This window comes from Microbacterium sp. CCNWLW134 (assembly GCF_037083565.1).
Classification (GTDB): domain Bacteria; phylum Actinomycetota; class Actinomycetes; order Actinomycetales; family Microbacteriaceae; genus Microbacterium.
Genome location: NZ_JBAOJU010000001.1, coordinates 2,069,394 through 2,126,307, shown reverse-complemented (window position 1 = coordinate 2,126,307; position 56,914 = coordinate 2,069,394). Strand labels below are relative to the sequence as shown.

At 70.0% G+C, this 56,914-nt stretch carries 52 protein-coding genes and 3 tRNA genes (2 of these 55 only partly in view); 33 read left to right on the top strand and 22 right to left on the bottom strand.

Annotated features, from left to right (window positions below; all coding sequences use genetic code 11):
- From V6S02_RS10125 to V6S02_RS10105, 5 genes are all read left to right on the top strand, one after another.
- A protein-coding gene (locus V6S02_RS10125; RefSeq protein ID WP_336400716.1) for a malate:quinone oxidoreductase crosses the window boundary here: on the top strand, positions 1-1,398 show its 3' portion. The gene continues 114 nt to the left of window position 1, outside the view; the window shows 1,398 of its 1,512 coding nt (coding positions 115-1,512); the start codon falls outside the window, past its left edge; it ends in the stop codon at positions 1,396-1,398.
- Between the two features lie 25 nt (positions 1,399-1,423).
- On the top strand, positions 1,424-3,412 hold the full coding sequence (locus V6S02_RS10120; RefSeq protein ID WP_336400715.1) for a DUF2207 domain-containing protein: 1,989 nt from the start codon (positions 1,424-1,426) through the stop codon (positions 3,410-3,412).
- 29 nt (positions 3,413-3,441) lie between these two features.
- On the top strand, positions 3,442-4,095 hold the full coding sequence (locus V6S02_RS10115; protein ID WP_336400714.1) for a thymidine kinase: 654 nt from the start codon (positions 3,442-3,444) through the stop codon (positions 4,093-4,095).
- A 63-nt stretch (positions 4,096-4,158) separates the two neighbouring features.
- A complete protein-coding gene (locus V6S02_RS10110) occupies positions 4,159-4,914 on the top strand; it encodes a FadR/GntR family transcriptional regulator (protein WP_336400713.1) in 756 nt (251 codons plus the stop codon).
- Entirely contained in the window at positions 4,911-6,182 is a 1,272-nt protein-coding gene (locus V6S02_RS10105) for an alpha-hydroxy acid oxidase (RefSeq protein ID WP_336400712.1), read from the top strand. The genes V6S02_RS10110 and V6S02_RS10105 overlap by 4 nt, the downstream gene beginning before the upstream one ends.
- 7 nt (positions 6,183-6,189) lie before the next feature.
- Here V6S02_RS10105 and V6S02_RS10100 read toward each other — a convergent pair whose 3' ends face one another.
- From V6S02_RS10100 to V6S02_RS10080, 5 genes are all read right to left on the bottom strand, one after another.
- Positions 6,190-6,975 (bottom strand): HAD-IIB family hydrolase, encoded by a 786-nt coding sequence (locus V6S02_RS10100; protein ID WP_124293851.1) that lies wholly within the window; start codon positions 6,973-6,975, stop codon positions 6,190-6,192.
- Between the two features lie 60 nt (positions 6,976-7,035).
- A tRNA-Pro gene (locus V6S02_RS10095) sits at positions 7,036-7,109 on the bottom strand.
- A 16-nt stretch (positions 7,110-7,125) separates the two neighbouring features.
- A complete protein-coding gene (locus V6S02_RS10090; protein WP_336400711.1) occupies positions 7,126-8,955 on the bottom strand; it encodes a hypothetical protein in 1,830 nt (609 codons plus the stop codon).
- A 131-nt stretch (positions 8,956-9,086) separates the two neighbouring features.
- Positions 9,087-10,019, bottom strand: a complete 933-nt coding sequence (locus V6S02_RS10085; RefSeq protein ID WP_336400710.1) for a metallophosphoesterase — start codon at positions 10,017-10,019, stop codon at positions 9,087-9,089.
- On the bottom strand, positions 10,019-12,763 hold the full coding sequence (locus V6S02_RS10080) for a transglycosylase domain-containing protein (RefSeq protein ID WP_336400709.1): 2,745 nt from the start codon (positions 12,761-12,763) through the stop codon (positions 10,019-10,021). The genes V6S02_RS10085 and V6S02_RS10080 overlap by 1 nt, the downstream gene beginning before the upstream one ends.
- 107 nt (positions 12,764-12,870) lie before the next feature.
- Between V6S02_RS10080 and V6S02_RS10075 the strand changes: the two genes are divergently transcribed.
- Positions 12,871-13,089 (top strand): hypothetical protein, encoded by a 219-nt coding sequence (locus V6S02_RS10075; protein ID WP_124293847.1) that lies wholly within the window; start codon positions 12,871-12,873, stop codon positions 13,087-13,089.
- Positions 13,086-13,553 carry a RidA family protein gene (locus V6S02_RS10070; RefSeq protein WP_336400708.1) on the top strand — a complete coding sequence of 156 codons (468 nt, stop codon included), beginning with the start codon at positions 13,086-13,088 and terminating at the stop codon, positions 13,551-13,553. The genes V6S02_RS10075 and V6S02_RS10070 overlap by 4 nt, the downstream gene beginning before the upstream one ends.
- 132 nt (positions 13,554-13,685) lie before the next feature.
- Here the strand turns inward: V6S02_RS10070 and acs are convergent, their stop codons facing one another.
- Positions 13,686-15,659 carry an acetate--CoA ligase gene (acs, locus tag V6S02_RS10065; RefSeq protein WP_336400819.1) on the bottom strand — a complete coding sequence of 658 codons (1,974 nt, stop codon included), beginning with the start codon at positions 15,657-15,659 and terminating at the stop codon, positions 13,686-13,688.
- 519 nt (positions 15,660-16,178) lie between these two features.
- Here acs and V6S02_RS10060 point away from each other — a divergent pair.
- The 12 genes from V6S02_RS10060 (at position 16,179) to V6S02_RS10005 (ending at position 26,579) form a co-directional block, all read left to right on the top strand.
- Positions 16,179-17,204: a TadA family conjugal transfer-associated ATPase gene (locus V6S02_RS10060; protein WP_336400707.1), complete on the top strand. Its 1,026-nt coding sequence runs from the start codon at positions 16,179-16,181 to the stop codon at positions 17,202-17,204.
- A complete protein-coding gene (locus tag V6S02_RS10055; protein ID WP_336400706.1) occupies positions 17,201-18,115 on the top strand; it encodes a type II secretion system F family protein in 915 nt (304 codons plus the stop codon). Before V6S02_RS10060 ends, V6S02_RS10055 begins: the two co-directional genes overlap by 4 nt.
- Positions 18,116-18,168: 53 nt before the next feature.
- Entirely contained in the window at positions 18,169-18,387 is a 219-nt protein-coding gene (locus V6S02_RS10050; RefSeq protein WP_336400705.1) for a DUF4244 domain-containing protein, read from the top strand.
- Entirely contained in the window at positions 18,384-18,725 is a 342-nt protein-coding gene (locus V6S02_RS10045; RefSeq protein WP_124293834.1) for a TadE family type IV pilus minor pilin, read from the top strand. The genes V6S02_RS10050 and V6S02_RS10045 overlap by 4 nt, the downstream gene beginning before the upstream one ends.
- Positions 18,726-18,729: 4 nt before the next feature.
- Complete coding sequence (locus V6S02_RS10040; RefSeq protein WP_124293833.1) at positions 18,730-19,053, top strand: Rv3654c family TadE-like protein; 324 nt, start codon at positions 18,730-18,732, stop codon at positions 19,051-19,053.
- 82 nt (positions 19,054-19,135) lie between these two features.
- A complete protein-coding gene (gene topA / locus V6S02_RS10035) occupies positions 19,136-21,880 on the top strand; it encodes a type I DNA topoisomerase (RefSeq protein WP_336400704.1) in 2,745 nt (914 codons plus the stop codon).
- The gene (tmk, locus tag V6S02_RS10030) at positions 21,877-22,551 is read left to right on the top strand and encodes a dTMP kinase (protein ID WP_240638617.1); all 675 of its coding nucleotides are present in this window, start codon (positions 21,877-21,879) and stop codon (positions 22,549-22,551) included. The genes topA and tmk overlap by 4 nt, the downstream gene beginning before the upstream one ends.
- Before the next feature lie 47 nt (positions 22,552-22,598).
- Positions 22,599-23,765: a DNA polymerase III subunit delta' gene (locus V6S02_RS10025; protein WP_336400703.1), complete on the top strand. Its 1,167-nt coding sequence runs from the start codon at positions 22,599-22,601 to the stop codon at positions 23,763-23,765.
- A 59-nt stretch (positions 23,766-23,824) separates the two neighbouring features.
- Positions 23,825-25,321 (top strand): alpha/beta hydrolase, encoded by a 1,497-nt coding sequence (locus V6S02_RS10020; RefSeq protein WP_124294524.1) that lies wholly within the window; start codon positions 23,825-23,827, stop codon positions 25,319-25,321.
- 83 nt (positions 25,322-25,404) lie between these two features.
- Positions 25,405-25,480 (top strand) — tRNA-Thr (locus V6S02_RS10015).
- Positions 25,481-25,537: 57 nt separating this feature from the next.
- Positions 25,538-25,948: a hypothetical protein gene (locus V6S02_RS10010; RefSeq protein ID WP_336400702.1), complete on the top strand. Its 411-nt coding sequence runs from the start codon at positions 25,538-25,540 to the stop codon at positions 25,946-25,948.
- 52 nt (positions 25,949-26,000) lie between these two features.
- Positions 26,001-26,579, top strand: a complete 579-nt coding sequence (locus tag V6S02_RS10005; RefSeq protein WP_124293829.1) for an isochorismatase family protein — start codon at positions 26,001-26,003, stop codon at positions 26,577-26,579.
- A 1-nt stretch (position 26,580) separates the two neighbouring features.
- Here the strand turns inward: V6S02_RS10005 and V6S02_RS10000 are convergent, their stop codons facing one another.
- From V6S02_RS10000 to V6S02_RS09990, 3 genes are all read right to left on the bottom strand, one after another.
- Positions 26,581-28,176, bottom strand: a complete 1,596-nt coding sequence (locus V6S02_RS10000) for a serine/threonine-protein kinase (protein WP_336400701.1) — start codon at positions 28,174-28,176, stop codon at positions 26,581-26,583.
- An 81-nt stretch (positions 28,177-28,257) separates the two neighbouring features.
- Positions 28,258-28,330: transfer RNA gene (locus tag V6S02_RS09995), tRNA-Lys, on the bottom strand.
- Between the two features lie 141 nt (positions 28,331-28,471).
- Complete coding sequence (locus V6S02_RS09990; protein WP_124293827.1) at positions 28,472-29,143, bottom strand: fasciclin domain-containing protein; 672 nt, start codon at positions 29,141-29,143, stop codon at positions 28,472-28,474.
- Between the two features lie 206 nt (positions 29,144-29,349).
- Between V6S02_RS09990 and sigK the strand changes: the two genes are divergently transcribed.
- The 4 genes from sigK (at position 29,350) to V6S02_RS09970 (ending at position 32,518) form a co-directional block, all read left to right on the top strand.
- Complete coding sequence (gene sigK, locus V6S02_RS09985) at positions 29,350-29,949, top strand: ECF RNA polymerase sigma factor SigK (RefSeq protein ID WP_124293826.1); 600 nt, start codon at positions 29,350-29,352, stop codon at positions 29,947-29,949.
- Positions 29,946-30,791: an anti-sigma factor gene (locus V6S02_RS09980; protein ID WP_336400700.1), complete on the top strand. Its 846-nt coding sequence runs from the start codon at positions 29,946-29,948 to the stop codon at positions 30,789-30,791. Before sigK ends, V6S02_RS09980 begins: the two co-directional genes overlap by 4 nt.
- Positions 30,792-30,831: 40 nt before the next feature.
- A complete protein-coding gene (locus V6S02_RS09975) occupies positions 30,832-31,470 on the top strand; it encodes a DNA-directed RNA polymerase subunit beta (RefSeq protein WP_124293824.1) in 639 nt (212 codons plus the stop codon).
- 163 nt (positions 31,471-31,633) lie between these two features.
- Positions 31,634-32,518 carry an aminotransferase class IV gene (locus V6S02_RS09970; RefSeq protein ID WP_336400699.1) on the top strand — a complete coding sequence of 295 codons (885 nt, stop codon included), beginning with the start codon at positions 31,634-31,636 and terminating at the stop codon, positions 32,516-32,518.
- A 137-nt stretch (positions 32,519-32,655) separates the two neighbouring features.
- Here the strand turns inward: V6S02_RS09970 and pstB are convergent, their stop codons facing one another.
- From pstB to pstS, 4 genes are all read right to left on the bottom strand, one after another.
- Positions 32,656-33,435, bottom strand: a complete 780-nt coding sequence (pstB, locus tag V6S02_RS09965; protein WP_124293822.1) for a phosphate ABC transporter ATP-binding protein PstB — start codon at positions 33,433-33,435, stop codon at positions 32,656-32,658.
- Between the two features lie 29 nt (positions 33,436-33,464).
- A complete protein-coding gene (gene pstA / locus V6S02_RS09960; RefSeq protein WP_124293821.1) occupies positions 33,465-34,574 on the bottom strand; it encodes a phosphate ABC transporter permease PstA in 1,110 nt (369 codons plus the stop codon).
- A gap of 1 nt (position 34,575) precedes the next feature.
- Entirely contained in the window at positions 34,576-35,529 is a 954-nt protein-coding gene (pstC, locus tag V6S02_RS09955) for a phosphate ABC transporter permease subunit PstC (protein ID WP_124293820.1), read from the bottom strand.
- Between the two features lie 88 nt (positions 35,530-35,617).
- The gene (gene pstS, locus V6S02_RS09950) at positions 35,618-36,727 is read right to left on the bottom strand and encodes a phosphate ABC transporter substrate-binding protein PstS (RefSeq protein ID WP_336400698.1); all 1,110 of its coding nucleotides are present in this window, start codon (positions 36,725-36,727) and stop codon (positions 35,618-35,620) included.
- Positions 36,728-36,890: 163 nt separating this feature from the next.
- Here pstS and V6S02_RS09945 point away from each other — a divergent pair, with 163 nt between their 5' ends.
- Both V6S02_RS09945 and V6S02_RS09940 read left to right on the top strand, forming a co-directional pair.
- Positions 36,891-40,868 (top strand): Pls/PosA family non-ribosomal peptide synthetase, encoded by a 3,978-nt coding sequence (locus V6S02_RS09945; protein ID WP_336400697.1) that lies wholly within the window; start codon positions 36,891-36,893, stop codon positions 40,866-40,868.
- 13 nt (positions 40,869-40,881) lie between these two features.
- On the top strand, positions 40,882-42,168 hold the full coding sequence (locus V6S02_RS09940) for a M1 family metallopeptidase (RefSeq protein WP_336400696.1): 1,287 nt from the start codon (positions 40,882-40,884) through the stop codon (positions 42,166-42,168).
- Here the strand turns inward: V6S02_RS09940 and V6S02_RS09935 are convergent.
- The 4 genes from V6S02_RS09935 to V6S02_RS09920 form a co-directional block, all read right to left on the bottom strand.
- A complete protein-coding gene (locus tag V6S02_RS09935) occupies positions 42,162-42,713 on the bottom strand; it encodes a chemotaxis protein CheY (protein ID WP_336400695.1) in 552 nt (183 codons plus the stop codon). The two genes, V6S02_RS09940 and V6S02_RS09935, sit on opposite strands and share 7 nt — an antisense overlap.
- Before the next feature lie 16 nt (positions 42,714-42,729).
- Complete coding sequence (locus V6S02_RS09930) at positions 42,730-43,665, bottom strand: NUDIX hydrolase (RefSeq protein ID WP_336400694.1); 936 nt, start codon at positions 43,663-43,665, stop codon at positions 42,730-42,732.
- A complete protein-coding gene (locus V6S02_RS09925; protein WP_124293814.1) occupies positions 43,662-45,827 on the bottom strand; it encodes an RNA degradosome polyphosphate kinase in 2,166 nt (721 codons plus the stop codon). The genes V6S02_RS09930 and V6S02_RS09925 overlap by 4 nt, the downstream gene beginning before the upstream one ends.
- An 82-nt stretch (positions 45,828-45,909) precedes the next feature.
- Positions 45,910-46,626, bottom strand: coding sequence for a winged helix-turn-helix domain-containing protein (locus V6S02_RS09920; protein WP_124293813.1), 717 nt, complete (start codon positions 46,624-46,626; stop codon positions 45,910-45,912).
- Between the two features lie 146 nt (positions 46,627-46,772).
- Between V6S02_RS09920 and V6S02_RS09915 the strand changes: the two genes are divergently transcribed.
- The 3 genes from V6S02_RS09915 to ygfZ all read left to right on the top strand — a co-directional run bounded on the left by V6S02_RS09915 (position 46,773) and on the right by ygfZ (position 48,933).
- The gene (locus V6S02_RS09915; RefSeq protein ID WP_336400693.1) at positions 46,773-47,063 is read left to right on the top strand and encodes a hypothetical protein; all 291 of its coding nucleotides are present in this window, start codon (positions 46,773-46,775) and stop codon (positions 47,061-47,063) included.
- A 153-nt stretch (positions 47,064-47,216) separates the two neighbouring features.
- The gene (locus V6S02_RS09910; protein WP_336400692.1) at positions 47,217-47,825 is read left to right on the top strand and encodes an FABP family protein; all 609 of its coding nucleotides are present in this window, start codon (positions 47,217-47,219) and stop codon (positions 47,823-47,825) included.
- A gap of 1 nt (position 47,826) precedes the next feature.
- Entirely contained in the window at positions 47,827-48,933 is a 1,107-nt protein-coding gene (gene ygfZ / locus V6S02_RS09905) for a CAF17-like 4Fe-4S cluster assembly/insertion protein YgfZ (RefSeq protein WP_336400691.1), read from the top strand.
- A gap of 28 nt (positions 48,934-48,961) precedes the next feature.
- Here ygfZ and V6S02_RS09900 read toward each other — a convergent pair whose 3' ends face one another.
- Entirely contained in the window at positions 48,962-49,786 is an 825-nt protein-coding gene (locus V6S02_RS09900; protein ID WP_336400690.1) for a class I SAM-dependent methyltransferase, read from the bottom strand.
- A 56-nt stretch (positions 49,787-49,842) separates the two neighbouring features.
- On the opposite strand from V6S02_RS09900, the gene V6S02_RS09895 reads away from it, so the two are divergent.
- Positions 49,843-50,595, top strand: coding sequence for a phosphoglyceromutase (locus V6S02_RS09895; RefSeq protein WP_124293808.1), 753 nt, complete (start codon positions 49,843-49,845; stop codon positions 50,593-50,595).
- 67 nt (positions 50,596-50,662) lie between these two features.
- Here the strand turns inward: V6S02_RS09895 and phoU are convergent, their stop codons facing one another.
- Positions 50,663-51,346: a phosphate signaling complex protein PhoU gene (gene phoU, locus V6S02_RS09890; RefSeq protein ID WP_124293807.1), complete on the bottom strand. Its 684-nt coding sequence runs from the start codon at positions 51,344-51,346 to the stop codon at positions 50,663-50,665.
- A 174-nt stretch (positions 51,347-51,520) separates the two neighbouring features.
- Between phoU and V6S02_RS09885 the strand changes: the two genes are divergently transcribed.
- Positions 51,521-52,756 (top strand): sensor histidine kinase, encoded by a 1,236-nt coding sequence (locus tag V6S02_RS09885; RefSeq protein ID WP_336400689.1) that lies wholly within the window; start codon positions 51,521-51,523, stop codon positions 52,754-52,756.
- Complete coding sequence (locus tag V6S02_RS09880; protein WP_124293805.1) at positions 52,753-53,436, top strand: response regulator transcription factor; 684 nt, start codon at positions 52,753-52,755, stop codon at positions 53,434-53,436. Before V6S02_RS09885 ends, V6S02_RS09880 begins: the two co-directional genes overlap by 4 nt.
- A gap of 42 nt (positions 53,437-53,478) precedes the next feature.
- Here V6S02_RS09880 and V6S02_RS09875 read toward each other — a convergent pair whose 3' ends face one another.
- The gene (locus tag V6S02_RS09875) at positions 53,479-53,949 is read right to left on the bottom strand and encodes a DNA modification methylase (protein ID WP_124293804.1); all 471 of its coding nucleotides are present in this window, start codon (positions 53,947-53,949) and stop codon (positions 53,479-53,481) included.
- A 218-nt stretch (positions 53,950-54,167) separates the two neighbouring features.
- On the opposite strand from V6S02_RS09875, the gene V6S02_RS09870 reads away from it, so the two are divergent.
- Together V6S02_RS09870 and ispD are read left to right on the top strand one after the other, a co-directional pair.
- Complete coding sequence (locus tag V6S02_RS09870) at positions 54,168-54,650, top strand: CarD family transcriptional regulator (protein WP_124293803.1); 483 nt, start codon at positions 54,168-54,170, stop codon at positions 54,648-54,650.
- A 16-nt stretch (positions 54,651-54,666) separates the two neighbouring features.
- Positions 54,667-55,869 carry a 2-C-methyl-D-erythritol 4-phosphate cytidylyltransferase gene (gene ispD / locus V6S02_RS09865; RefSeq protein WP_336400688.1) on the top strand — a complete coding sequence of 401 codons (1,203 nt, stop codon included), beginning with the start codon at positions 54,667-54,669 and terminating at the stop codon, positions 55,867-55,869.
- A gap of 21 nt (positions 55,870-55,890) precedes the next feature.
- Here the strand turns inward: ispD and V6S02_RS09860 are convergent, their stop codons facing one another.
- Entirely contained in the window at positions 55,891-56,355 is a 465-nt protein-coding gene (locus V6S02_RS09860; RefSeq protein WP_336400687.1) for a GNAT family N-acetyltransferase, read from the bottom strand.
- Positions 56,355-56,914, bottom strand: partial view of a DMT family transporter gene (locus V6S02_RS09855; protein ID WP_336400686.1) — the 3' portion only. It continues 373 nt past the right edge of the window; the window shows 560 of its 933 coding nt (coding positions 374-933); its start codon lies beyond the right edge, outside the window — the gene reads right to left on this strand; the stop codon is at positions 56,355-56,357. The genes V6S02_RS09860 and V6S02_RS09855 overlap by 1 nt, the downstream gene beginning before the upstream one ends.

Genomic DNA, 56,914 nt, shown 5'->3' with positions numbered 1-56,914 from the left:
ATCCAGCCCGACTGGAAGATCGTCGTCTACGAACGACTGAGCGACGTGGCCCTGGAGAGCTCCAACGCGTGGAACAACGCCGGGACCGGTCACGCAGCGTTGTGCGAGCTGAACTACATGCCCGAGGGCCCGGACGGATCGCTCGACCCCGCCAAGGCGATCGCGATCAACGAGCAGTTCCAGCAGAGCCGCCAGCTGTGGTCATCCCTGGTCGACCGGGGTGTGCTCGACGAGCCGTCCACTTTCATCAACGCCACCCCGCACATGACCTTCGTCACGGGTGAGAAGGACGTCGCCTACCTCCGGAAACGCTACGAGGTCCTCAGGCAGCAGCCGCTCTTCGCCGGCATCGAGTACAGCGAGGACTCGCGGGTCATCAACCAGTGGGCCCCGCTGCTGATGAAGAAGCGCAGGAAGGGCGAACCGTTCGCCGCGACGCGGGTCCCCAGTGGGACCGATGTCGACTTCGGTGCGCTCACCCGTCAGCTGTTCGACGACCTCGTCGAGAAGGGCGCGGAGGTCGTCACCAATCGCGAGGTGAAGAAGATCCGGCGAGCCAAGGACGGCACGTGGCGGGTGCAGTGGCGCAACACCATCGGCCACACCCCCGGGGAGACCCGCGCGCGGTTCGTGTTCGTCGGCGCGGGCGGATGGGCCCTGAAGCTCCTGCAATCCAGCCGCATCCCCGAGATCAGCGGATACGGAGTCTTCCCGATCGGGGGGCAGTGGCTGAAGACCAGCAATCCCGCCCTCGTTGCGCAGCACCGCGCCAAGGTCTACTCCCAGGCCTCGGTCGGGGCGCCGCCGATGTCGGTGCCGCACCTCGACACCCGCGTCGTCGACGGCGAGGCCTCGCTGCTGTTCGGCCCGTTCGCCACCTTCAGCCCGAAGTTCTTGAAGCACGGCAAGATCACCGACATCGTCGCGCAGGTCAGACCGGGGAACATCCTGCCGATGCTGAAGGTCGCCGTCGACAACCCCGGGCTCATCAGGTACCTCGTCGGCGAGCTGCTGAAGAACCACGCGCGCAAGGTCGACAGTCTCCGTGACTTCATGCCGACCGCGCGTGACGAGGATTGGGAGCTGCTGCAGGCCGGTCAACGTGCGCAGGTCATGAAGAAGGATCCGAAGAAGGGCGGCGTGCTGCAGTTCGGCACCGAGGTGGTCACCTCGGCGGACGGCACGATCGCCGGGCTTCTCGGAGCCTCGCCCGGGGCGTCGACGGCGGTGTCGATCATGCTCGGGCTGCTGAAGACGTGCTTCCCCGACCGGATCGCTGAGTGGGAGCCGCGGTTGCAGCAGCTGATCCCGAGCTACGGCCACACGCTGAACCCGCGGCCCGAGGTCGCCGAAGAGGTGCTGTCCGAGACGGCAGAGGCGCTCGCGCTCACCGCGTGATCTCGGCGATCGCTACGCTGGCGCGGTGGGGATCGCGAAGAGCGTGGTGGTCGCGGGGCTGCTGCTGGCATCCGCCGGCGGCATCTCGGCGGCGGGATCGAGTGCGGCGGGATCGAATGCAGCGGAGGCCGTTGCGGCTGACGTCGACGATTTCTCCTACGACTCCTTCACGGGGGAGTACTGGCTCGGGCGGGAGCCGAGCGGACGCAGTGCGCTGTTCACGACCGAGACGATCGTCGCTCGGTTCCCCGAGTTCGACCAGAACCGCGGCATCGTCCGTGCCATCCCGAAGGCCGACTCGGGCGTGGATCATGACACGTCCGTCGTCAGCGTCACGGGTGAGGGCGGGGAGCCGATCCCGTGGTGGACGGAGGAGGATGACGAGTTCGTCTACGTTCTGACCGGAGACGACTCCTACGTGCGCGGCGCGCAGACCTACGTCATCTCCTACACGATGACCGACGTGGTCGTGCGTTACGACGACACCGACGCCGACGAGTTCACGTGGGACACCGTCGGCACCGATCACGCGCAGCCCTTCGATGCCGTCGAAGCCGTCGTCTATGTGCTCGGTGACCCGGCCGACGACCTGCTGCCGGGGCGTGCGTACTGCTACACCGGACCCGCGGGCTCGACGGATGTCTGCGACATCCGGGAGGCGGCCCCGCCGGCGGCGCTGGACGGGGCGGTCGCGGTCTGGGCTGCCGGTCTCGGTGCCGGCGCCGCGCCGTCGGTCGACGCCTCGTTCATCGCGGATGACACCGGGCTCGGTCCCGACGAGAACCTCACCGTCTCGCTCGGCTTCGCCACCGGTACGTTCGCCGCCGTCTCTCCGCCGCCCCCGCCGCCCTACCCGTGGTGGGAGTGGATACTGCCCGGGTTGGGGCTTCTGTGCGGTATCGGTGGCCTTCTCTTCCTGGTGGTGCTGCGAGGGGTGCTGCGGCGAAATCCCGACCGGTCGCCGGTGGTCGTTCACTACACCCCCGCCGAGGACGAGTCTCCCACGCTGTCGGCGGGGGTGTGGGGTGTTCCCGAACGCGCTCTGGCCGCGCACATCGTCGATCTGGCTGTCCGCGACAAGGTCGAGATCATCGGCTCGGGTGACAGGGCCGAAGCGGACGACTTCTCCGTCGTCCTGCGGGATGAGACCGGGCTCGCCCATGACGATCGCCGCGTCGTGACGGCGTTGTACGGCAAGGATGCCGCTCCCGGCGACCGGGTCGATCTCGGGGCCTTCACGCGCAACCCGCCCAGTCGCGCCGTGGCTTATGTGCGCCAGATCGATCGGGCCACCATCGATCGCGGGTACCGGACCGCCACGCCCGGCTGGATCGGACGCGTCCGGAGCCTCCTTCAGTTCGCCGGCCTGACCACCGGCATCCTCCTGGCCTTCTTCCTCGACGAAGTTCCGTCGGTGATCCAGGACGTGGGCGAGATCGGCGGGTGGATCTACGGGCTTGCGATCGCCAGCGCGTTCGCGGCGTTCATCGTCCTGCCCTTCTTCTCCGTGCCGGGTTCGACCCTGACCCTCGCCGGGGGACGCCACCGTACCTACCTCGAGGGCATCCGCCGCTACCTCTCGCTCGTGGAGGAGGATCGCCTCCGGGCGGCCCAGGCGCCGGCGACGGCGGATCTGGTCTCCTCCGGCCGTCGCCCGTTCGCCGAAGCGCCGGGAGCGCCCGGAGCCGACGTGGTCAACCTCTATGAGCGACTGCTGCCCTACGCGGTACTGTTCGGGATGCAGCAGGACTGGATCGACGTGATCCGCACCGCCGGGCACGTGCCCACGGACGCGGCGGGTGCACGTGCGGCCCTCTTCGACGCGGTCACCACCGACTCCCTGTCGCGGGCGTCCTCCTCGATCGGTCGCCTCGCGGCCACGCCGGTCTCGCGGAGCGGATCGTTCTCGTCGTCCCGTTCGTCGTCTTCGAGCAGCTGGTCGTCATCGGGCAGCTCCGGCGGCGGGGGGTTCTCGGGAGGCGGGGGAGGCGGCGGCGGATTCGGCGGCCGGTGATCGGATCCGCCGGGGCCTAGACTCTCGGGGTGGCAAAGCTGTATTTCCGCTACGGCGCGATGAACTCCGGAAAGTCGACCGCTCTGCTGCAGGCCGCCTACAACTACGAAGAGCGCGGACAGCATGTGCTGCTCGCCAAGCCCGCGATCGACACCAAGGACGCCGCCAAGGTCTCCAGCCGCCTGGGGGTCACCCGCGACGTCGACTTCCTCGTCGGGCCCGACGACGACATCCGCCTGCTGTTCGGCGAGCACCGTGAGCGCGTCCGGCGAACGGCAGAGGATGCGCTCGTTCCCGAGGCGGGGGAGACGAGCCCCGACGTGGCCTGTCTCCTCATCGACGAGGCCCAGTTCCTCACGCGCGAGCAGGTCGATGATCTGCTCCGCATCGTCGTTCTCGACCGTGTGCCGGTTCTCGCCTACGGCATCCGTACCGATTTCCGCACCGATGCGTTCCCCGGGTCCGCACGGCTGATGGAGCTCGCCCACAGTCTCGAGGAGCTGAAGACGATCTGCCGGTGCGGGAGCAAGGCGCTCTTCAACGCCCGGCTGGTCAGCGGCCGGTTCGTCTTCGACGGCGACCAGGTCGCGATCGACGAGCTCTCGGCCGACCGCGTGACCTACGAGTCGATGTGCGCGGAGTGCTACCTGCGTGAGTCGGGCGGTCGTCTCGACGGGCGGTAGTTCTGTGCGGTTGCATGTGGTCTGACCACAGAGTAGGGTGGCCACCTGCCCATCGGAGACCGCATGCCCTCACCCGACGATCCCCCGCCGCCCGCCCCGCGAGCGTGGCAGGTCGTCCTCGAGCACATCGAGCGCGACCTCCTCGACGACACCCTCGCCCCCGGTGATCACCTGCCGCCCGAGCGCGACCTCGCGGCACGCCTCGGGGTCGGACGCTCGAGCGTGCGTGAAGCCCTTCGTGTTCTCGAGGTGATGGGGCTCATCCGTACCGGGACGGGTTCGGGGCCGAGCTCGGGGGCGGTGATCATCGCCACCCCGCGCGGTGGAATGTCGGCGCTTCTCCGGCTGCAGGTGGCGGCACACGGGTTCCCCCTCGACGACGTCGTGCGTACCCGGGTGGCGCTGGAGAGCGCCGTCGTCGAAGATCTCGCCTCGCAGGGGGCGCCCGACACGGCCCCGGTCCGCCGCATCCTCGATGCCATGGACGCCGCAGAGCGTACCCGTGACGAATTCCTGACGCTCGACGCGCAGTTCCACCTCGGCCTCGCCGAAGCATCCGGAAATCTCGTCATCACCGCGACGATGGCGGGCCTGCGTAGTGCGATCGAGTCGTATGTGCGGATCGGTGCCGCACGAGTGCCGGACTGGGCGGCGATGTCGACGCGGCTCCAGCATGAGCACCGCGCCATCGTGGCGGCCGTCGAGGCGGGTGATCCCGGACGCGCCCGTGACCTCGTGCGCTCCCACATCATCGGGTACTACTCCGACGCCCATCTGGCTCGCGAGACAGCCACGCCCTCCGAGGGGACGAAGACATGACCGAGCCCACCATCCGGCGACAGCTGCCCGTGCCGGGAGACCTCCGCGAGCTCATGCGGTTCAAGCGTCCCGAGCTGAACGGCACCCGGCGACGCCTCACCTCGGCCCTCACCATCGCCGACCTCCGGGCGATCGCCCAGCGCCGCACGCCGAAGGCGGCGTTCGACTACACCGACGGGGCGGCTGAGGGCGAGCTGTCGCTGGCGCGGGCTCGGCGCGCCTTCGAGGACGTGGAGTTCCACCCGTCGATCCTCCGACCCGCCGAGCACGTCGACACCTCCCTCACCGTCCTCGGTGGCGCGAGCGCCTTGCCGTTCGGCATCGCCCCCACGGGATTCACCCGGCTGATGCACACCGCGGGCGAGCGGGCCGGCGCCTCGGCGGCGGGCGCCGCGGGAATCCCCTTCGCGCTCTCGACCCTCGGGACGACCTCCATCGAGGACGTGAGAGCTGCGAACCCGCACGGTCGCAACTGGTTCCAGCTGTACGTCATGCGCGACCGGGAGATCTCCTACGAGCTTGTTCGACGGGCTGCGGCGGCGGGTTTCGACACGCTGCTGTTCACCGTCGACACCCCGGTTGCGGGGGCGCGCCTCCGGGACAAGCGGAACGGCTTCTCGATTCCGCCGCAGCTGACGATACGGACGATCCTCGACGCCCTCCCGCGGCCGTGGTGGTGGTTCGATTTCCTGACGACGCCGAAGCTGGAGTTCGCCTCACTGAATTCGACCGGCGGCACGGTCGGAGAGCTGCTGGATGCCGCGATGGACCCGACCATCAGCTACGACGACCTCGGTGTCATCCGCGATCTCTGGCCGGGGAAGATCGTCGTCAAGGGGGTGCAGACGGTCGAGGACGCCGTGCGACTGATCGAGGCGGGCGTGGACGGCATCGTGCTCTCCAACCACGGCGGGCGTCAGCTCGATCGCGCACCGGTGCCCTTCCACCTGCTTCCGCGTGTGGTGCGGGAGGTCGGCCAGGATGCCACGGTGATGGTCGACACCGGGATCATGCACGGTGCCGACATCGTCGCGTCGATCGCGCTCGGCGCGTCCTTCACCCTCGTCGGGCGGGCGTACCTCTACGGCCTGATGGCGGGCGGGCGTGCCGGCGTCGATCGCGCGATCGCGATCCTCCGGGAGGAGATTGAGCGCACGATGCGCCTGCTGGGAGTGTCCAGCCTCGCGGAGCTCGAACCCGCGCACGTGACGCAGCTCACCCGCCTGGTGCCGGTGGGTGACGCCGCGCGCGCTGAGCGTGCGCGCTGAGCGAGATTCAGGCGCGAGGGGAGAGGGTCGGCAGCAGCGCATCGAGGAAGGTCGCGGTGTCCTCCCATCCCTCGACGGCCTGGCAGCGCACGCCCATCGCCAGGACGGGGTAGTCGTTGCCGTGCGGGTCGAGGCGGTCTCCGACGAAGAGCATGTCATCGAGCGCGATGCCCGTCTGATCGGAGAGCTGACGCATGCCGTAGGCCTTGTCGATTCCGCGGTGCGTGATGTCGACCGACGTCGAGCCGCCTGATCGGACCTCGAGGTCGGGGATGCGAACGGCGACGGCGTCGCGGAGGGCGTTCTTCTTTTCGCCGGTCGGGTCCCACGCCGTCTTGGCGTCCAGCGGCGCCTGCTGGCCCAGAGCCGAGAAGGTGATCTGCGACCCTCGGTCTTCGAGGATCTCACCCCACGGCTCGCTCTCCCACAGGCCCAACCGTCGGGCCTCCTCCTCGACGGCGGCGATGGCGCGAGACTTCTGGTCGTCGGTGAGGCTGTGCGCGTACACGGTGCGTATGCCGTCGGCGTCGATCCGGTAGTACTGGGTGCCGCACGTGGGCAGCAGGTGGACGTGATCGAGGATGTCGGGCGCGGCCGCCGGCAGAAGATCGACGACCTGCGTGCGGAACTGCGACAGCTGACCGCCCGAGATGATGGCGACCTCGACGCGCTCGGCCAGCGCGATCAGCTGATCGCCGATGCGGGGATCGATGGCGCTCTTGGAGGGCGCGAGGGTGTCGTCCAGATCGAAGGCGACGAGCTTCGGGGCGGGCTGGGGCGAGGTGTCGTTCACGGCGCTCCTGTTCGGTGTCGTGCGAGAGGCCTCACCGATATCGGTGAGGCCTCTCTGCGGTCGGGGTGACAGGATTTGAACCTGCGGCCTCTTCGTCCCGAACGAAGCGCGCTACCAAGCTGCGCCACACCCCGTGGCAACCCCCCAAGCCTACCCGATGCCCGCGCCGTGTTCGAACCGACGGCGGCGCGACGTCCCGAGCGCGATGCCGGTGGCCACCACCGTCAGCCCGACGACGAGAGGGGCAGCCACCGTGGCGATGCTCGCCCCGGTCGCCGCGAGGGACGGGGTCGGGGCGGGAGGCGCTTCCGCGACGATCGTCGTCTCGGCGGCGACGCCGCACGCTCCGTGATGCACCTCCTCGCCGGCGGCATCCACCGCACGCTCCCGCCAGTAGTACGTTCCCGGTTCCGTCATCGCAGGGGACGTCACGATGTACTCGCCCGCCTCGGTCACCGCGATCGGCTCGCTCTCCCAGACGAGGGCCTCCGGGGTGCAGGCGTCGGCGGCCGGCACGCCGTCGGCGGAGCGGTAGACGGCGGAGGACACGGACAGACCACCGGTGGGGATCACGCCGCCGACGATGATCGTGTCCGACACCGGATCGCCGACGGCGACGTGCTCCTCCGCCTTCGACGAGACGTCGGGGACGACGCTGATCTGGCTTCGCACGCCGAACGACTCCGTCCACGAGAACTCCGCCGGCAGATGCGCGGCGACGTCGGGGTGCTGGGTGTCGCGGGTGATCGTCCACACTGCGGTGTAGAAGCCGGGGCCGGGCAGCTCCCAGTCGGAGGTGACGCGATAGGGGACGTCTCCGCCCTGGTCACCGGTCACGAGCGCCAGCGAGCCCACCGGTTCGGCGTCGGCGGGGACCGATGCCTGCGGTTCGGTGGGTTCCCACGACGTGCGGTAGACCTCAGCGCCGGCGGTGATCGGCAGGGGTGATCCGTCAGTCGACCGAGGCCAGTCGCCGTCGGAGAGAGTGATGTTCACGTCATCGACGAACGCCCCACCGGGGACGTAGCGCGCAGCGACCTGCGTCGTGATCGCGGGGGAGAAGAGGGGGACGCGCGGCGCGGTGTCGGCGCCGGACACCTCGAAGGTCGCGGGGCCCCCAGGGCCTGCGGTGTCCTGGTCGCCCGCGGTGGTGACGTGGCGGACCGCCGGGGCGACTCCGCCCGCGAAGCGGCCGGTCCCGCTCACCGTGTACGCGCGGCCGGGCGCCGGTGGTGCTGTCGTGATCGCATACTCGGTTCCCGGCGTCACCCCCTCGAGGGTCGGCGCACCGGACTCGCTGAACACCGCGTCGACGAGCGTCACCGTTCCGACCGCGTCGGCAGCGCTCGTCTCGACTCTGACCGTGCCGCGGCGATGATCGACCGGGTCGACGGTGAAGACCAGCGTCCCCGTGGGGGCGTCGGTTCCACGCCGCATCGCCTCGTCGTAGAACGCCACCGCACGCTGCTGGACCGCCGCGTTGTGCTCGGGCGCAAGACGGGAGAAGACCCGGTCGATGACGCCGGCGAGCGAGTCGCCCTCATAGCCGAACTGGCGGAGCGTGTCATTCCAGTTCGCGATCGCCTTGACGGCCCAGCCGACCGCGGCCGCCTGCACCGGGTCATCCGTCTGTCCGTGAGTGGACACGAGGTGATTGATGCGGGTCAGCTGCTCGCCGGAGAGCCCCGCTGCGCCGCCGCTGATGCCGTGGTCGATGCTCGGGCCGGTCGGCAACGGCAGGCCTGGGACGATGCAGTACGTGTGGACGCCGTTCACGAGCATGGAGCCGTGCCATCCGTGCGCCGATATCGGCGCCCAGGTGCCGAAACCCGTCCCGCGCTCGGCGGCCGAGGCCGGAGCAGCGGCGAAGACCGATCCCGCGATCACGACGACGCTCAGCGCGACGCTCGCGGCCAGGAGTCGAAGGAGTCCTCGGATCGAGGAGGGGAACGCGGCGGGGCGAAGGGTGGTGAAGGGCATCGTGCGGACTCCCGGCTAGACGATCGGACGGATCGATCGTCGCCGCCGGGCCCATCGCGCAGGTCGTCAGGGGACGCTTCGGTGGAGAAGTCCGCGCACCCCGCCGTTGTGCAGGAGAGGACGTCGAGGACTCAGCGGCGGGGGAGGATCGTGATGAGCGTCGCCTCCGGGCGGCACGCGAAGCGTACCGGGGCATAGATGGAGTGGCCGAGACCCGCGCTGACATTCAGCGGTACGGTGCGGCCGGCGTGCGACCAGGTGCTGAGCCCCCGCGCCTGATCGAGCGGGATGTCGCAGTTCGCCACAAGTGCGCCGACGCCGGGAAGGCGCACCTGTCCGCCGTGCGTGTGCCCGGCGAGAACCGCGTCCGCCCCGAGATCGACGAAGGCGTCCAGAACGCGGCGGTAGGGCGCGTGGGTCACACCGATCGTGAGCGCTGCGTCCTCGCCCTCTCGCATCCGCTGGATCGGTTCGGGAAGCGACCCCAGGCGATCCCACCCGCGGTGGGCGTCGTTGACACCGAACGCGTGGATACGGGCTCCGGCGGCGTCGAGAGCGGCGACGGTGTTGTTCAAATCGTGCCAGCCGAGCTCATCGGTGAGATATCGATCGAGCAGGTCGGTGTCGAGCAGCTCGGGCTCGGTCTTGATCTTCGACGGGCCCAGGAAGTACTTGAACGGATTGCGCGGACTGGGTGCCACGTGATCGTTTGAGCCGTGGACATACACCCCGGGGATGCCGCGGAACGGCCCGAATGCGGCGCGGATGCCGTCGAGCCCCAGGGGGTGGCCGAGGTTGTCGCCGGTGTTGATGATCAGGTCGGGTTCGAGCGCCGCGAGGCCGGCGATCCAGCGCTGCTTCCGCCGCTGCCACGGCGCCATGTGCGCGTCGGAGACGTGGAGGATGCGCAACGGCCGGGCGCCCGCGGGAAGGAGCTGCAGCTGGTGCTCACGCACCGTGAAGAGGTAACGCTCGACACCGACACCCCAGACGGCCGCCGCGGTGCCGGCCGCCCCCACCACGCCGAGCGTGGTGAGGGCGGCCCTCGTCAGAGGGTGCGGCACTACTCGTCGTCGTCTTCGTCGTTGCCGGGCGCGCCCTGGCCGGGGCACGCTGCGGCGGTGAAGTTGATCGTCACCGTGGCGCCGCGGGTGGTCGCGGTTCCTGCCGCAGGGTCGGTTCCGGTGACACGACCGCCACCGGATCCGGGATCGGGAGTACACGACCCCAGTTGGGCGGAGAACCCGGCCGCGTTGAGGGCTCCCGCGGCGACGGCGGGATTCTGCCCGCTGACGTCGGGGACGGTGGCGGCCTGACCGTTACTGGGGTTGATCGTCACGACGCTGCCGGCCGGTGCCTGACCCGAGGGGTTCTGCTGCACGATGATGTTCGTCGGCTGGTCGGAGTTCACCGCCTCGCCCACGCTGACCTCCCAGCCGGCGCCTTCGAGGGTCGCCCGGGCCTGGTCGATCGTCTGTCCGACCACGTTCGGAACGTCACGGACCACCTGACGGATCAGGTTCTCGGCGGGCGGCGGGAAGTCGTCTCCGCCGTACGCGGCATTGGCGGTCGCCTGGATGCGCTGGGCGATCGGGTACCGGATGTCCATGACACGTCGGTCATAGGCATAGGCGCGCGCGATGTCGACGGTGCCGCGGACGTTGCCGGCCATCACGGCGGTCGTGACGTTCGTCGACGACTCGATCATCCACGAGTGACGCTGTTCGTTGGTGCCGGTCTTTCCGAGCATCGGGGTGCCGTCGAACGGGTTCGCCTGGGCACCGGTTCCACCGCGAGCCATCACGCCCTGGAGAGCGAACGCGGCCGTCGACGCCACCTCGGGGGTGAGGACGGGCGAGCAGTTGCGCACCGGGACGAGCTCCGGGCGGTCGACGCCGTTGTTGTCCACCACGCGGTCGATGACCTTCGGCTGGCAGAGGGTGCCGCCATTGGCGACGGTGGCGTAGGCGCCCGCCATCGCGATCGGTGAGACGTCGTTGACGCCGATGATCTGCGAGGGCACGGTGACGTTGATCGGCTCGCCGTTCCCGCTGGTCACACCCATCTTGGCCACCACGTTGGTGATGTCGCAGAGGTCGAGCTCCGCAGCCATGCCGATGAAGCCGGTGTTGAGCGACTGCGCGGTGAACTGCAGGGGGGTGCCGTTGTAGCCGCGCTGGTTGCCGAAGTTGCGGATCCGGTCGCTGCCGGGGTTGACCCAGTCGCCCGCGCAGGAGGTCATCCGGGGGATGTTGCGATCGGTGCCGTTGACGACCTCGCGGAGGGACTTGCCCTGCTCGAGCCAGTCGATGAGGGTGAACAGCTTGAAGGTCGAACCGGCGCCGAAGCCGCCCGAGCCGCCGTAGGTGGAGTCGCCGGCGAACACGATGGACGATTCGTTGGGATCCTCGGTTGCACCCGGCACGTAGCGGGTGTTCTGTGCGATCGCGAGGACGCGGCCGGTCTTGGCCTCGATGCTCGTGGCGGTCGCCCCGAACTCCATGCCCTCGATCGACGTCGGCGCGTAGTCGGCCATGGCCTGCTCGGCGGCGCCCTGCACACGGGGGTCGATCGTGGTGTAGATCTTCAGGCCGTCCTGGCGGAGCGCCCGGTCCCGAGCCTCGCGTGTCTCGCCGAAAGCGGGATCATTCTGGATCGTGGACACGACGTACTGGCAGAAGTACGCAGCGGCACCGGTGGACTGGCACCCCGTCACCGGCTGCGTGATCGTCGGGGTGATCGGCTCCACCGCCGCCTGGATGTACTGGTCGCGGTTGATCTTGCCGTCATCCAGCATGCGACTGAGCACGTACAGCTGCCGGCCCTTGGTGGCGCTGTAGCCGTCCGCCGCAGCGAGCAGCTGCTCATCGTTGATGACGCCCTCATCACGGAGGGTGTAGAGCGCCTGGATCGTGCCGGGCTCGACGTCCTCGATCGAGCCATCGGGCGCCTTGTTGTACCCCACACCTTCGGAGTTGACGATCGAACCGTTCGGTCGGTCGATCCGGTAGGTGTTCGGGTTCTGGACGATGCCGGCGAGGGTTGCGGCCTGAGAGACGCTCAGCTGCGACGCGGGGACGGCGAAGTAGTACTTCGACGAGGCATCGATGCCGTAGTTCGTGCCGCCGAAATTGGCGATGTTGAGGTATCCGAGCAGGATGTCGTTCTTCGAATACCGCTGTTCGAGGGCGATCGCGTACCGCATCTCCTGAAGCTTGCGCTCGTAGCCCTCGGCGCCGGTGGCGTTCGTCGCCTCTTCCCAGCAGTTGCGGAGGACCTCGTCGCGGGTCTTCAGGACGTTGCCGTCAGCGTCGACCTCGGCTTCCGCATCCCGCTCGCAGCGCTGGATGAGCACGTTCTTGACGTACTGCTGGCTGATCGACGACCCACCCTGGGTCTGACCCCCCTGCGCGTTGCTCAGCAGCGCGCGGGTCGTGCCGATGAGGTCGACACCGCCGTGCTGGTAGTAGCGCGGGTCCTCCGACGACAGCACGGCGTCGTAGACGACCGGCGCCACCTGATCGAAGGTCACCGGCGACCGGTTCTGGTCGTAGAACTTCGTCCACTCGACCTCTTGCCCGTTGTCGGGGTTCACGTACATGAGGGTCGTCGGCAGCATCAGCTCGTCGATCTCGAGGTAGCTCGGCATGTTGTCGAACATCGAGATGGCGCTCGAGGCCGCGGCCCCCGAGACCGCGATCGCGGGGGTGACGGCGGCGGTCACGAGCACACCGGCGACGGCGCTCAGTCCGACGACCCCGAGGAGGCCGCCGAGCACACCGCTACCCGTCCGTTTCGTCTCAGGCATAGGGTTGATCGTAAGGGAGCTTCCTGGGCGATCCCTCGACCGGCGTGCGCCCACGGAGATCTTTCCCAGCATCCGCCCGCGATACCGCCCCGACCACAGGAGCCTCGATGACGACGTGGGAGTACCTCACCACTCCGCTGCTGATCCACAACACCGCCGCCATCCTCAACAACTGGGGGAAGCAGGGCTGGGAGCTCGTGCAGGTCGTCCAGGGTCCGGAAGGGGGCCTCGTGGCCTACTTCAAGCGGCCCACCGGCGGCGGCGCTCCCAATGCGGCGCTCGGCGCGGCAGAGCAGGCGGCGCGCCAGTTCGGAGACGAGCAGTGAGCGTTTCGCAGCGCCTGGCCGAGCTCGGCATCGAGCTCCCCTCGGTCGTCCCGCCGGTGGCCGCCTACATCCCCGCCAAGGTGCACGGCGACCTGGTGTACACCGCGGGCCAGCTCCCGATGGTCTCGGGTGCGCTTCCCGAGACCGGCAAGGTCGGCGAGGGTGACGGTCTGGTGACCCCGGATGCCGCGGCGGGTTACGCCCGCCAGTGCGCGCTCAACGCCGTCGCGGCGGCGGCAGCCGCCGCCGGGGGCGTGGACCGCCTCGCCGGTGTGCTGAAGGTCACCGGATTCGTCGCCTCGGTGCCCGCGTTCACCGGTCAGCCCGGGGTCATCAACGGTGCGAGCACCGTCCTGGGGGAGATCTTCGGCGACGCTGGTCGTCATGCCCGCTCCGCCGTCGGCGTGCCGGTCCTGCCCCTGGACGCCCCGGTCGAGGTCGAGGTCGTCTTCACCCTCGCCTGACGCCGCGCCGCGGCATCCCGCTTTCGCGGTTCCTCACGAAACCGCGAAAGTGCATCTGCGCGCCGAGGATGCGAGTGAACCCCGCACCCTCGGCGCCCAGATGCACTCTCGGCGCGGGTGAGCCGCGTGGGGCTACTTCACCTGGGCGGAGATGACGCTCATCACTGCGGTGTCGGCGAGCGTCGTGGTGTCGCCGACCTCACGGCCCTCCGCGACATCCCGCAGGAGCCGGCGCATGATCTTGCCCGACCGGGTCTTCGGCAGCTCACCGACGATGTAGACGTCGCGCGGCCGGGCGATCGGCCCGATCTGCTCGCTCACCCACGCCCGCAGCGCCTGCGCAAGTCCCTCAGGGGAGTGCTTGTCGAGGTAGCTCTGCTTGATGATGACGAAGGCCACGACGGCCTGGCCCGTCGTCTCGTCGGACGCGCCGACGACCGCCGCCTCCGCGGTGGCCTCGTGCGCGACGAGCGCCGACTCGATCTCGGTGGTCGACAGGCGGTGGCCCGAGACGTTCATCACATCGTCGACGCGGCCGAGCAGCCACACGTCTCCGTCGTCGTCCAGGCGCGCGCCGTCGCCCGCGAAGTAGAACCCCTTGTCGCGGAACTTGTCCCAGTAGGTCTCCTTGAACCGTTCCGGGTCGCCCCAGATGCCGCGGAGCATCGACGGCCAGGGCTCGGTGATCACCAGCAGGCCGCCGTTGCCGTTGCCGACGTGGGTGCCGTCGTCGTCGACGACGTCGACCGAGATGCCGGGGAGGGGAACCTGGGCAGACCCCGGCTTGGTCTCGGTCACACCCGGAAGGGCGGAGATCATCATCGCGCCCGTCTCGGTCTGCCACCACGTGTCGACGATGGGCGTCTCGCCGTGGCCGATGATCTCGCGGTACCAGACCCACGCCTCGGGGTTGATCGGCTCTCCGACGGAACCGAGGAGGCGCAGGGACGACAGGTCGAACTTCTGCGGAACCGCGCGCCCGATCTTCATGAACGAGCGGATGGCGGTGGGAGCGGTGTAGAGGATCGTGACGCCGTACTTCTCCACGACCTCCCACCAGCGCCCGGGGTGCGGGGTGTCGGGCGTGCCCTCGTACAGGACCTGCGTGGCGCCGTTCGCGAGGGGACCGTAGGTGACGTACGAGTGACCGGTGATCCAGCCGATATCGGCGGTGCACCAGTACACGTCGGTCTCGGGGTGGATGTCGTGGACGACCCGGTTCGTGAACGCGGCCTGGGTCAGATAGCCGCCGGAGGTGTGGAGGATCCCCTTCGGCTTCCCCGTGGTGCCGGAGGTGTACAGGATGAAGAGGGGATTCTCGGCGGGGAAGGCGGATGCCTCGTGCTCGGCCGATGCCGCCGGGACGACGTCGTGCCACCACAGGTCGCGGCCCTCCACCCAGTCGACGTCGTTGCCGCCGCGGCGGACGACGAGGACGTTCTCGACCGTCTCCTGCGGGCCTGAGCCGTTGCGGTCGGCCAGCGCCATGTCGACGGCGGGCTTGAGGGGTGACACCTTCCCCTTGCGGTAGCCGCCGTCGGCGGTGATGACGAGCTTCGCGCCGGCGTCGTCGATGCGCGCCCGGAGGCTGTCAGCCGAGAAACCGCCGAAGACCACGGAGTGCACAGCGCCGATACGAGCGACGGCGAGCATCGCGGCGATCGCCTCGGGGATCATCGGCATGTAGATGGCCACACGGTCGTTGACGCCGACGCCGAGGCCCTCGAGCACATTGGCGAGGCGCTTGACCTCATCGGTCAGCTCGGCGTACGTCACACGCCGCTCATCACCCGGTTCGCCCTCCCACAGCAGGGCGACGCGGTCGCCGTTGCCGGCTTCGACGTGCCGGTCGAGGCAGTTGTAGGCGACGTTGAGCTCGCCGTCGGCGAACCACTCGGCGAACGGCGGGTTCGACCAGTTCAGCACCTGCGTGAAGGGCGTGTGCCAGTGCAGCAGCTCGCGGGCCTGGTCGGCCCAGAACCCCTCGCGATCCTCATCCGCGCGGGCATAGAGATCGGCGTTCGCAACGGCGTCGTCGGCGAAACCCGGCGACGGCGCGAACCGTCGGTTCTCGTTCAACAGGTGATCGATCTGACTGCTGGTCATGCTCATCGGTGCGCGCTCCTTCGCGGGCGAACGGGTGCCGTTTCCGGCCACAACACTCGTGAGAGTACCGACGCCCCGCAACGCCTCACTACCTCCGTTAGTGGGTGGATGAGACGAATGTGATATTCCGATGAGAGATCGCCGGCGCCGTTTTGCCGGCCTGTGACGACTGCGTATGATCATCACCGGCCGAACTTCGATTCTGGCATTCGCGACGCCCGCCCATCCCCCCGAGCCAGGGCGTCGCAGGAGGCGGTATCCCATTCCCCCCAATGGGATACCGCCTCCTTCTGTCTGTCGTCTTCTGGGGTCGGTGAGCCGCTGAGGCGCGTCGCGACCCGTCGAATACTGCGGCCTTCTCGCGACCCGGGCCGCGCTCTGCGACGAGTCGCGGGGGGCGGGGGGTCACACGGGGGCGGTCGCCCGTCGTCTCCTGCACATCTTCGCCGGCTACTCGACTGTCCACCGGTCCCGCCTCCGGCGCTGTGCGCAGTCTGTCCCGTCCCTACGGTCGAGGGCATGTCGATCCCGTTCGTCGCCCGTCCCCGCGTCGCGGGAGGGGGCGGCGGCGCGGGCGAACCCGCACCGACCGGGGTTCGGCGGCCGGCGGTTCTCGACGCCTTCTCGCCGTTCATCGACGACCCGGATGTGTCGGACGTCTTCGTCAACGGCGCACAGGGTCTGTTCGTCGACCGTGGTGCGGGGCCCCGGCGCGCGGACGGGTGGTGTGCCGGCGAGGAGGAGGTCCGCGATCTCGCTGTGAACCTCATCGGTGCGGGCGGTCGCCACATCGACGACGCGACGCCGTGCGTCGATGTGCGTCTGGAGGGCGGGATCCGCGTCCACGCGGTGCTTCCGCCGATCTCGCCGGAGGGCACCCTCATCTCCCTGCGCATCCCGCGGCTGGGTACCCCCACTCTGGACGATCTCGCCGCGACGGGCATGTTCGACCCGCCCGCCCAGCGCGCGCTCGAGCGATTGGTCGCCCGGCGGGCGAACCTGCTCGTCAGCGGCGCCGCCGGCGCCGGGAAGACCACGCTTCTGGCCGCCCTGCTGTCCGCCGCCCCCGCAGAGGAGAGGATCGTCACGATCGAGGATGTCGCGGAGCTGCGCCTCTCGCATCCGCACCATGCTCGGCTCGAGGCGCGCCAGGCCAACCTCGAGGGGGCGGGCGAGATCGCCCTGGCTCGGCTCGTGCGCGAAGCGCTGCGGATGCGTCCCGACCGGCTGGTGGTGGGGGAGTGCCGCGGCGCAGAGGTGCGTGAGCTCCTCTCGGCGCTGAACACCGGTCATGACGGAGGTGCGGGAACCGTGCACGCGAACGGGCTCGGCGACGTCGCCACGCGCCTCGAAGCACTCGGCGCGCTGGCAGGACTCGGGGACCACGCGCTCGCCCGCCAGGTGACCAGCGCGATCGACGTGGTACTGCATGTCGAGAGGAGCGGGAGCGGGCGCCGCCTCGCCGGCGCCGGGCGTCCGCAGCTGTCGTCGGTCGGTCGGCTCGAGATCGCGCCCGTGGAGCTGGCGGAGGTGGCCGGCCGATGAGCGCGCTGCTCGCCCGTCTCCCCGGTCGGAGCTCACCTGCTCCGCCCGCGACCCCTGCCGCCGACACCGTCCTGAAACTGGCGGTGCTGTTACAGGCGGGGGTGACGCCCGACCGGGCGTGGGAGCACCTCGCCGAGACGGGGGATGCCGCGGCGCGGACGATTCGCGACCGGAGACGAGATGGTGCCGCCCTCGCGTCGGCGATCAGTGGAACGGGGCCGGAAGCGAGTCCCTGGCGGGAGGTCGGGGCGGCATGGGAGGTTGCCACCGTCGTCGGTGCGCCTCTCGCGCCGAGCCTGCGCGGTCTGGCCGTCGCCCTCCGCGACGCGCAGGAGGCAGCGGATGAGATCCGGGTGGCCCTGGCCGAGCCCACCGGAACCGCCCGACTGATCGGGTGGCTGCCCCTTCTCGGGGTCGCGCTGGGGCTTCTGCTCGGCTTCGATACGGTCGGGATCCTCACGACGCACCCCCTGGGTATCGCCTGCCTCGTCATCGGCGGCGCCCTCATCCTCATCGCGCGGCGCTGGACGGCATCCCTCGCCCGCAGGGCCCGTCCGCCCGGTGGAATCGCGGGCCTCGACGGAGAGCTTCTGGCGATCGCCCTCAGCGGCGGCGTCTCGATCGAACGGGCGAGGACCCTCGTCGCCGCGGCATGGGGGACCCCTCCCGCGCCGGCGACCGTCGGCCTGCTCGATCTGTCACGGAGGGCTGGGGTGCCCGCTGTCGAATTGCTGCGCGCCGCTGCCGCGCTCGCGCGTCATCAGGCCCGCGTCGACGGCAGGCTCCGTGCCGCGAAGCTCGCGACGAGGCTTCTCCTGCCGCTCGGCGTCTGCACGCTTCCGGCGTTCCTGCTCCTCGGGGTCGGACCCATGTTCCTCAGCGTCCTGTCCTCGTCGGCGCTCAGCCTGTGACACATCAACGAACGTGCCCACCGTCCACCCCATCGCAGAGAGAAGTGACCACCATGACCCACCCGCACGACAGCACCACACGCTCGATCCGACTGACCCGCCGCCGCGCCGCGACCCTGTTCACCGACGACACCGGCGCGGCGACAGCCGAATACGCCATCGCGACGATGGCCGCCGTCGCTTTCGCCGGCCTCCTCGTCCTGATCATGCGCAGCGACGAGGTGCGGGGCATCCTGACCGAACTGGTCCGCCGCGCCCTGACGGTGGCGTGAGGGGCCGTGAGCTCGGCGGCGACCGGGGGTCGGTCGTCGCCGAGTTCGCGGTGGCGCTGCCCGCCGTCATCGTCGTGGTCCTGCTTTCGGTCGCCGCGTTGACGGTTTCTGCCCAGCAGGTGCGGCTTCAGGACGCCGCCGCAGACGCGGCGCGCCTCGCCGCGCGCGGCGAAGACGGTGATCGCGTCCACGGCGCGATCAGGGCTGCCGTGGCGGGTGCTCGGGGCACCGTGTCGCACGAAGGAGATCTCGTGTGCGTATCGGCCGTCGCGCCGGCGCACCCCGTCCTGCCGATGACCCTGACGGCGCGCAGCTGCGGGCTGTCCGGGGGATGGTGATCCGGTGGCCGGCACGTCGATCGCCGTCGGCGTCGTCGGCGTGACCGCCGCACTCGCGGTGGGTCTGCTCGCCGTGGGCGGCGCCGCCGTCCAGGCCCAACGCGTGGCGGGCGCCGCCGATGCGGCCGCACTCGCCGCCGCCGACGCCGCGTCGGGCGTGCTGTCGGGGGTGCCCTGCGAGCGAGCCGAGCAACTGGCGGCCACCATCGGGGCCGAGCTCGTCCGCTGCGAGCTCGACGACCTCATCGCGACCGTGACGGTCGAAGGCCGCGTCCTCGGCCTCCCGGTCTCGGCGTCGGCCCGCGCCGGGCCGCCCGCTTTCCCGTGACGCCCCGGGGGAACGCCGCTCCCGCTCTCAGCGATCACCCCCCTGTGCGGTGTGTATGGTGTGCAACGAAGAAAGGACCCCCGTGGCATCCACAGGCAAGAAGCTCGTCATCGTCGAGTCCCCGACGAAGATGCGCTCCATTCAGGGGTACCTCGGCGACGGATACGAGGTGCTCAGCTCGGTCGGGCACATTCGCGACCTGGCGAACAAGAAGGACATCCCGGCCGACAAGAAGGCCGCGTACGGCAAGTACTCGATCGACATCGACAACGACTTCGATCCCCTCTACGTCGTCAACGACCGCAAGACCAAAACCGTCGCTGAACTCAAGCGTGCGTTGAAGGGGGCCGACGAAGTCCTCCTCGCCACCGATGAGGACCGTGAGGGCGAGGCGATCGCGTGGCATCTGCTCGAGGTGCTCAAGCCCAAGGTGCCCGTCAAGCGCATGGTCTTCCACGAGATCACGAAGGACGCCATCCGCGCCGCGGTCGACAACACCCGTGAACTCGATCACGCTCTCGTCGACGCCCAGGAGACCCGACGCGTCCTCGACCGGCTCTACGGCTGGGATGTCTCGCCGGTTCTGTGGCGCAAGGTCGGCAGCGGTCGGGAAGGCGCGGCGTTGAGCGCCGGTCGTGTGCAGTCCGCGGCGACTCGGATGGTGGTCGACCGCGAGCGCGAGCGGATGGCCTTCGTCACGGCCAGCTATTGGGACGTCGAGACGGGAGCGGTCAAGGGATCGCTCGCCGACGGCGCCCAGCCGTTCACGGCGCGTCTCGCGCGCCTGGACGGCGCCGCCCTCGCCCGTGGCACCGACTTCGACGACGCCGGTCAGCTGAAGAAGGCGGTCGTCGTCCTCGATGAGGTTCGGGCGCGTGCCCTGGCCGCCGCGCTGGAGGCGGCCGGCGAAGCATCCGTCTCGGGTCTGGAATCCAAGCCCGGCACCCGCAGTCCCAAGCCCCCCTTCACCACCTCGACGCTTCAGCAGGAGGCGGGGCGGAAGCTCTCGATGAGCGCGAAGCACGCCATGGGCGTGGCGCAGCGTCTGTACGAAAAGGGCTACATCACCTATATGCGCACCGACTCGACGGCGCTGTCGGCCCAGGCGGTCACGGCGGCTCGTGCGCAGGCGGTGAGCCTGTACGGCGACAAGGCCGTGCCGGCCAATCCCCGGACGTACCGCAACAACAGCAAGAACGCCCAGGAGGCCCACGAGGCGATCCGCCCCTCGGGTGAGGATTTCCGGACGCCGTCCTCCGTGAAGGATCAGCTCGATCGCGATGAGCTGCGGATGTACGACCTCATCTGGAAGCGCACCGTCGCCAGCCAGATGTCCGACGCCAAATACGAGACGACGACGGTGACCATCACCGCGGACGTCTCGGTCGACGGCGTCGTCCAGCGCGCCGAGTTCACCGCATCGGGCACCGTCTACACCTTCAAGGGCTTCCTCGAGGCTTACGAAGAGGGCACCGACGAGAAGCGGGGGGATTCCCACCGCAGCGACGATCAGTCCCTGCCCGTGCTGAGCGTGGGCGACCAGGTTCGCCTGCGCGACATCGAAGCCAAGGGTCACGTGACGTCGCCGAAACCGCGCTACACCGAGGCGAGCCTGGTCAAGGCGTTGGAGGAGAAGGGGATCGGGCGTCCCTCGACGTTCGCGAGCATCATCGACGTGATCCTCGATCGCGGCTACGTCCGCAAGCGCGGACAGGCCCTCGTGCCCAGCTGGCTCGCCTTCAGTGTCGTGCGACTGCTCGAACAGCACTTCGCCGACCTGGTCGACTACGACTTCACCGCCGCCCTCGAGGACGACCTCGACCGCATCGCTCGTGGCGAGCAGCGCCGCACCGATTGGCTCCGCGCCTTCTATTTCGGCAACGAGGAGCACCCGGGCCTGCGCAACATCGTCGAGAACCTCGGCGAGATCGACGCCCGCGAGCTGAACTCGACCCGCATCACCGACACCGCCACCCTGCGTTTCGGCAAGTTCGGGCCCTACCTCGAGATCACCGATCCCGAGCAGCCCGAGGCCGAGCCGCGCCGGGTGAACATCCCCGACGACCTCGCTCCCGACGAGCTCACCCCCGAGAAGGTGCAGGAGCTGCGCGACGCCCCGGTCGCGGGCAACCGCGTCCTCGGCACCAACCCGGCCAACGGCAAGCTGGTCGTGGTCAAGGACGGCCGCTTCGGTCCCTACATCGAAGAGACCGACCCCGAAGAGCCCGCCGAGGTCGACGAGGCCACCGGCGAGGTGATCGAGGAAGCTCCGAAGAAGGGTAAGAAGGATGCCGCCAAGGCGGCGCCCAAGCCCCGCACCGCGTCCCTCTTCGCGTCGATGACTCCCGACACGATCGACCTCGAGACCGCACTGCGACTGCTCGATCTTCCCCGCGTGGTCGGAGAGGATCCCGAGTCGGGCGAGCCGATCACGGCGCAGAACGGCCGGTTCGGCCCGTACCTGAAGAAGGGGTCGGACTCCCGTTCGCTGGAATCGGAGCAGCAGATCTTCGACGTGACGCTCGAACAGGCCCTCGCGCTGTACGCGCAGCCCAAGTACGGCGCGCGGAAGGCGTCGAGCGCGCTGAAGGAGTTCGACAACGATCCCGTGAGCGGCAAGCCCATCAAGCTGCGCGACGGCCGTTTCGGCCCGTACGTCACCGACGGCGAGACGAACGCGACCATCCCCCGGGGTGAGAACGCGATGGATGTCACCTACGAACGCGCCGTGCAGCTGATCGCCGACAAGCGCGCGAAGGGCCCGGCGCCCAAACGCACCACTCGACGCACCACCACCACCCGCAAGCCCGCGGCGAAGAAGAAGTGAGCTCCGGCGCCGCCGTGGCGTCGGAGGGCGAGCTCGCGGCATCCGGACTGTTCGTCACCCTGGAGGGCGGCGACGGCGCCGGGAAGACCACACAGGCGGCGCTGCTCGAGAAGTGGCTGACAGGGCAGGGCCGGCGCGTGGTCCGCACCCGCGAACCGGGCGGGACCGAGGTGGGGGTGCTCATCCGCGACATCGTGCTCCACCACCGCGGTGACGTCTCACCGCGTGCCGAGGCGCTGCTCTACGCCGCCGACCGGGCCCATCATGTCGCGACGGTGGTGCGTCCGGCGCTCGCCCGCGGCGATGTCGTGATCCAGGACCGTTACCTCGACTCCTCGGTCGCCTACCAGGGTGCCGGCCGGGTGCTCGGTCCGGGCGAAGTGCGTGATCTGTCCCTCTGGGCCACCGAGGGCCTGCTGCCCCACCTCACGGTGCTGCTCGACCTCGACCCCGCGTCGGCGCGCGCGCGTCGCGATGCCGACGACAAGCCGTTCGACCGGCTCGAAGCCGAGCAGGATGATTTCCACGCGAGAGTGCGCAGCGAGTTCCTCTCGCTCGCCGCCGCGGAGCCGGAGCGCTTCCTCGTGCTCGACGCCACCGCGCCGGCCGACGAGATCGCGGCCGCCGTCCGCACGCGCGTGGCCGCACTGCTGGACGCCCGCACATCGTGAGCAACCCCCCAGCCGGGGTGTCGGGCGGGAAGATTAGGCTTAAGCCCATGGAGGCCACCGCGACCACGATCGGCACGGCGACCGACCCGTGGCGCGGCGTGTGGGGGCAGCCCGACGCCGTGGCCGCCCTTCAGGCCGCCGCCGCCGACCCCGGGGCGATGACGCACGCGTGGCTCCTCGTCGGGCCGCCCGGATCGGGCCGATCGACCCTCGCGTACGCGTTCGCCGCCGCTCTGATCGCCGAGCCCGGCGACGACGCCGCCGTGGCCCAGGTGCTCGCAGGCACCCATCCCGACCTGACGGCGCTGCGCACCGAACAGGTCATCATCCGCATCGACGAGGCCCGGCGGCTGGTCGAGCGGGCCTACTTCGCGCCTTCGATCGGGCGGCACCGGGTCATCGTCGTCGAGGACGCCGATCGGATGGCGGAGCGCACCTCCAATGTGCTGCTGAAGGCACTGGAGGAGCCGCCCGAGCGGACGGTGTGGGTGCTGTGTGCGCCGAGCGACGCCGACCTGCTTCCCACGATCCGGTCGCGGGTCCGCACCGTGCGGCTGCGCGAGCCCGACGTCGCCGACGTCGCCGCTCTCATCGCGGCCCGCACCGGGGCGACACCGGAGATCGCCGAACAGTCGGCGCGGCACGCGCAGCGGCACATCGGCATGGCCCAGCGCTTGGCGAGCGACGACGCGGCGCGCCGGCGGCGCGCCGAGACCCTCGCCGGCGTTCTCTCCGTCCGCGGTGTGGGGGGCGCGGTCGATGTGGCCGCGCGGATCGTCGCGGCGGCCACCGACGACGCCAAGGCGCTCAGCGCCGAGCGCGACGAGGCCGAGCGTCTGCAGTTGCGGCGTACCCTCGGCATCGCCGAGGGGGCTCCCGTGCCACCTGCGGTCCGCGGCCAGTTGTCCGCGCTGGAGGACGACCAGAAGCGCCGCGCCACCCGGAGTCTGCGAGACGGGATCGATCGCGTCCTCACCGACCTGCAGTCGCTGTTCCGCGATGTCCTCATGCGGCAGTTCGGCCGGGAGGACGACATGATCAATCGCGAATTCGCTGATGACATCCATGCTCTCGCCGATCAGTGGCAGCCCTCGCGCACGCTCGTCGTGCTCGATCAGATCTCCGAGACCCGCCGAAATCTCGAGCAGAACGTCGCCCCGACGCTGGCCATCGAGAGCATGCTGATCACCGTTGCCACCGGAAGGACCCCGTGACCGTCGCACCCCCTCGCCTCCGCCGCCGCGTCGCGGCAGCACTCGCCACCGTCGTCGCGATGACGTTGGTGCTGTCGGGATGCGTGTACTCGCTGATCCCCGAGACCCGGCCGGCATCCACGGCGAGCCCCGCCCCCGACACGGACGGGGTCGACCAGGAGCTGCTGCCGTTCTACGAGCAGACGCTGACATGGAGCGACTGCGGCGACGGCTTCGACTGCACCATGGTGCGGGCACCGCTGGATTGGAGCGACCCGTCGGCAGGCGACATCCAGCTCTCCGTCGTCCGCCACCGGGCGACCGGCGGCGAGGCGATCGGCTCCCTGCTGACCAACCCCGGCGGGCCGGGTGCGAGCGGGGTCTCCCTCATCCGCGACTCCCTGGGCTTCGCCGTCGGTCAGCAGCTGCAGCAGAGCTTCGACGTGATCGGATTCGACCCGCGCGGGGTGGGGGAGTCCACCGCGGTGCGGTGCTACGACGCCGCGCAGATGGATGACTACCTCTACCCCGACGTCTCCGCGCCGCGCGGCAGCGACGAGTGGACCCAGGAGTGGCTCGACCGCCACGCGGGGTTCGCTGAGGCGTGCGACGCCAACAGCGGCGGCATCCTCCCGCACATCACCACAGAGAACGCAGCTCGCGACATGGACCTCCTGCGCGCCGTCCTCGGAGATGAGCAGCTGAACTATCTCGGCTATTCGTACGGCACCTTCCTCGGCGCCACCTACGCGAAGCTCTACCCGGAGCGGGTGGGCCGCCTCGTGCTCGACGGGGCGATCGACCCGGCGGCGTCGGGCTTCGATGTCAGCACGACGCAGGCGATCGGCTTCGAGTCGGCGTTGCGCGCGTACATGAGCGACTGTCTGGCAGGCGATGACTGTCCGTTCCGAGGTTCGGTGGATGAGGCGATGGCCGATCTGGGGGCGCTCCTCGCCAGCGCCGACGCGGCCCCGCTCATCGCATCCGACGGGCGTGAGCTCAACGCCGACGCGCTGACCACCTCGATCGTGGCGGCGCTGTATTCCCGCGACAACTGGACGTTCCTCACCACCGCGCTCAGCGACGCGCTGCAGGGAGACCCGGAGTTCGCGTTCGTGCTGGCGGACTTCTACTACAACCGCCAGGAGGGCCAGTACCTCGACAATTCCACCGAGGCCTTCCGGGCGTACAACTGCATGGACTATCCCGACGATCCCACCTTCGAGGCGGACGAGGAGGCCGCCGAGGCCCAGCTCGAGGCGGAGGCCCCGACGATCGCGCCCTATTGGGCAGGACCCGACCCGTGCGACGCGTGGCCCTACCCGCCGACGGGTGTGCGTGAGGCGATCACCGCCGAGGGCGCCGCGCCCATCGTGGTGGTCGGCACGACCAATGATCCGGCGACCCCGTACGAATGGTCGGTGGCGCTGGCCGATCAGCTGGCGTCCGGGGTTCTCGTGACCCGCGTCGGGGAAGGCCACACCGGGTACAACAAGGGCAACGCGTGCGTCGACTCCGCCGTGGAGGCGTATCTCGTCGACGGTGTGGTTCCCGAGGACGGGTTGCGCTGCGAGTAGCCCCGGGGTCGCGCCCGGCACGGTTCGCTCCGCGCCGGGCGAGGCTGTAAGATCGGTGATCGTGCATCGCGCGAGCGACGCGCGCCACCTTAGCTCAGTCGGCAGAGCGATTCACTCGTAATGAATAGGTCAAGGGTTCGATTCCCTTAGGTGGCTCCACGTTTCGGTCGGACTTCCCGTGTCCGCGAGGGTCAGCACGCGGAATAAACTCACGGAGTGACCACCTCTGCCGACACCGCGCTGAACGCGGTGCTGGAGATCTTCAGCTGGGTGGGGCTGGGCCTCGGCGGGGTGGTGCTGCTGGTCGGTGTGATCCTCGCTCTTGCCGACGGAACGTGGGAGCCGGTCACCGTCATGATCGACGACGACGAGGACGGCGGTCGGATCGCCCGCTGGTTCGGATCGGACGGTGAGGTCGGCGAGGCGCACCTGACGCCCGAGCAGCTCCGGGTGCTCGACGGTCAGGATTCCGCCTCGGTGTTCGCCCGGCGCGACTCCTCCGGACGGATGCGGCTGACCCGGGGATCACCGGTGGTGCGCTTCGTCGCCTGGTTCGGGGTGGGCCTCACCGGTCTGGGGCTGGTCGCCCTCGTGATCTCCTGGATCCTCCTTTTCGCGGCCGGATGACTCCCGGGTGCCTTCTCACCCGGAGGAGCACGCGTCGACGTAGGCTCGACGCATGACCCGGGCGCTGTTCATCGTCGATCTGCAGAACGACTTCACCGAGCGCGGTGCCCTAGGCGTGGCCGGGGGAGACGAGGTCGCGGCCCGGGTGACGGAGTTCCTCGCGAAGCATGCTGGTGACTACGCCCTGATCGTGGCCTCCCGCGACTGGCACGACTCCGACAACGACAACGGCGGTCACTTCTCCGACACCCCGGATTTCGTCGACACATGGCCGCCGCACTGCGTCGGCGGCACGTACGGTGCGGAGTACGACGAGCTGTTCGATGCGTCGTCGGTCACCCATCATCTGAAGAAGGGGCAGGGTCGGCCCGCCTATTCGCTGTTCGAAGGGCATGCGGATGACGGCGCCACGGCCGCCCAGCTGCTCGACTCCCACGGCATCATCGACATCGACGTCGCGGGGATCGCCACGGACTACTGCGTCCGGGCCTCGGCCCTGGACGCACTCGCCGCCGGACGGCGGGTGCGGGTGCTGACCGACCTCATCGCGGGCGTCCACCCCGAGTCCAGTGCCCGAGCGCTCGACGAGATCGCACGCGCGGGGGCGGAGCTCGTTCCTGCGCAGAGCTGAGTCAGCTGCGCGAGCCCGACTCGCGGTCGAACGGGGGAGGGCGGAGCCAACCCGGGATGCCGCTGCCGCGACCGTTTCCCGCGCCGGGTCCTGGCGTCCCGTTCTCCTCCGGCGCCGTCTGGGGCGGGTCGGGGCTGGGTGGCGAGGGCGTCGGAGACGGGTCGACTTCGCCGTCCTCGTCGGTGTCGCCGCGAGGTGCAGGGGGCGTCGAGCTCGGACGCGGCGTCGTGGTCGCCTCGGTCGGACTCGGGCTCACCACGGGGGCGGGCGGTGTCTGCGGATCCGTGACCTGTGCGTCATCGGTTCGAAGCTCGGTGTCCGACGCCGGCACCGAGTCCAGGACCGGTGCCGGTGCGGTGCCCGCATCCTCTGCGATCTCCTCGGTGGGGTCGGGCTCCGGCAGGATCTGCGCGGGCGTCGGTTCGGACACCACGGGGGTCAGCGAGCCGGCGGTGCCGAACGCGCCGGAGAGCGCGCTGACGACCCCGACGATCAGAAGCGCGGCCACGGCCGCTGTGCCCCAGAGGGCCGTGACGCGGCGGGACCGTCGCGTGCGCTCGGTACGCGTCGTGCGGCGACTCGAGGTGTACTGCACCGGGATCGGCGTCTCGTCTGCGATCGCGGCGACGGGGAGCGCGGTCGGCATCGTGGCGGGAAGTTCGGAAGTGTCGAGATCCCGGCCCGACATCGTGGGCTCGAGGGCGACGCTGCCCGACGGTGCGGGTGCGGGCGCCGGCGAGGCCGGCGGCATGGCGATCATCACACCGGTGCTGGTGAGGGCGGACGCGGCGACGGCGACATCGAGGGCGGTGGGACGATCGCGCGGGTCGAGCGAGGTCATCGCGACCAGGAGCTCGCGCCAACCGTCGTCGAGGTCGGGCGGGATGGCCGGCGCAGAAGCCAACCGCGCCACGAGAGCTTCGGCGCCCGTGCCGCGTCGGTAGGCGCGGAGGCCCGTGAGCGCCTCGATGATCACCAGGCCCAGCGAGAACACATCCACCGCCGGGGTGGGCGCGTCGCCCCTGACCTGCTCGGGAGCGAGGTAGGCGGCGGTGCCCAGAACGAGGCCGGGCGAGGTGATCCGCGCGCCGTCGTGCAGATAGGCGATGCCGAAGTCGGCGAGCTTGGCGCGGAACTGGCGCATCGGCAGCGGCGAGGGCGAGAGCAGGATGTTCGACGGCTTGATGTCGCGGTGGACGATTCCCGCGTCGTGCACCGTGTGCAGTGCATCGGCGAGATCCATCGTGAGCGCCGCGGCCGTGGCAGGGGGCAGCGGGCCGCCGCTCAGACACTGCGCCAGGGTCGGTCCCTCGACGTACTCCATCACGAGGAAATCGCCGTCGCCCCCGGGGGTCTCGTCACCGAGATGCGCGTCCAGAAGGGTGACGAGCGAAGGATGGCTCAGCCCGGCGAGAAGCCGCATCTCCGACCGGACGCGCGGCTGGTCGTCGTCGATCGATCCCCGCATCCGCTTGATGGCGACCGTGCGCCCGAGAGCGACGTCCTCCGCACGGTAGACCCGTGCCATTCCGCCTTCGCCGATGCATTCGCCGACGCGATAACGCCCCGAGAGCAAGGGGGGTTCAGCCGGTGACATACCTGAAACGGTACGGGGGGAAAAGGTCCCCTCCCGGGCCCTTGACGGATCGCCTCGGGCATGCAGGGGGCGTGGTTGCGGTGGGCCCCGTGGGGCTCGAACCCACGACCCGCGGATTAAAAGTCCGATGCTCTACCGACTGAGCTAGAGGCCCGCGGTTCCAGCCTAACGGTGTCGGGCTGGTCGACCGCTCACAGGGAAACGACGCGACCGCCGGTGCCTACCTCGCCAGGCACCGGCGGTCGCCCCGCCCCATTCACCCGGCCGTACCCCAGATACGGCCGGGAGTATCAGATCACTGAGCCGGCGGCGTCAGGACCGAGTCGATCAGGTAGACCGTGGCGTTGGCGGTGACGACGCCACCGCAGATCACGCTGGCCTGGTTGACCATGAGCTCGTCGCCCGAGCCGGTCACCTCGAGGTCGGCGCCCTGGACCGTGGTCTGGGTGCCGACGACCTCGTCGGGCGACAGCTGGCCGGGGACCACGTGGTACGTGAGGATCGAGGTCAGACCGGCGGTGTCGGTCTGGAGGGACTCCAGCGTCGCCGGGTCGAGCGCGGCGAACGCGTCGTTGACCGGAGCGAACACGGTGAACTCGTCACCGTTCAGCGTGTCGACGAGGTCGACCTCGGGGTTGAGCTGACCGCTGACAGCCTGCACGAGGGTGCTCAGCAGCGGGTTGTTCGATGCGGCCACCGCGACGGGCTCGGTCGACATGCCCTCGATCGAACCGGCGCCGTCGGGCACCTGCTCGGCGTAGGCCTCGCAACCGGGGCCGACGAGGTTGGCGGCCGGGTCCATCGCCATGTCCTCTTCCATGGCGGGGGACGAGGCCTCGGTCGACGGCTCCATCGAGGGCTCCATGGTGTCTTCCGCGGTGCCGGCGCCGGACGAACAGGCGCTCAGCGCGAGCGTCGCAGCGAAGGCGAGGGAAAGACCGGCGGTGAGACGAGTCTTGCGTGACATTGCGTTCCTCCTGATAGTCGAAGCGGCACAGGCCGCGTCCCCGGTGCAGGGACCCCACTGGGTTCAGCGGGTACATCGGGTCCTTCGGAACCCCTCCCGGATCGGATGGGATGCGCGGGACGTCGTGTTCTGGCAAACCGCTGGATGCTTCGCAACGAACAGGTGTCGACCGAGCGCCGGAATCGGGATTCCGAGGGGAGTACGGCATGCTGTTGGATGTGGTGATCGACGGAGCCGACGTGCGCGAGGACGAACCGCACGCCGACCACGTCGGAGATCTCCTCCAGCAGGTCGCTCAGGGCGACGCCGACGCCTTCACGCGGCTCTACGACATGCTCTCGCCGCGGGTGTTCGGTCTGATCCTGCGCGTGCTCGTCGACCGCTCCCAGAGCGAAGAAGTGCTCCAGGAGGTCTTCCTGGAAGTCTGGCAATCCGCTTCCCGCTTCGCCCCGAACAAGGGTCAGGGCAGAACGTGGGTGCTCACGATCGCACATCGCCGCGCGGTCGACCGGGTCCGGTCGTCGCAGTCGAGTTCCGATCGCGACATCCGCGTGGGCTATCGCGATCTCGGGGTCGCCCACGACACGGTCTCCGAGCACGTGGAGCTGCGCCTGGAAGCAGAAAAAGTCAATCGAGCGCTCGGAACACTGCCGGAGGCGCAGCGGGAGGCACTGACTCTTGCGTACTTCGGTGGTTACAGTCAGAGCGAAATCGCGGCGCTCGTGGGAGCGCCGCTCGGAACGATCAAGACCAGGATGCGGGACGGTCTCTCGCGACTGCGTGTGGAGATGGGGGTGACAACGTGAACGAACAGGAATTCGCCGAGCTTGCGGCCGGCTACGCGCTCGCCGCGCTGTCGCCGGAAGACGCCCAGGCGTTCGAACAGGCCCGGATCGCGCATCCTGAGTGGGCTCACCACGTCGAGGACGCCCTCGAGTCCGCTGCACTCCTTGCCGACGGTGTCCCTGCCGTCAGTCCGCCGCCGTCTGTCCGCGACGCCCTGTTGGCTCGGATCACCGGCGAAGCCGCGAGCGAGATCGAGATCTCGTCGGCCACCGGTCTCTTGGCTGCGGTGCAGGACACCTCGGCATCTCCGAGCCCGGATGCTGCGCCGCCGGCCGGTCCTCGCACGGACGACCAGGACGCCCATCCCGCCACCACAGGGGCGATCGCCGTCGTCCGCCGTCGTTGGACGCGGGGAATGCTCGCCCTCGCGGCGAGCTTCGTCCTGCTCGTCGCGCTCGGGTTCGGCGCCGCGTCGGTGAACGAGTATCTGAGCCGCACTCCCGCCCAGGTGGCGCTCGCCGCCATCGAGGCCGCGCCGGACGCCGCGTCGGTGACCGCCGAGGCCGCCGACGGCGGTGTGGTGACGGCCCGCTGGTCGCCTTCACTGGAGCAGGCGGTCGTCGTCACCGATGGGCTGCCGCAGCTCACCGATGATCAGGTCTTCGAACTCTGGGTGCTCCGGGGCGACGACGTGACCTCTGCGGGGACCTTCGAACCGGCTCCCGGCGGGGAGGCCGTCGCGCTGCTGGAGGCCAGCTTCGAGCAGGGGGACACCATCGCGATGTCTGTCGAGCCCGCAGGCGGTTCGCCGACGGGCCTGCCCACGTCAGACCCCCTGGTCGCGATCACCACCGACGCCTGAGACACGCCGCCCCACGAAAGACGGGGGTAGCCTGGGGCGGGTGAGTGACGGATCGAGGGAATTCCACAAGCCGGTGCGCCGCCCCGCGGAGTTGTTCGATCGGGTGTTCGCCTCGCGCGATCCCGCCGAAGTCTCGCGGGTGGCCCACTCCACCGCCCAGGCCCTGCTGACGCGGGTGCGCTCCGAGCCCACCGCCGAGATCGTGGATCGCCTCGTGGCCTTCACCGATCACCACGGGATCGACGACATCGCCGAGCTGTGGTCGCACGCGCCCGCGAAGAGCCTGCCGGGCGCGCTCTGGCGCCTGTACCTCTTGCAGCTCATGATCCACGACGACCCCCGCACCGCCGCACTGCTGTACGAGCGGGGGCGCGTGGAGCTCGCCTCGGCCGACGAGGTCATCGCCGGGGCTCCGACACCTGCGGGACCGGATGAGCTCGTCGAGCTCGTGGACACCCTGCTGCGCGGGCTCTTCCAGGGAGATTTCGCCGTCGCGCTCGAACGGGCCGCGGCGTTCTGCCGGGTGCAGGCGTCGGGTGCGAGCCACCTGGCGGACGACTACGAATCGACCGAACCCGACCGCGCCGCTGCGCTGACGACCCGGGCCCTGCGCCTCACCGACTACGCGGCCGACCTCTCAGCCTGCGCGGGCCTGTGGCGCCGCGACGCGCTCACCTGAGCGGGAGACGTGAGTGCCGGGCCGCAGAACGCCTCTCGGCGCATGGCCGCTCGCAGCGGCAGAAGATGGAGCCCGGGGTTACTGCGGCCCGGCGAGAACAGTCTAACCGACCCCACGCGGGAGCTCTTCCCGTCACGTCCGTGTGCTGACCTAGGCTCGAGGGATGACCCCGCGCCACGCCCTGTTGATCGACCCCGTCGCATCCGATGACGACCGCGGCGAGTTCTCCGACACCCTCTCGGCCGTCGATCCCGCCGGCCCGGTCCTGAGCCTCGGAGAGCTGAGCGCGCAGCGCGGCGACGGTGTCTTCGAATCCATCGGCGTCGTCGACGGGCACCCGCAGGAGGTCACCGCGCACCTGGAGCGTCTCGCGCATTCTGCGGCGCTGTGCGACCTTCCGGCTCCGCACCTCGGTCAGTGGCGCGCGGCGGTGGCGGAGATCGCGTCGCGATGCCCCGCCGGCGAGTATGTGATCAAGCTCGTCCTGAGCCGAGGCGTCGATCAAGGGCCCGGACCCACGGCCTGGGTCACCGCCTCGCCCGCCCCCGACTTCTCGCGGGTGCGCCGCGATGGCGTCCGAGTGGTGACGCTCGACCGGGGCGTCGACAGCGGCGCCTCCACCCGCGCCCCGTGGCTGCTCCTCGGCGCGAAGACCCTGTCCTACGCGGTGAACATGGCCGCGATCCGCGAAGCGGGGCGCAGGGGAGCAGATGACGCCGTCTTCGTGTCATCCGACGGGATCGTGCTGGAGGCGCCGACCGCATCGGTCATCGTCCGTTTCGGCGACCGCTTCGTCACCCCCGAGCCGGCAACGGGAATCCTCCACGGAACGACGCAGCTGAGCCTGTTCGCGTATCTCGCCGGACGGGGGTTCGACGTGGGGTACGACACCATCTCGGTCGACCGACTGAGACACGCCGACGCTGGATGGCTGGTCTCCAGCGTGCGGCTCGCGGCACCGATCGTTGCGGTGGACGACCACGAGATCGCCCTGGACGCCGCCCTGACGGCATCGATGACCGACTACCTGCTCTCGCCGCGCGACTGACGACCGCGGAACGCACGGCAGTGCTCTCGCCGCGCGACAGTGCTCTCGCCGCGGCTCTCGCCGCGCGACGGTGCTCTCGCCGCGCGACGGGCCGAGCCCCCCAGCAGGGCACGCCGCGCGGCGGAGGTCTGCGAGGTCTATCCGAAGCGACCGGAGACGTAGTCCTCGGTGGCCTGCACCGAGGGCGTCGTGAAGATCGTGGTCGTGTCGTCGTATTCGATGAGCTTGCCGGGCTTGCCGGTGCCGGCGATGTTGAAGAACGCCGTCTTGTCCGACACCCGCGACGCCTGCTGCATGTTGTGGGTGACGATGACGACGGTGTACTCGTTCTTCAGCTCGGCGATGAGCTCTTCGATGGCGTAGGTCGAGATCGGGTCGAGGGCCGAGCAGGGCTCGTCCATCAGCAGCACCTGCGGTGACACGGCGATGGCCCGCGCGATGCACAGACGCTGCTGCTGACCGCCCGACAGGCTCGAACCAGGGCGGTCGAGGCGGTCCTTGACCTCGTTCCAGAGGTTGGCGCCCTTCAGCGACTGCTCCACGAGGCCGTCGGCGTCGGACTTGGACATCCGCTTGTTGTTCAGCTTCACCCCGGCGAGCACGTTGTCGCGGATCGACATCGTGGGGAAGGGGTTCGGCCGCTGGAAGACCATACCGATCTGGCGGCGGACCAGCACCGGGTCGACGTTCGAGCCGTACAGGTTGTCTCCGTCGAGCAGCACATCGCCTTCCACGCGAGCGCCGGGGATGACCTCGTGCATGCGGTTCAGGGTGCGCAGGAACGTCGACTTGCCGCAGCCCGACGGACCGATGAACGCGGTGACACTGCGGGGCTCGATGTTGAGGGAGACGCCTTCGACGGCGAGGAAGTCGCCGTAGTAGACGTTCAGGTCATTGACTTCGATGCTCTTGGACACGATTCCTCTGATTCGGGTGGAGAAGGGGGTCAGCGGCCCTTGGAGGGCGCGTAGAAATTGGCGATCACGCGCGCGACGATGTTGAGGGCCATGACGATCAGGATGAGGACGAGCGCGGCAGCCCAGGCGCGGTTGATGTACGCCTCGGCCGGGATGCCCTGGTTCATGAACTGGGTGTACGTGAACACCGGGAGGGTCATCATGCGCCCCTCGAACAGGTTGTAGTTCATGCTCGTGGTGAAGCCGGCGGTGATGAGCAGCGGCGCGGTCTCGCCGATGACGCGGGCGATCGAGAGCATGATGCCGGTGACGATGCCGCCGATCGCGGTGGGGAGGACCACCTTGGCGATGGTCAGCCACTTCGGGACGCCGAGCGCGAGCGACGCTTCACGCAGCTCATTGGGAACGAGCCGCAGCATCTCCTCGCACGAACGGACGACCACGGGGATCATGAGCACCGACAGCGCGATCGCGCCCATGATGCCGAGCCGGATGCCCTGGCCGAAGAAGATCGCGAAGAGCGCGTAGGCGAACAAGCCCGCCACGATCGAGGGGATGCCGGTCATGACGTCGACGAGGAAGGTGATGCCCCGCGCCAGGCGCTTTCCGTCGCCGTACTCCACGAGGTAGATCGCGGTGAACAGCCCGATCGGGATGGAGATGATCGCGGCCGCGCCGGTGATGAGGAGCGTTCCCACGATGGCGTGGAGAGCGCCGCCGCCCTCGCCGACGACGTTGCGCATCGAGGAGGTGAAGAACTCCGCCGAGAGCCCCGCGATGCCATTGGTGATCGCGGTGAAGGCGAGCGAGATCAGCGGCACCATGGCGATGGCGAAGGCGGTGGTGACGACGCCCGTCACGAGCCGGTCCACGGCCTTGCGGCGACCCTCGACGACGCTGGAGACGACCGTGATGAGGACCAGGTAGACCAGCGCGGCGACGACCGCGAAGCCGGCGATGTTGAAGCTTCCCTCGGGGGCGAGGGCGAGGATGCCGAAGAAGATCAGGCTGAGCAGGATGCTGGCGCCCAGGATGCCCCAGGGCGCCCACTTCGGCAGCCGACCGGTGGTGATCCGCTGGTCGACGGTGAGCGGGGGAGCCGAGGGGGACTCGGTCGGGGGAGCGGAGGTGAGGGCCATGTCAGTTCGCTCCCGAGAATTCCTTGCGCCGGCTGACGATCCAGCGAGCGAGCGCGTTGACGGCGAAGGTCACGATGAAGAGGATCAGGCCGGTGGCGATGAGGACGTTGACGTTGACGCCGTACGCCTCGGGGAAGGTCAGGGCGATGTTCGCGGGGATGGTGCTGGGGTTCTCGGAGGTGAAGAGCCGGAAGGTCACCACGCCGGTGGCCGAGAGCACCATGGCCACGGCCATCGTCTCGCCGAGGGCGCGGCCGAGGCCGAGCATCGAGGCCGAGACGATGCCGGAGCGGCCGAAGGGGAACACCGCCATCCTCACCATCTCCCAGCGCGTGGCGCCGAGGGCGAGGGCCGCCTCTTCGTGGAGGACCGGGGTCTGCAGGAAGATCTCGCGGCAGATGGCGGTGATGATCGGTGTCACCATGACCGCCAGCACCATCGCGGCGGTGAAGATCGTGCGGCCGGTGCCCGAGACGGGCCCGGCGAACAGCGGGAACCACCCCGCGTTGTCGACGAGCCAGGTGTAGACCGGCTGGACGGCGGGCGCGAGGACGAGGATTCCCCAGAGGCCGAAGACGACCGACGGGACGGCGGCCAGCAGGTCGACGATGTAACCGAGGGTCTGCGCCAGACGGCGCGGGGCGTAGTGGGAGATGAAGAGGGCGACGGCCACGGACAGCGGCACAGCCATCACGAGCGCGAGGAGGGAGGCCCAGAGGGTTCCGAAGGCGAGGGGCCAGACATACGACCAGAAGGTCGAGGTCAGCACCGAGGCGTTCTCGCTCGTGGCGGTGAGGCCGGGGATCGACTGGACGATGAGGAAGATCGCGACGGCGGCAAGGGTCACGAGGATCATCGAGCCCGCGAACAGCGCGGTTCCCGAGAACCAGCGGTCGCCGGGGCGCTGCTTCGGCTTCGTGCGGGGTTCGGCCGCCGGAGGAGCCAGAGTGGTCATCTCATCCTGTTCTCGGGTGGGGTGCGGATGTTCTCCCGGGGGAGAGGAATGGTGTCCGACCCGCCGAAGCGGGTCGGACACCATGGTGTCACTCGGTGACGATCAGGTCGATCGCAGCCTGCATGTTCTCGCGCTGGGTGTCCGAGACCGGAGCCGAACCGGCGGCCTCGGCCGCGGCGTCCTGACCCTCCGGGCTGATGACGTACTCGAGGAAGCCCTTGACCAGCGGCGCCTGAGCGGCATCGACGTACTCCTCGCACGCGATCATGTAGCTGACCAGAACGATCGGGTAAGCAGCCTCGTCGGGGGTGCGGTCCAGGGCGATCGCGAGGTCGCCGTCGGTGCGGCCCTCTTCACGCGGCGAGGCGTCGACGACGGCGGCGGCGGCCTCGGGCGAGAAGGCGACGAACTCTTCGCCGACCTGCACGGCGACCTGGCCGAAGCCCTCGGCGCGCGACGCGTCGGCGTAGCCGATCGTGCCGACGCCACCCTCGACGGCGGCCACGACACCCGAGGTGCCCTGCGCGGCCTCACCCGAGCTGAGCGGCCACACGCCGTCGGGCTCGTAGGTCCACACGTCGGGAGCAGCCTGGTAGAGGTAGTCGGTGAAGTTCTCGGTGGTGCCCGAGTCGTCGGCGCGGTGAACCGGAGTGATCTGCTGGTCGGGCAGCTCGACGCCCTCGTTCAGCGCGGCGATCGCCGGGTCGTTCCAGTTGGAGATGGTTCCCGCGAAGATGCCCGCGATCGTCGCGGCATCCATGTTCAGCTCTTCGACGCCCTCGAGGTTGAAGATGACAGCGATGGGCGAGATGTAGGAGGGCAGCTCGATGATTCCGGAGCCCTCGACGCAGCCGTCGAAGGGGCCCTCGGCGATCTCGTCGGCGGTGAAGGCGCGGTCGGAGCCGGCGAAGGCGACGGCGCCGGCCTGGAACGAGTCGCGACCCGCACCCGAGCCCGAGGGGTCGTACGAGACGGTCACATCGGGGTTTGCGCCCTGGAAGCCGGCGGACCAGGCCTGGACCGCGACCTCCTGCGAGGAGGCACCCGAGCCGACGAGCTCACCCGAGAGAGTCGACTCGGCGGGAGCGTCGGAGGAGTCGCCGCCGGCGGGGGCGGTCTCGTTGGCGGCGCAGGCGGTGAGCGTCAGCGCCGCGACGGCCGCGACGGCGCCCAGCTGAGCAATACGGGAGATCTTCACTGTGTGAATCCTTCGGGTTGGGGAATGGATGCCCGGTGCAGGGTCCGGAGGGCACGCTAAGCATCGACTCTTAAGAGAGTGCGCTGGGCCGGTGAACGGCAGGTGAACGGGTCACGCCCCCGAACGGCCGACTGCGTTACCTTCTCTCGCTACGATCCGAGACATGCCCGCGCCCGAACCGGACCCGGTCCGACCCCTTCCCGGGAACGATCGCCACCAGTCCGAGCTCGACCGCGCCGGCGCTGCCCCGCCTTTTCGGACGCTGTGGGACATCGTCCGCGAGACCGCCGCCCGCCACCCCGAGGCCTCCGCGATCGATGACGGGTCGACCGCCCTCAGCTACCGCGAAACGGTGCGAGCCGCCGGCCGCCTCGCGCTCCGCCTGCACGAGGCGGGGGTGACGCGAGGTGATCGCATCGGAGTGCGCATCGCCTCCGGTTCCAAGGACCTGTATCTCGCGATCCTCGGGATCCTCGCCGCAGGCGCCGCGTACGTGCCGGTCGACGCCGACGACCCGGACGAGCGGGCCCGCCTGGTCTTCGGCGAGGCCCGGGTCGCCGGGATCCTCACCGACGGCCTGGTGTTCGTCGGTGATGACGTCGCGCGCCAGGCATCGTCTCGTCGGGCCGTTCCCGCCGATCACGGGGCCGCCGGGGTGCCGACCGACACCGCTGCGCTCGCCCTGCTCGAGCCCCCGACGCCCGACGACGACGCGTGGGTCATCTTCACGTCCGGCTCCACGGGTGTGCCGAAGGGCGTCGCCGTCACGCACCGGTCGGCTGCGGCGTTCGTCGACGCCGAGGCGCGGCTGTTCCTCCAGGACGCGCCGCTCGGCCCCGACGACCGCGTGCTCGCCGGATTGTCCGTCGCCTTCGACGCGTCGTGCGAGGAGATGTGGCTCGCCTGGCGGCACGGCGCGTGCCTCGTCCCCGCACCTCGCGCGCTGGTGCGGTCGGGCGAGGATCTGGCGCCGTGGCTCATCCGGCAGGGGATCACCGTGGTCTCGACCGTGCCGACCCTCGCGGCGATGTGGCCGCAGGATGCGCTCGAGAGCGTGCGGCTGCTGATCTTCGGCGGCGAGGCATGCCCGCCCGACCTCGCCGCCCGCCTGTCGGTGGAAGGGCGCGAGGTGTGGAACACCTACGGCCCGACCGAGGCCACCGTCGTGGCCTGCGCGGCCCCGCTCGGCGACGGGGGGCCGGTGCGGATCGGTCTGCCCCTCGACGGGTGGGCGCTCGCGGTCGTGGACGCCGAGGGCGTACGGGTCGCGCCGGGCGAGATCGGCGAGCTCATCATCGGCGGCGTGGGCCTGGCTCGCTACCTCGATCCCGCGAAAGACGCCGAGAAATACGCGCCGTTCGCGCAGCTGGGCTGGGAACGGGCTTACCGCTCCGGTGACCTCGTGCGGTACGACCCCGAGGGCCTGGTGTTCGTCGGTCGCGCCGACGACCAGGTGAAGGTGGGCGGCCGGCGCATCGAGCTCGGTGAGGTGGAGGCGGCCCTGCAGGACATCCCCGGTGTCGTCGCGGCCGCCGCGGCGGTGCGCACCAGCGATGCCGGCGTCGCCCTCCTCGTCGGATACCTCGTCGCTCCCGCGGACCTCGATCGTGCGGCCGCGCGGGCCTTCCTCGCCGAGCGACTGCCGGCCGCGCTGGTGCCACTCCTCGCCGTCGTCGACGACCTTCCCGTGCGCACCTCCGGCAAGGTCGATCGTGGCGCCCTGCCGTGGCCGCTCCCGGGCGTCGAGCTCGATGTCAGCGGCCTCTCACCCGACGAGGTGTGGCTGGCCGCGCAGTGGCAGGCGGTGCTCGGGATGCCGGTGGGCGACCGGGAAGCGGATTTCTTCGACCTGGGCGGGGGGTCGCTCGCCGCCGCGCAGCTGGTGTCGCGGCTGCGGGCGCGGGTGCCGGAGTTCTCGGTCGCCGACATCTACGATGTCCCGCGGCTCGGTGCGATGGCGAAGGCCGTCGGAGCCGTGGCCGAGGATGCCCGCACCGACTTCCATCGGCCGGTGCCGACCCCGCGTCGAACCCAGTGGGCGCAGACGCTGCTCGCGGTGCCGCTGTTCGTGCTCAGCGGCATCCGGTGGCTGCTGTACCTCCTCACCGCCTCGGCGCTTCTTCAGCTCGTACCGGGATTCGAGGTGCTGCCGACCGCGCCGTGGCCGGTGCTCGTGGCGGGACTGCTGCTGTTCGCCACGCCGTTCGGTCGCATGGCGATCGCCGCCGCGGCGGCGCGACTGCTGTTGGCCGGGGTGAAGGCGGGTGATCACCCGCGCGGGGGTGGTGTGCATCTTCGGCTGTGGCTCGCCGAGCAGATCGCCGACCAGGTGGATGCGGTCGGGCTCGCCGGCGCCCCCTGGGTGGTCTACTACGCCAGGGCCCTCGGGGCCACGGTGGGCCGGGGCGTCGATCTGCACACCCTGCCGCCCATCACCGGCATGCTCGTCATCGGTGACGGTGCGGCGATCGAGCCGGAGGTGGATCTCACCGGCACGTGGATCGACGGCGACGTGGTGCGGATCGGACCGGTGCGCATCGGGGCGGACGCCACGGTCGGCGCGCGGTCGACGCTGGCCCCGGGCACGCGCATCGGACAGCGCGCCGAGATCGCACCCGGGTCGGCGGTGTTCGGGCGGGTCAAGGCCGATCAGTCGTGGGCCGGGTCGCCCGCCGTCCGGGTGGGGGAGGTCGCGGCAGGGTGGCCGACAGAGCGCGCCCCCGCGCCGACCCGGTGGCTGTGGGCCTACGCCGCGTCATCCGTTCTGCTCGCCCTCCTTCCGATCGTCGCCTTCGCCCTCGGAGGGCTCGTGGTGGCCGCGGGGATCCGGGGGGCGGATGACCTCGGCACCGCGTTCCTCGGCGCGCTCGCCCTGCTCGTCCCGGGAGTCCTCGTCGCCGGTGTCGTCTTCGCCGCCGCCGTGATCGTCGCGGTACGCCTGCTGTCTCTCGGCCTGGGCGAGGGCACCTTCCCGGTGCGGAGTGCGAACGGCTGGCGGGCCTGGACCATCGAGCGACTGCTCGACTCCGCCCGCACGATCCTCTTCCCGCTCTACTCGAGCCTGTTCACACCGGTGTGGCTCCGGCTCCTCGGCGCCCAGGTCGGTAAGGACGTCGAGGCGTCGACCGTGCTGCTTCTGCCGTCGATGACCCGCATCGAAGACGGGGCCTTCCTCGCCGACGACACGATGGTGGCGTCCTACGAGCTGCGGCGCGGCTGGGTGCGGATCGGCGCGGTGCGCATCGGCAAGCGCGCCTTCCTCGGCAACTCCGGTATGGCCGCGCCCGGACACCGTGTGCCCCGTGACGGCCTCGTGGCGGTGCTGTCCTCCGCGCCGCGCAAGGCGAAGGCCGGATCGTCGTGGCTCGGCTCGCCGGCCGTGCGCCTGCGACGGGTCACCGCCGGCGGAGACGACGCGCGCACCTATCACCCGCCGGTCCGGCTCCGCGTCGCACGGACGCTGTGGGAGCTGTGCCGGTTCGTGCCCGTCATCGTCACCTGCGGCATCGGGTTGGGTGTGCTCTTCGTCCTCGCCGCCCTGTGGGAGGCGGCCCCGATCGCTGCCCTGCTGCTCTCGGGCGTCGTGCTTCTGGCCGCCGGAGCCGTGGCGGCGCTCGTGACCACCGCGGCGAAGTGGCTCATCGTCGGGTCGATCCGCGTGGGCGAGTCCCCCCTGTGGTCGAGCTTCGTCTGGCGCACCGAGGTGTCGGACACCTTCACCGAGATGGTCGCCGCACCCTGGTTCGCCCGGGCGGCCGCCGGCACACCGGCCCTGGCCGTGTGGCTGCGTACCCTCGGGGCTCGTATCGGTCGGGGAGTGTGGTGCGACAGCTACTGGCTCCCCGAACCCGACCTCGTCACCCTCGGCGACGGCAGCACGGTCAATCGCGGGTGCGTCGTGCAGACCCACCTGTTCCATGATCGAATCATGAGTATGGACACGGTCACTCTCGAACCCGGCGCGACCCTCGGTCCGCACAGCGTCATCCTGCCGGGCGCGGTGATCGGGTCGCACGCGACGGTGGGCCCGGCGTCGCTGGTGATGCGGGGCGAGGCGGTGCCCGTCGGGTCACGCTGGAGCGGGAACCCGATCGGACCCTGGCGCGCGGTGAAGGTGCGCGCCTACCAGTCGACCTCGTGATGTCCTCGACCTCGTGACCCCGGTCTCGGCCTACACCCCCGACAGTGGGGACGCCGCCTTCGACGTCGAGTCGTACGACCTCGACCTGACGTACCGCGTGCGCACCAACCGCCTCGACGGGCGGGCGCTTCTGAACGCCGTCGCGGCCCTCTCGACGCGACAGGTGCGCCTCGATCTCGTCGGCCTGCGGGCGGCCTCGGTCCGCGTGGACGGCGACCCGGTGGCGTTCCGCCAGGACTCCCGCGCCCTTCACCTCACCCTGGCCGCGCCGTTGGAACCGGGGGAGCGGTTCTCCGTCGACGTCGCCTACGGCGGCGCACCGCGACCGCGCCGGACCCGCTGGGGGACGCTCGGGTGGGAGGAGCTCGATGACGGCGCCCTCGTCGCCGCGCAGCCGACCGGTGCGCCGACCTGGTTCCCGTGCAACGACCGCCCCGACGACCGGGCGACCTACCGCGTGACCCTGGCGACGGACGCGCCGTACCGCGCCATCGCGACAGGGGTGCCGATGGACGTCCGGCGCCGTGGCCGGCTCGAAGCCCGCACCTTCGAGCTGCGCGTTCCGACGCCGACCTACCTCGTGGCTGCGCACGTCGGGCGCTTCACCACCACCGCGGTGACCGTTCCGGGGGTGGTGGCGGAGCTGGTCCATCCCCCCGACCTCGCAGAGCGCGCCGCGCAGGCCTTCGCTCCGCTGTCGCGGATGATGGCGGTCCTAGAGGATGTCTTCGGCGCGTACCCCCAGGAGCGCTGCACGATGGTCGTCACCCCGGACGTCCTGGAGATCCCGCTCGAAGCGCAGGGAATGGCGCTGTTCGGCGTCAACCACCTCGCGCCGTCGTTCGAGCGGCTCATCGCCCATGAGCTCGCCCATCAGTGGGTGGGCAACAGCGTCGGCCTCCGCGACTGGAGCGACATCTGGCTGAACGAGGGCTTCGCCTGCTACGCCGAATGGCTGTGGTCCGAGCGCTCGGGCGGGGCGACCGCCGACGCCCACGCCGCTGCGCACTGGGAGCGTGTGGCGGCCGAGCCGGCCGATCTGCTCCTCGCCGACCCCGGTCCGGAGGCGATGTTCGACGATCGGGTCTACAAGCGCGGAGCGCTGACGCTGCACGCACTGCGCTCAGCCGCCGGCGATGCGGCGTTCTTCCCCTTCCTGCGGCGCTGGACCACCGTGCACCGCCACCAGGTGGTCGGCACCCACGAGTTCCGTCTCGCCGTCGCCGAGTCGTTCGGACCGTCCGGGGAAGCGCTCCTGTCGCGCTGGATCGACGGCGTCGCCCTCCCGCGGCGTCACTGACGGAGGATCGCCGCACTGACGACGAGATCCGAGGTCGCGGGAACGTCCCATCCCTCGGCCGGCTCCCGGCGACCGGGGAGCGTCGCCGACCAGGTGCCGTCCGCCCTCTCGCGCACGACGACGTCGGCGGGGTCGACGTCGAGCCCGCGGCCGTCCGCCTTCAGCGCAGCCTCGATCCGAGTCCACTCGCGGACGGTGCCGCGCCGTCCCGGCCCGGGCACCCCGTCCCACCCGGCGGTGTCGCGCACGGGATCCAGCCGTGCTTCGGCATCGATCCCGAACCCGACGGTCTCCGCGGCGGGCGTGACGGCCGCGACCGCGATGCGTCCGGCGTAGGCCACCGATCCGCGCAGTCCCGTGCCCTCCAGGACGACCGGTCCGTGCGGTCCGCCGCAGCGAGGACAGGGGTTGCGAAGGCGAAGGGCCGCCGGGTTTCCGGCCAGCTCGGCGATCATGCTCCAGGCGACGTCGCGACGCGGCATCCCCTCGGGCACTCGGGCCCAGCGGATGACGAACCCGGATGGCTGCGACCGCGCGGCCCTCATCGTGCCCGACCTGCGATCACAGCGCGGGCGTGAAGGTCTCGATCGAGAGGAGGCCCGAGCCCGGGGCGTCGGCGGAGACATGGAGGACCGAGTACCCGGCCGGCTCGAGCGGCGGTGTCTTGGCCAGCATGCCGGGGAGCGTCCCCGTCGCGAGCACGACCTCGCTGAGGATCGTGGGCAGGACCGGGCGGTGACTCACGAGCACCACGGGCTTGCGGCTGCGGACCCGCTCGCCGATCACCCGGCGCACGTCCGCCGATCCTTCGTCCCAGGCGTCCTCGCTGATGTTCCGGCAGAGCTCCACCTTCCGTCCGGCCGCGGCGGCGAAGGGCGCGATCGTCTTGACGCAGCGGACGGCGGGACTGGAGAGCACCTGTCGGACGCCGAAGGCCTGCAGCTGGCCGACGAGCGCCGTCGCCTGCCGCCTGCCGCGGACCGTCAGCGGCCGGTCGGTGTCCTTTCCGTCCCAGTCTTCCCGCGCGAGCGCCTTGCCGTGGCGCAGGACCACCACCGGGAACGTGCGAGGCGGATCGCCTTCGCGAAGCGCGAGGAACCGCTCGACGATGTCGATGTCGACGGGATAGCTGAGCAGCTTCAGCGCCTTCTTCGGCGACCGCCACTCCAGGGCAGCGATCTCACGGTTCGGCACGAAGGAGGAGGTGCGAATGGCCGTCTCGGTCGCCTCGGCCGCCCAGTAGTGCACGACCTTCTCGCGTTTGCTCGGCAGGTGGTAGCGGGACACCCCGACGGGTGCGCCGAGGCTCACCTTGATCCCGGTCTCTTCATGGATCTCGCGCGCCGCCGTCTCGGGGAGGGTCTCGCCCGGGTCGACCTTGCCCTTCGGGAGCGTGATGTCGCGGTACTTCGTGCGATGGATGAGGAGGATCCGGAGCTTCCCCTCCACCAGACGCCAGACCACGCCGCCTGCAGCCCAGACCGTGTCGGCCGTCATCGCACCGCCCGTGCACGCCGACGGCGCTGCACGTTCGTCATCGTCCGGTCCTGCAGATCGATCAGCGCCTTGCCGTCGTCGTCTCGGCTGTGACGGGTCCACTCGCCCTCGGGACCGAGCCACCAGGAGCTCGTCCCGTCGTTCATCGCGAGGTCGAACAGGTCGGAGAGCTCCTTCAGGTGCTGTTCGGCGGTGACCCGGACGAGCGCCTCGACACGACGGTCGAGGTTGCGGTGCATCATGTCGGCGCTGCCGATGAACACCTGCGGGTCGCCGTCGTGCGCGAACGAGAAGATCCGCGAGTGCTCCAGATAGCGGCCCAGGATGCTGCGGACGGTGATGTTCTCGCTCATACCGGGGACGCCGGGCTTGAGCGAGCAGATGCCGCGCACCCAGATGTCCACGGGCACACCGGCCTGGCTCGCCCGGTAGAGGGCGTCGATGATCTGTTCATCGACCATGGAGTTGACCTTGATCCGGATGCGGGCGGGCTTACCCGCCAGCGCATTCCGGCGCTCCCGGTCGATCAGTCGCAGCAAGCCCTTGCGCAGGTGCAGGGGAGCGACGAGGAGGCGCTTGAACTTCTTCTCGATCGCGTAGCCCGACAGCTCGTTGAACAGCCGTGTGAGATCGCGCCCGACCTGATCGTTGGCCGTGAACAGGCCGAAATCCTCGTAGATCCGGCTGGTCTTGGGGTTGTAGTTGCCGGTGCCGACGTGGCTGTACGAGCGCAGCACGCCGTCCTCCTCGCGGATGACGTGGGCGAGCTTGCAGTGGGTCTTCAGCCCCACGAGGCCGTACACGACGTGGACGCCCGCCTTTTCGAGCTTGCGCGCCCAGACGATGTTGGCCGCCTCGTCGAACCGTGCCTTGACCTCGACCAGCGCCAGTACCTGCTTGCCGGCTTCGGCGGCGTCGATGAGCGCCTGCACGATCGGGCTGTCTCCCGAGGTGCGGTACAGCGTCTGCTTGATGGCGAGCACGTGCGGGTCTTTGGCCGCCTGCTCGAGGAACGCCTGGACGCTCGTCGCGAAGGACTCGTACGGGTGATGGACCAGCACGTCGGCCTTGCGGATGGCGGCGAAGATGTCGGCGCGTTCGTTGTTGTCGCCCGGCTGGAACGCCACCGCCGTCGTGGGCAGGTGCGGCTTGTAGTGCAGCTCGGGGCGGTCGATCCGCGACAGGTCGAACAGCCCTCGCAGATCCAGCGGCCCCGGAAGGCGGTAGACCTCCTGGGCGGTGATGTCGAGCTCGCTCAGAAGGAGGTCCAGCGTCAGGTCGTCCATGTCCTCGGTGACCTCGAGGCGGATCGGCGGGCCGAACCGGCGGCGCAGGAGCTCGGCCTCGAGGGCCTGGATGAGGTTCTCGGTCTCATCCTCCTCGATCGTCATGTCTTCGTTTCGGGTGAGGCGGAAGGCGTGATGGTCGAGGATCTCCATGCCGGGGAAGAGATCGTCGAGATTGTGGGCGATCAGGTCCTCCAGCGGCAGGTAGCGCACGCGCTCGCCGTCTCGCGCGACCTCGACGAATCGCGGCAGCATCGGCGGCACCTTCAGCCGCGCGAACTCCTGCCGACCGGTGCGGGCGTTGCGGATGCGGATGGCGAGGTTCAGCGACAGGCCGGAGATGTAGGGGAAGGGGTGGGCCGGGTCGACCGCGAGAGGCATGAGGACGGGGAAGACCTGCGCCTGGAAGAAGTCGTACAGGGCGGTGCGCTCATCCGCGCTGAGATCGTCGTAGGAGAGGATCTCGATCCCCTTCTCGGAGAGCCCCGGCCGTACCAGGCTCGTCCAGGCGTCGGCGTGTCGGAGCTGGAGGTCGTGCGCCGCTGAGGAGATGTCGGCCAGCACTTCCTGGGGGGACCGGCCGACGTTGGTGGGGACCGCGAGGCCGGTGATGATGCGGCGCTTCAGCCCGGCGACGCGCACCATGAAGAACTCGTCGAGGTTGCTGGCGAAGATGGCCAGGAAATTCGCCCGCTCGAGCACCGGCAGCGAGGGGTCTTCGGCGAGCTCGAGGACCCGCTGATTGAAAGCCAGCCAACTCAGCTCGCGATCGAGATACCGATCGTCCGGGAGCTCGGAGTCGAATGCCTCGGGAACGTCGAAGTCGTCGTCATCCGCATCGCCGAGGCCGGCGTCGAGCACATCGTGTTCGATCATCCCCACATCATTGCAGGGAGAGGTGTCGGCCGCGTGAACAGACCCGTGCCGGACCGGCGGTCAGCCGGTCTCGGCGAGGTGATCACGCCTCCGTGCGCTCCCGGTTCGCGGTCCGGTCGCGGGGGGCGGGAACCTGATCGTCCTCGTAGACGTTGAACCGATAGCCGACGTTGCGCACGGTGCCGATCAGCTGCTCCAGATCGCCGAGCTTCGCGCGCAGTCGCCGCACATGCACGTCGACGGTGCGGGTACCCCCGAAGTAGTCGTAGCCCCACACCTCGCTCAGCAGCTGCTCGCGCGTGAACACCCGCGAGGGGTGCGTGGCGAAGAAGTGCAGGAGTTGGAACTCCTTGTAGGTCAGATCCAGCGGTTTGCCGTGCACCTTGGCGGAGTACGAGGATTCATCGATGCTGATGCCGGAGGTCTGGATGCGGGTGGAGACCTGCTCCTTGGAGACTCGGCCGATCGCGAGGCGGACGCGGGCGTCGACCTCGGCAGGGCCTGCGGTGACCAGGATGACGTCGTCGACGCCCCAATCGGTGGACACCGCCGTCAGGCCGCCCTCGGTGACGACGAGGACGAGGGGTGCGTCCAGGCCCGTGGTGTTGAGGATCTTGCAGAGCGACTTGGCGCCGACGAGGTCGACCCGGGCGTCGACGAAGATGACGTCTGCTGCGGGGGCGTTGACCAGCTGAGCCGGTTCGGCGGGGATGAGCCGCACGCGGTGACTGAGCAGTTCCAGGGCAGGCAAGACCGGTCCTGCTCCCTGCGTGGAGCTCAACACCAGAAGCTGTGCCACTCGCTGGACCGTCCTCCCGACGCTCTGGGGCGTCGTGCACTTTGACTTCACGTCGTGAAGCCCAGTGTAGAGCGTGGCGAGAACCGGCCCGACGCGGTCGGCGAGCGGGGGTGTTCCCGCCCCGGTGATGGGACACAATGGAGGAGATGTCCGAGATCGAGCTCGTTCCCCGCCGCGCCATCGGCGGGATCATCGCCGTGTGGGTGTTCGCGGCGGTCGCCGGAGTGGCGATCGGGGTGCTCGTGCCGGTGGAGTGGCGGGCCGCGTGGTTGACGGTGAGTCTCGGCGGCTGCCTGATCATCGCGTTCGCGGTGCAGCTGTGGTACGGGCGTTCCCAGGGTTTCACGGAGCGTGTGGCGGCCAGCGTCCTCGGCGCCCTGCTGGTGTTGGGCGTGCTGAGCATGGGCTTCGCGCTCGCTGCCGTCGTGACGGGCTAGGCGCCGCCGGCGGCACTAGACTCGGGCGTATGGACCTCCTTGCGCTGGAAATCTTCTACCTGGGGTTGCTGGGTCTCGCGTCGGTCGCGATCGCGTTCGTGTCGGCTGTCGTGATCAAGAACCTCTACCGCGGTCAGCGCTGACGAGCCCTTCGTGCTCGACCTGCCGACCGACCTCCCCGCCGATCTCGCTCCTCTCTCATGGCTCCTGGGCGTGTGGGAGGGAACGGGTGTCATCGACTACGACGCGCCTGAGCACCATTACGTCGGCGAGTTCCGTCACCGGGTGAGCTTCAGTCACGACGGGGGAGACCACCTCAACTACTCCGCCCGCGCATGGCTGCTCGCTCCCGCGCCCGACCCGCAGCCGCAGGAGCTGGTCTCGGAGATGGGATTCTGGCGCCTGTCGCGTCCCGCGACCGCTGCCGACGCCGGACCCGGGCTCCTTCCCCCCACCGCGAGCGTTCGCGCGCGCACCGTCGATGACGTCGAAGCCCTGCGGACGTCCGAGGGCGACTTCGAGGTGGAAGCGGCGATCGTGCACTCCGACGGCGTCAGCGAGCTGTACCTCGGACGCGTCCGCGGTCCGCGCATCGACCTCGCCACCGACGCGGTGGTCCGCACCGCGGGCGCCAAGCCCTACACCGCCGCCACGCGGATGTACGGGCTCGTGGACGGCCACCTGCTGTGGGCCTGGGACATCGCTGCCGTCGGCGCGCGTCTGGGCGCGCACGCGTCGGCCCGACTGGCGAAGGCGGACTGACATGCTCCCCCCCATCGACCTTCCCGGAGCGATCGTCGAAGACGGCGCGCTCCGCCATCTCGGCAATCCGCTGGGAGAGCAGCGCGCGTTGGCCCACGGTCGCGCTGTCGCACTCCTCGGTGATCGTGGGGTCATCGCCGTCGCCGGACCCGACCGGCTGTCGTGGCTGGACTCGCTCACGTCGCAGGCGGTGGCCCATCTCTCTCCGGGTGAGAGCACCGAGCTGCTCGTGCTCGATCCGCACGGACACGTCGAGCACGCGGCATCCGTCCTCGACGACGGCGAGACGACCTGGTTGATCGTCGATGCCGCCGACGTCGAGCCGCTGGCGTCGTGGCTGATGCGGATGCGGTTCCGGCTGCGCGTGGAGATCAGGGATGCGACCGACGAGGTCGTCGTGGTCGGGGGGACGGATGCCGCGGTGCGCGGCGTTCCTGCGGCCGAGCCGGCCGGACACCCGCTCACGTGGCACGACCCGTGGCCCCGGGTCCAGGTCGGGGGGCACGCCTACGGACCGGCTGACGACCACCCCGGCGCGGACTGGGATTGGACCGAGGCGCTCGTGCTCCCGGACGACGCCGCGCGGCTCATCGACGACGCCCGCCGCGGCGAACGGAACCTTGCCGGCTCGCTCGCCGCCGACGCCCTGCGCATCGCCGCGTGGCGTCCGCGCTGGCGGAGTGAGGCCGACGAGCGCGCACTCCCGCACGAGGCCGATTGGCTGCGGACCGCGGTGCACCTGAGCAAGGGCTGCTACCGCGGACAGGAGACGGTGGCCAAGGTGCACAATCTCGGCCACCCGCCCCGCCGCCTCGTCGCCCTGCACCTCGACGGCAGTGACAGCACCCTCCCGGCGCACGGATCCCCGGTCCGCAGCGGAGAGGACGTCGTGGGGGCGATCACCTCGTCGGCGTTGCACTACGAGGAAGGGCCCATCGCTCTGGCGCTGGTGCGCCGGAACACCCCCATCGACACCGACCTCGTCGTCGACACCGACGACGGTGAGGTCGCGGCCGCGCAGGTCGCCATCGTGCCGCCGGAGGCGGGCGCGGTCGCCGGCGTCCCGCGCATCACCCGTCTCTCCCGGCGCAAGGTCGCCGAGGTCTGAATCGGGGCGTCGGCCTGACCCGACCCCGTCAGCGGGGGGCGACGGTCTCCCACGGGACCGTCATCTCACCCAGGCGCCAGCGCCGGCGGTCGGGGAGGTCCATCCCTCGCGCCCGGAGCGCCTCCAGGGCTCCCTCCCAGCGTTGGACCGGGCCGAACGGGGCGAGGCTCGCGGCCCGCTCCCACGCATCGTCCACGGCCTGGAGCAGGTCGTGGATCCGCTCTCCCGGCACGTTGCGATGGATCAGGGCCTTCGGGAGTCGCTCGGCGACGACCCCCGGCCGCTCGAGATCGGCCAGGCGCAGCGAGATCGTGAGGCTCCGCGGATGCGCGGTGTGGTCGATGGCGATCCAGCTGGCGATCCGGCCCGGCTCGTCGCACGTGCCCTCGACGAGCACGCCGCCCGTCGGGAGCCGGGCGGCCATCTGCTCCCAGGCGGACACGACCTCGGTCTCGTCGTACTGGCGGAGGACGTTCATGGCGCGGATGACCGCGGGGCGGCGTCCGGCCGGAAGGGGAATCTCGAAGCCGCCGCGATCGAAGCGCACGCGAGCGTGAGGGGCGAACGAGGTCTCGCCGGCGCGGACGCGCGCGAGTTCCTCACGGGCGCGGTCCACCCGCGCGGGATCGATCTCGAGGCCCACCACCTCAGCGGCGGGATGGACCCGCGAGATGCGGGACCACAGCTCCAGCGTCGTCCAGCCGCGGGCTCCGTAGCCGAGGTCGACGACGAGGGGATCGGCCGAGCGGCGGAGGGCGGGGTGCCGGGCGATCCAGCGGTCCACCCGGCGAAGGCGGTTGGTGCCGGTGGTCCCCCGCGTCGCACGCCCGATGGGAGCGCGTCCGCCGGTCATCTCTCCATGATGCCAGCGGGTTCGGGCGCTGCCGATGCGCTCAGTAGCATGAAGGTATGACCGAGCCCTCTACGCTGATCCTCCTTCGTCACGGCCAGAGTGAGTGGAACGAGCTGAACCTCTTCACCGGGTGGGTCGATGTCCGCCTGACCGAGCAGGGCAAGGCCGAGGCCACCCGTGGCGGCCAGCTCCTGGCCGAGTCGGGCCTGGCTCCCGACATCCTCTACACCTCGGTGCTCAGCCGCGCCATCCAGACCGCGAACATCGCCCTCGATGCGGCCGATCGGCTGTGGATCCCGGTGAAGCGGTCGTGGCGCCTGAACGAGCGGCACTACGGCGCGCTGCAGGGGAAGGACAAGGCGCAGACCCTGGCCGAGTACGGGCAGGAGCAGTTCATGCTCTGGCGCCGCTCCTTCGACGTGCCGCCGCCGCCGCTGGCCGATGACGACGAGTTCAGCCAGGTCGGCGACCCGCGGTACCACGGTATCGACGGCGAGGTGCCGCGCACCGAGTCGCTCGCGCTGGTGATCGACCGCCTGCTGCCCTACTGGAACAGTGACATCGTGCCCGATCTCCAGGCGGGCAAGACGGTCCTCGTCACCGCGCACGGCAACTCGCTGCGAGGACTTGTGAAGCACCTCGAGGGCATCAGCGACGCCGACATCGCCGAGGTGAACATCCCCACGGGCATTCCGCTGGTGTACCGCCTCGACGAGAACCTCGTCGCCGACGGGCCGGGGCAGTACCTCGACCCCGAGGCCGCCGCCGCCGGGGCTGCGGCCGTCGCCGCTCAGGGCGCGAAGAAGTAGCACTTCCAGAACGCAGAAACGGGCCCGCGCACACAGCGCGGGCCCGTTTCTGCGTCGGGGGAGTGGATCAGGCGTTCGCGGCCTGGGCCTCTTCGAACGCCTCGCCGTGACTCGCCCAGTCGCCGGTGGCGAGATAGATCATCTTCTTCCCGATCGACACGGCGTGGTCGGCGAAGCGCTCGTGATAACGGCTCGCGAGAGTGGCGTCCACCGTCGCCGAGGCCTCGCCCTCCCAGCTGTCGGAGAGCACCTTCTCGAAGACGCTGACGTGGAGGTCGTCGATCTTGTCGTCGAGGTCGCGGATGCGATCGGTGATCGTCAGGTCGATGGTCCGAAGGAGCTCGGTCAGAAGGCGCGCGGCTTCGACATCGAGCTGACCCATCTTGGAGAACGTCGACTTCAGGCCCTTCGGGACCGCACGCTCCGGGAAGCGCATGCGGGTCAGCTGGGCGATGTGCTCGGCGATGTCGCCCATGCGCTCGAGCGACGCGCTGACGCGGAGGGCGCTGACGACGATGCGCAGGTCACGGGCGACAGGCTGCTGCCGGGCGAGGATCTCGATCGCGAGCTCATCGAGTTCGACCGTCTTCTGATCGATGATGAGGTCGGCGTCGATGACCTCCTCCGCCAGCGAGACGTCGCTGGAGCCGAAGGCGCGGGTGGCCTTGTCGATCGCCACCGTGACGAGCTCGGAGATCTCGACCAGACGCGACTGCACGTCCTCCAGCGACTGATGGAACACTTCGCGCATCGCAGCACCTTTCCTCGTGATGGTCTTTCGCGTCGGGCGGGCACGCGTAACCCCGCGATTGTCGTCAGCGGAGGTTAACGAACGGTGCCCGGACAGTGAATAGTAGCGACCCCGCCCTCGCCGGGCCTCTCGTTGCGCCGGAGCGCCGGTGCCTGGCACTCTACGCTGGAACCCATGGACACGACGCAGCTCGCGCTGCTGGCCCTCCTCGCCGGGGTGGTCATCGGGGCACTCCTGAGTGCCATCGTCCTGGTGTCGATGCGGGCTCGCGACCGCCTGCGTGCGGCGGACTCCCGCGAGCTCCCCGAGGGCATGAGCGAGGTGCTCCACGGCATGGACGACCCGGCCGTCGTGGTCGACAACTCCTTCACCGTCCTGGCCGCATCGGCCTCGGCGACGCCCTTCCATCTGAGGGAGGGCGCGGCCCTTCCCGGCGACGACCTGCGCGTGCTCGTGCGCAAGATGAAGGATGACGCCACGTCGGCGTCCTCCACGCTGCGCCTGCAGCGGGGCGCGCCGCCTGCCGAGCCCCGGCTGGTGTCGGTGCGGGCGACCCGGATCTCGCCGCGGCTGACGCTCCTGGTTCTGCGTGACATCACCGAGCGGGAGCGGGTCGAGCAGATGCGTCGCGATTTCGTGGCGAACACCAGCCACGAGCTGAAGACACCGGTGGGTGCGGTGAGCCTGCTGGCCGAGGCGATCGAATCCGCTGCCGACGATCCCGATCAGGTGCGCGTGTTCTCCTCCCGCCTGACGGCTGAGGCGAACCGGCTCGCGCTCCTGACCTCCCGCATCATGAACCTCTCCCGGCTGCAGTCGGCCGACGAGCTGTCCGAGGAGCGCAGCGTGTCGGTCGACGAGGTCATCGCCTCCGCGGTCGACGCGCACACCCTGCAGGCGGAATCCGCCGACGTCGTGCTGACCCGAGGAGGCTCGCGCGGCCTCTACGTGCGCGGTGACGGCCAGATCCTCAGCGAGGCCGTCGGCAACCTCATCGCCAACGCGATCGCGTACTCCCCGAAGGGGTCGAGCGTCGGGGTCGGGGTCAAGGCGGTCGACGACATCGTCGAGATCGCCGTCGCCGACCGCGGCATCGGCATTCCCGAGGCCGACCAGGAGCGCATCTTCGAACGCTTCTATCGCACCGATCAGGCGCGATCGCGCCGCACCGGCGGAACGGGTCTCGGCCTCGCGATCGTCAAGCACGCCGTGCAGCGCCACGGCGGGGAGGTGCGCCTGTGGTCCCGGCCCGGGCGAGGGTCCACCTTCACGATCCGGCTGCCCCTGGTCGAACCGCCCCTGGATGACAGCCCGGGTCGCCGCCCCCGACGCAAACGTCCCGCCTCCGGGGTCGGCCGCGCCGCGGCATCCGTCCCCTCCCGCCCCGTCCCGAACGGAGAACCCGAATGACCCGCGTCCTGCTCGTCGAGGATGAACCCGATCTCGCCGACCCGCTGGCCTACCTGCTCAAGCGCGAGGGCTACGAGGTCGAGATCGCCGAGGACGGCGCGGCGGCGCTCGCGGCCTTCCGTGAGCGTGGGGCCGACATCGTGCTGCTGGATCTGATGCTCCCGAGCATGCCGGGAACGGAGGTCTGCCGGCAGATCCGCACGACCTCGGCCGTGCCGATCATCATGCTGACCGCGAAGGACTCGGAGGTCGACATCGTCGTCGGGCTGGAACTCGGCGCCGACGACTATGTCACCAAGCCGTATTCGGCACGCGAGCTGCTGGCGCGGATGCGCGCCGTCCTCCGCCGTCTGCAGCAGGCCGACTCGGACCTCCAGGATCACGTGCTCGTCGGCGGGCGGGTCGTGCTCGACATCGACCGGCACACGGTGAGCGTCGACGACCAGCAGATCAACATGCCGCTGAAGGAATTCGAGCTGCTCGAGGTCCTGATGCGCAACGCGGGCCGCGTGCTCACCCGGGGTCAGCTGATCGACCGGGTCTGGGGGAGCGACTACTTCGGCGACACCAAGACGCTGGACGTGCACATCAAGCGGATCCGTTCGCGGATCGAGCAGAACCCCTCCGACCCGACGATGCTCGTGACCGTGCGGGGGCTCGGGTACCGCTTCGAGGGCTGAGATCGCCGCGCGGTCGCACCGGAGCCGCGGTCGGCAGCGGCCTCAGGACTCCGGGACGAACGGTGCGAGGTAGTCCTGCTCACCGTCGAGGACGGGGACGTCGGTGAGGATCGTCTCACCGTCGCCGGACTGGAAGCTCGCCGGCACGTCGCTGCCCGGAAGCATCTCGATGCCCTCCAGGAGGATGGGCTCCTCACCGTCGACGCCGAGGCTGATGACGGTGTTGGCGGGTACGCGGACGGTCTCGGAGATGCCGCTGCCGGGCTCGCCGAACTCCATGCTGACGGTGTGGTTGTCATCGGTGGAGTTGACGAAGGCGCCCAGGAGGTTGCCCGCCGAGCCGTCTTCGTTCGCCACGATGAGCACGTTGCGGATCTGCACCGGTCCGCTCTCGGCCGACACGGTGATGCCGTCCGACGGGGAGTACTGGATGGTCGTGGCCTGCGTGGAGATCAGGGCGCATCCGCTCGCGCCGAGGAGGACGGCGGTGCCGAGGGCGCCGGCGGCCAGCATGCGCGCTGCGGTCCGGGAGCGTCCCGTGCCGAAAGTGCGGTTCAACGAAATCACGGATCCTCCCGGAACGGATGGCGGCAACCCTTGCATTCTATGGGGTGCGCCCGGTCGGGCCGGGCCACGCGGGGGTCGGGATCGGTGCGGCGGTGCGGTGGACCGGCGAACTCTAGCGTATGTCGCCTGTGGTATCCTGGACGTTGCCGAAAGGACATAACTCCATGCTTTTTGAGGTTGGCGAAACGGTCGTCTACCCCCATCACGGGGCAGCGACGATCGCGGAAGTGAAGACCCGCATCATCAAAGGCGAAGAGAAGGTCTATCTGAAGCTCCGCGTCACACAGGGCGATCTCACCATCGAGGTTCCCGCTGACAACGTCGACCTGGTCGGGGTCCGTGATGTGATCGGCAAGGAAGGCCTCGAGCGCGTCTTCGACGTTCTTCGCGCTCCCTTCACCGAAGAGCCGACGAACTGGTCGCGCCGATACAAGGCGAACCTCGAGAAGCTCGCCTCGGGTGATGTCATCAAGGTGAGCGAGGTCGTCCGCGACCTGTGGCGCCGCGATCAGGACCGCGGTCTGTCGGCGGGCGAGAAGCGGATGCTCGCGAAGGCGAAGCAGATCCTCATCTCCGAGCTCGCGCTGGCGGAGAAGACCGATGAAGAGAAGGCCAGCGTCCTTCTCGACGAGGTTCTGGCCTCGTAGTCGATAGCGTGAGGGTGTGAGCATCACCCCCGTTCCCCGCGTCGCGATCATCGTCGTCGCGGCGGGCTCCGGCACCCGCCTGGGCGCCGGACCGAAGGCATTCGTCGGACTGGACGACCACACCATCCTGCGTCACGCGCTCGTGCGCGTCTTCGAGGCGGGAGCGGCGCAGGTCGTGATCGTCGCGCCGGCCGGTCGCGAGGGCGACGCCCTCACCGACGCGCTGGAGACCGCGGGCGACCGACGCGATCTCGTCACCGTCGTGACGGGAGGCGCCTCGCGGCAGTCGTCCGTCGCGGCGGGCATCGACGCGCTCTGGCCGGACGTCGACTACGTCCTCGTGCACGACGCTGCGCGCTGCCTGACACCGTCCGAGGTGTTCGACCGGGTCATCGCCGCCCTCGAGCTGGGCCATGCCGGCGCGGTGCCGGTGCTCCCGGTCGTCGACACCATCAAGCGCGTGCAGGATGACCTCATCGTCGGCGTGGTCGATCGCAGCGAACTCTCCGCGGCGCAGACACCGCAGGGGTTCCGTCGCGACATCCTCGAAACGGCCTATCGCTCGGCGACAGCGGAGTTCACCGACGACGCGGCGCTCGTCGGCGAGGCCGGACACGTGGTGCTCGCGGTGCAGGGCGACGAGCGGGCATTCAAGATCACCACCCCGGCCGATCTCGACCGGGCTCGCAGGCTCGTCGCCGTCCAGCCGCTGGCGGCCGCGGAGTCATCCCTGCATCGTGTTCCCGCGTCCCCACGCGTGGGGATCGGCACCGACGTCCATGCCGTCGGCGGCGACGGGTCGCTCTGGCTCGCCGGACTCGAATGGCCGGGCGAGCCCGCGCTCTCGGGACACTCCGACGGAGACGCGGTCGCTCATGCGATCGTCGACGCCCTGCTGGCGGCAGCAGGTCTCGGCGACATCGGCACCCACTTCGGCACCGACCGACCGGAGTTCGCCGGTGCGCATGCCGACGCTTTCCTCGCCCGCACGCGCGCGCTCCTCGGCGAGGCCGGTTTCCGGATCGGGAACGTCTCGGTGCAGATCCAGGCGCGGCGGCCGCGGTTCGCCGCGCGACGTGCCGAAGCCGAGACGGTGCTCTCCCGGGCGCTGGGCGGAGTGCCCGTGTCGGTGTCGGCGACGACGACGGACGGGCTCGGCTTCACCGGCCGCGGTGACGGTGTGGCCGCCTTCGCGGTCGCGCTCGTCCTGCCCGCCTGAGCGCAGCCGCGGCGGCGGGGATCACACGCGCCGGGTCAGGAAGACCGAGTGCGGATCGGGGGAGTAACCGCCGAAGGGCTCGCACAGGACGAATCCCTCGCTGAGATAGAGCCCGCGGGCCGGTGCGAAAGCCGGCGCCGACCCCGTCTCCAGCCAGAGCGAGGTCATGCCGCGCTGCCGGGCACGCTCGATCAGGTGTCGCAGGATCATTCGCCCGACGCCGCGGCCGCGGTACTCGTCGGCGACCCTCATGGATTTCAGCTCTCCCCGATCGGCGTCCAGGGCGGCCAGCGCTCCGACGCCCGCCAGCACGGCACCGTCCCACGCCGCCCAGAGTTCCACCGACGCGACATCCAGCGCGTCCGCGCCGAGGGCGTGCACGCTCCCCTCGGGTGAGAGGCCGTGCATGTCGCGCAGGTGGACGTCGATGAGATTCCGCACCGGCGGATCGGCGGTTGCGGCCCGACGCAGGGCGAACACGGTCATCAGCCCTCCACCGCGAAGGGTCGGGGATCGCGCGGCGCGCGCGATCCCCGGGCGAGGAGGGCGAGGCCGATCCCCAGGACGACGAGACCGATCACCGCGAGCACCGAGAGGCGTTCGCCCAGGACCGTGAGCCCGAGGATGGCGGCGGTCAGCGGCTCACCGAGGGTGAGGGTCGCGGCGGTCGCCGCCGTGAGGCCGCCGAGCCCCCAGGTGAACAGAACGTAGGCGACGGAGATGGTACCGAGACCCAGCCAGAGCGCCATCGCGAGCCCCGCCGGTTCGCCGAGCCACGACACGTCCACGAACGGCAGGGCGGGCAGGGCCACAAGAGCCGAACTCGCCCCCATCCCGCCGACGACCGTGAAGGGATCCCACCCCGCATCCAGCAGCCGTCGCTGCACGTTCGCGATGACCGCGAAGGTTGCCGCCGCGCCGAGCGAACCCAGAAGGCCCGCGGGATCCGTCCCGCCGCCGCCGGCGGCGTCACCCCCGGCGCCCAGCAGCACGACGCCGATCGTGGCGGCACCGGTCGCCACGGCCCACGTGGCGCTGGGCAGAC

What these genes read in the sequence shown, in the direction of transcription:
- V6S02_RS10110 (WP_336400713.1), top strand. Translation starts at nt 4,159, where the DNA reads ATGCCCTCACCCGACGATCCCCCGCCGCCCGCCCCGCGAGCGTGGCAG.
- V6S02_RS10105 (WP_336400712.1), top strand. Translation starts at nt 4,911, where the DNA reads ATGACCGAGCCCACCATCCGGCGACAGCTGCCCGTGCCGGGAGACCTC.
- V6S02_RS10090 (WP_336400711.1), bottom strand. Translation starts at nt 8,955, where the DNA reads ATGCCCTTCACCACCCTTCGCCCCGCCGCGTTCCCCTCCTCGATCCGA.
- V6S02_RS10080 (WP_336400709.1), bottom strand. Translation starts at nt 12,763, where the DNA reads ATGCCTGAGACGAAACGGACGGGTAGCGGTGTGCTCGGCGGCCTCCTC.
- V6S02_RS10075 (WP_124293847.1), top strand. Translation starts at nt 12,871, where the DNA reads ATGACGACGTGGGAGTACCTCACCACTCCGCTGCTGATCCACAACACC.
- acs (WP_336400819.1), bottom strand. Translation starts at nt 15,659, where the DNA reads ATGACCAGCAGTCAGATCGATCACCTGTTGAACGAGAACCGACGGTTC.
- V6S02_RS10060 (WP_336400707.1), top strand. Translation starts at nt 16,179, where the DNA reads ATGTCGATCCCGTTCGTCGCCCGTCCCCGCGTCGCGGGAGGGGGCGGC.
- V6S02_RS10055 (WP_336400706.1), top strand. Translation starts at nt 17,201, where the DNA reads ATGAGCGCGCTGCTCGCCCGTCTCCCCGGTCGGAGCTCACCTGCTCCG.
- V6S02_RS10050 (WP_336400705.1), top strand. Translation starts at nt 18,169, where the DNA reads ATGACCCACCCGCACGACAGCACCACACGCTCGATCCGACTGACCCGC.
- V6S02_RS10025 (WP_336400703.1), top strand. Translation starts at nt 22,599, where the DNA reads ATGGAGGCCACCGCGACCACGATCGGCACGGCGACCGACCCGTGGCGC.
- V6S02_RS10020 (WP_124294524.1), top strand. Translation starts at nt 23,825, where the DNA reads ATGACGTTGGTGCTGTCGGGATGCGTGTACTCGCTGATCCCCGAGACC.
- V6S02_RS10005 (WP_124293829.1), top strand. Translation starts at nt 26,001, where the DNA reads ATGACCCGGGCGCTGTTCATCGTCGATCTGCAGAACGACTTCACCGAG.
- V6S02_RS10000 (WP_336400701.1), bottom strand. Translation starts at nt 28,176, where the DNA reads ATGTCACCGGCTGAACCCCCCTTGCTCTCGGGGCGTTATCGCGTCGGC.
- V6S02_RS09990 (WP_124293827.1), bottom strand. Translation starts at nt 29,143, where the DNA reads ATGTCACGCAAGACTCGTCTCACCGCCGGTCTTTCCCTCGCCTTCGCT.
- sigK (WP_124293826.1), top strand. Translation starts at nt 29,350, where the DNA reads ATGCTGTTGGATGTGGTGATCGACGGAGCCGACGTGCGCGAGGACGAA.
- V6S02_RS09970 (WP_336400699.1), top strand. Translation starts at nt 31,634, where the DNA reads ATGACCCCGCGCCACGCCCTGTTGATCGACCCCGTCGCATCCGATGAC.
- pstA (WP_124293821.1), bottom strand. Translation starts at nt 34,574, where the DNA reads ATGGCCCTCACCTCCGCTCCCCCGACCGAGTCCCCCTCGGCTCCCCCG.
- pstC (WP_124293820.1), bottom strand. Translation starts at nt 35,529, where the DNA reads ATGACCACTCTGGCTCCTCCGGCGGCCGAACCCCGCACGAAGCCGAAG.
- V6S02_RS09945 (WP_336400697.1), top strand. Translation starts at nt 36,891, where the DNA reads ATGCCCGCGCCCGAACCGGACCCGGTCCGACCCCTTCCCGGGAACGAT.
- V6S02_RS09935 (WP_336400695.1), bottom strand. Translation starts at nt 42,713, where the DNA reads ATGAGGGCCGCGCGGTCGCAGCCATCCGGGTTCGTCATCCGCTGGGCC.
- V6S02_RS09930 (WP_336400694.1), bottom strand. Translation starts at nt 43,665, where the DNA reads ATGACGGCCGACACGGTCTGGGCTGCAGGCGGCGTGGTCTGGCGTCTG.
- V6S02_RS09925 (WP_124293814.1), bottom strand. Translation starts at nt 45,827, where the DNA reads ATGATCGAACACGATGTGCTCGACGCCGGCCTCGGCGATGCGGATGAC.
- V6S02_RS09915 (WP_336400693.1), top strand. Translation starts at nt 46,773, where the DNA reads ATGTCCGAGATCGAGCTCGTTCCCCGCCGCGCCATCGGCGGGATCATC.
- ygfZ (WP_336400691.1), top strand. Translation starts at nt 47,827, where the DNA reads ATGCTCCCCCCCATCGACCTTCCCGGAGCGATCGTCGAAGACGGCGCG.
- V6S02_RS09900 (WP_336400690.1), bottom strand. Translation starts at nt 49,786, where the DNA reads ATGACCGGCGGACGCGCTCCCATCGGGCGTGCGACGCGGGGGACCACC.
- V6S02_RS09895 (WP_124293808.1), top strand. Translation starts at nt 49,843, where the DNA reads ATGACCGAGCCCTCTACGCTGATCCTCCTTCGTCACGGCCAGAGTGAG.
- phoU (WP_124293807.1), bottom strand. Translation starts at nt 51,346, where the DNA reads ATGCGCGAAGTGTTCCATCAGTCGCTGGAGGACGTGCAGTCGCGTCTG.
- V6S02_RS09885 (WP_336400689.1), top strand. Translation starts at nt 51,521, where the DNA reads ATGGACACGACGCAGCTCGCGCTGCTGGCCCTCCTCGCCGGGGTGGTC.
- V6S02_RS09880 (WP_124293805.1), top strand. Translation starts at nt 52,753, where the DNA reads ATGACCCGCGTCCTGCTCGTCGAGGATGAACCCGATCTCGCCGACCCG.
- V6S02_RS09875 (WP_124293804.1), bottom strand. Translation starts at nt 53,949, where the DNA reads ATGCTGGCCGCCGGCGCCCTCGGCACCGCCGTCCTCCTCGGCGCGAGC.
- V6S02_RS09870 (WP_124293803.1), top strand. Translation starts at nt 54,168, where the DNA reads ATGCTTTTTGAGGTTGGCGAAACGGTCGTCTACCCCCATCACGGGGCA.
- V6S02_RS09860 (WP_336400687.1), bottom strand. Translation starts at nt 56,355, where the DNA reads ATGACCGTGTTCGCCCTGCGTCGGGCCGCAACCGCCGATCCGCCGGTG.